40 protein-coding genes are annotated in these 57,671 nt (G+C 48.6%); 19 read left to right on the top strand and 21 right to left on the bottom strand.

Features of this window, described 5'->3' with window-relative positions:
• The first annotated feature begins 62 nt into the window (after window positions 1-62).
• Entirely contained in the window at window positions 63-1,901 is a 1,839-nt protein-coding gene (locus FN124_RS20115; protein WP_142686541.1) for a hypothetical protein, read from the top strand.
• A 66-nt stretch (window positions 1,902-1,967) separates the two neighbouring features.
• Here the strand turns inward: FN124_RS20115 and FN124_RS20110 are convergent, their stop codons facing one another.
• Window positions 1,968-2,549, bottom strand: a complete 582-nt coding sequence (locus FN124_RS20110; RefSeq protein ID WP_142686540.1) for an RNA polymerase sigma factor — start codon at window positions 2,547-2,549, stop codon at window positions 1,968-1,970.
• A 372-nt stretch (window positions 2,550-2,921) separates the two neighbouring features.
• On the opposite strand from FN124_RS20110, the gene FN124_RS20105 reads away from it, so the two are divergent.
• The 6 genes from FN124_RS20105 (at window position 2,922) to FN124_RS20080 (ending at window position 13,506) form a co-directional block, all read left to right on the top strand.
• Entirely contained in the window at window positions 2,922-6,284 is a 3,363-nt protein-coding gene (locus FN124_RS20105; protein WP_260607530.1) for a SusC/RagA family TonB-linked outer membrane protein, read from the top strand.
• A gap of 17 nt (window positions 6,285-6,301) precedes the next feature.
• Window positions 6,302-7,729: a RagB/SusD family nutrient uptake outer membrane protein gene (locus tag FN124_RS20100; protein ID WP_142686538.1), complete on the top strand. Its 1,428-nt coding sequence runs from the start codon at window positions 6,302-6,304 to the stop codon at window positions 7,727-7,729.
• Between the two features lie 20 nt (window positions 7,730-7,749).
• Window positions 7,750-8,637 (top strand): substrate import-associated zinc metallohydrolase lipoprotein, encoded by an 888-nt coding sequence (locus tag FN124_RS20095; RefSeq protein ID WP_185937282.1) that lies wholly within the window; start codon window positions 7,750-7,752, stop codon window positions 8,635-8,637.
• 26 nt (window positions 8,638-8,663) lie between these two features.
• Window positions 8,664-10,049: a DUF4302 domain-containing protein gene (locus FN124_RS20090; protein WP_185937281.1), complete on the top strand. Its 1,386-nt coding sequence runs from the start codon at window positions 8,664-8,666 to the stop codon at window positions 10,047-10,049.
• A 21-nt stretch (window positions 10,050-10,070) separates the two neighbouring features.
• Window positions 10,071-10,472 carry a hypothetical protein gene (locus FN124_RS20085; protein ID WP_142686535.1) on the top strand — a complete coding sequence of 134 codons (402 nt, stop codon included), beginning with the start codon at window positions 10,071-10,073 and terminating at the stop codon, window positions 10,470-10,472.
• Between the two features lie 421 nt (window positions 10,473-10,893).
• On the top strand, window positions 10,894-13,506 hold the full coding sequence (locus tag FN124_RS20080) for a putative LPS assembly protein LptD (RefSeq protein WP_142686534.1): 2,613 nt from the start codon (window positions 10,894-10,896) through the stop codon (window positions 13,504-13,506).
• A gap of 175 nt (window positions 13,507-13,681) precedes the next feature.
• Here FN124_RS20080 and pdxR read toward each other — a convergent pair whose 3' ends face one another.
• Window positions 13,682-15,145, bottom strand: coding sequence for a MocR-like pyridoxine biosynthesis transcription factor PdxR (gene pdxR, locus FN124_RS20075; RefSeq protein WP_142686533.1), 1,464 nt, complete (start codon window positions 15,143-15,145; stop codon window positions 13,682-13,684).
• Window positions 15,146-15,232: 87 nt separating this feature from the next.
• Between pdxR and FN124_RS20070 the strand changes: the two genes are divergently transcribed.
• Window positions 15,233-15,673 carry a carboxymuconolactone decarboxylase family protein gene (locus tag FN124_RS20070; RefSeq protein ID WP_142686532.1) on the top strand — a complete coding sequence of 147 codons (441 nt, stop codon included), beginning with the start codon at window positions 15,233-15,235 and terminating at the stop codon, window positions 15,671-15,673.
• A 20-nt stretch (window positions 15,674-15,693) separates the two neighbouring features.
• Window positions 15,694-16,125 (top strand): GNAT family N-acetyltransferase, encoded by a 432-nt coding sequence (locus FN124_RS20065; protein ID WP_185937280.1) that lies wholly within the window; start codon window positions 15,694-15,696, stop codon window positions 16,123-16,125.
• A gap of 98 nt (window positions 16,126-16,223) precedes the next feature.
• Here the strand turns inward: FN124_RS20065 and FN124_RS20060 are convergent, their stop codons facing one another.
• Genes FN124_RS20060 through FN124_RS20050 form a run of 3 tightly spaced genes read right to left on the bottom strand, consistent with a single transcriptional unit; the run spans window position 16,224 to window position 18,239 of the window.
• Window positions 16,224-16,790 carry a YceI family protein gene (locus tag FN124_RS20060; protein ID WP_142686530.1) on the bottom strand — a complete coding sequence of 189 codons (567 nt, stop codon included), beginning with the start codon at window positions 16,788-16,790 and terminating at the stop codon, window positions 16,224-16,226.
• A gap of 60 nt (window positions 16,791-16,850) precedes the next feature.
• Complete coding sequence (locus tag FN124_RS20055) at window positions 16,851-17,276, bottom strand: SRPBCC family protein (RefSeq protein ID WP_142686529.1); 426 nt, start codon at window positions 17,274-17,276, stop codon at window positions 16,851-16,853.
• A gap of 57 nt (window positions 17,277-17,333) precedes the next feature.
• Complete coding sequence (locus FN124_RS20050; RefSeq protein ID WP_142686528.1) at window positions 17,334-18,239, bottom strand: helix-turn-helix domain-containing protein; 906 nt, start codon at window positions 18,237-18,239, stop codon at window positions 17,334-17,336.
• A 152-nt stretch (window positions 18,240-18,391) separates the two neighbouring features.
• On the opposite strand from FN124_RS20050, the gene FN124_RS20045 reads away from it, so the two are divergent.
• Window positions 18,392-19,378 carry an aldo/keto reductase gene (locus tag FN124_RS20045; RefSeq protein WP_142686527.1) on the top strand — a complete coding sequence of 329 codons (987 nt, stop codon included), beginning with the start codon at window positions 18,392-18,394 and terminating at the stop codon, window positions 19,376-19,378.
• 21 nt (window positions 19,379-19,399) lie between these two features.
• Here the strand turns inward: FN124_RS20045 and FN124_RS20040 are convergent, their stop codons facing one another.
• The 5 genes from FN124_RS20040 to ligD all read right to left on the bottom strand — a co-directional run bounded on the left by FN124_RS20040 (window position 19,400) and on the right by ligD (window position 24,593).
• Window positions 19,400-20,764 carry a Gfo/Idh/MocA family protein gene (locus tag FN124_RS20040; protein WP_142686526.1) on the bottom strand — a complete coding sequence of 455 codons (1,365 nt, stop codon included), beginning with the start codon at window positions 20,762-20,764 and terminating at the stop codon, window positions 19,400-19,402.
• A gap of 26 nt (window positions 20,765-20,790) precedes the next feature.
• On the bottom strand, window positions 20,791-21,648 hold the full coding sequence (locus FN124_RS20035; protein ID WP_185937279.1) for a sugar phosphate isomerase/epimerase family protein: 858 nt from the start codon (window positions 21,646-21,648) through the stop codon (window positions 20,791-20,793).
• A gap of 216 nt (window positions 21,649-21,864) precedes the next feature.
• Window positions 21,865-22,209, bottom strand: a complete 345-nt coding sequence (locus FN124_RS20030; RefSeq protein WP_142686524.1) for a hypothetical protein — start codon at window positions 22,207-22,209, stop codon at window positions 21,865-21,867.
• A 94-nt stretch (window positions 22,210-22,303) separates the two neighbouring features.
• A complete protein-coding gene (locus tag FN124_RS20025; protein WP_142686523.1) occupies window positions 22,304-22,483 on the bottom strand; it encodes a DUF1801 domain-containing protein in 180 nt (59 codons plus the stop codon).
• A 40-nt stretch (window positions 22,484-22,523) separates the two neighbouring features.
• The gene (ligD, locus tag FN124_RS20020; protein WP_260607529.1) at window positions 22,524-24,593 is read right to left on the bottom strand and encodes a DNA ligase D; all 2,070 of its coding nucleotides are present in this window, start codon (window positions 24,591-24,593) and stop codon (window positions 22,524-22,526) included.
• A gap of 281 nt (window positions 24,594-24,874) precedes the next feature.
• Here ligD and FN124_RS20015 point away from each other — a divergent pair, with 281 nt between their 5' ends.
• Genes FN124_RS20015 through treY form a run of 4 tightly spaced genes read left to right on the top strand, consistent with a single transcriptional unit; the run spans window position 24,875 to window position 31,378 of the window.
• A complete protein-coding gene (locus FN124_RS20015) occupies window positions 24,875-25,384 on the top strand; it encodes a hypothetical protein (RefSeq protein ID WP_142686522.1) in 510 nt (169 codons plus the stop codon).
• Window positions 25,385-25,409: 25 nt separating this feature from the next.
• Window positions 25,410-26,918, top strand: coding sequence for a 4-alpha-glucanotransferase (gene malQ, locus FN124_RS20010; protein WP_142686521.1), 1,509 nt, complete (start codon window positions 25,410-25,412; stop codon window positions 26,916-26,918).
• 4 nt (window positions 26,919-26,922) lie between these two features.
• Window positions 26,923-28,737 (top strand): malto-oligosyltrehalose trehalohydrolase, encoded by a 1,815-nt coding sequence (gene treZ / locus FN124_RS20005; protein WP_142686520.1) that lies wholly within the window; start codon window positions 26,923-26,925, stop codon window positions 28,735-28,737.
• The gene (gene treY / locus FN124_RS20000) at window positions 28,727-31,378 is read left to right on the top strand and encodes a malto-oligosyltrehalose synthase (RefSeq protein ID WP_185937278.1); all 2,652 of its coding nucleotides are present in this window, start codon (window positions 28,727-28,729) and stop codon (window positions 31,376-31,378) included. The genes treZ and treY overlap by 11 nt, the downstream gene beginning before the upstream one ends.
• On the opposite strand, the gene glgX is transcribed toward treY, so the two are convergent.
• On the bottom strand, window positions 31,370-33,493 hold the full coding sequence (gene glgX, locus FN124_RS19995) for a glycogen debranching protein GlgX (protein WP_142686518.1): 2,124 nt from the start codon (window positions 33,491-33,493) through the stop codon (window positions 31,370-31,372). The two genes, treY and glgX, sit on opposite strands and share 9 nt — an antisense overlap.
• Window positions 33,494-33,629: 136 nt before the next feature.
• On the opposite strand from glgX, the gene FN124_RS19990 reads away from it, so the two are divergent.
• Both FN124_RS19990 and FN124_RS19985 read left to right on the top strand, forming a co-directional pair.
• On the top strand, window positions 33,630-33,953 hold the full coding sequence (locus FN124_RS19990; RefSeq protein WP_142686517.1) for a hypothetical protein: 324 nt from the start codon (window positions 33,630-33,632) through the stop codon (window positions 33,951-33,953).
• A 4-nt stretch (window positions 33,954-33,957) separates the two neighbouring features.
• Window positions 33,958-36,456 (top strand): Hsp70 family protein, encoded by a 2,499-nt coding sequence (locus tag FN124_RS19985; RefSeq protein WP_142686516.1) that lies wholly within the window; start codon window positions 33,958-33,960, stop codon window positions 36,454-36,456.
• Here FN124_RS19985 and FN124_RS19980 read toward each other — a convergent pair.
• The 5 genes from FN124_RS19980 to FN124_RS19960 form a co-directional block, all read right to left on the bottom strand.
• Window positions 36,453-38,081 carry a hypothetical protein gene (locus FN124_RS19980; RefSeq protein ID WP_142686515.1) on the bottom strand — a complete coding sequence of 543 codons (1,629 nt, stop codon included), beginning with the start codon at window positions 38,079-38,081 and terminating at the stop codon, window positions 36,453-36,455. The genes FN124_RS19985 and FN124_RS19980 overlap by 4 nt on opposite strands.
• Before the next feature lie 105 nt (window positions 38,082-38,186).
• Window positions 38,187-39,851, bottom strand: coding sequence for a hypothetical protein (locus tag FN124_RS19975; RefSeq protein WP_142686514.1), 1,665 nt, complete (start codon window positions 39,849-39,851; stop codon window positions 38,187-38,189).
• Between the two features lie 36 nt (window positions 39,852-39,887).
• The gene (locus FN124_RS19970) at window positions 39,888-41,141 is read right to left on the bottom strand and encodes a YeiH family protein (RefSeq protein WP_142686513.1); all 1,254 of its coding nucleotides are present in this window, start codon (window positions 41,139-41,141) and stop codon (window positions 39,888-39,890) included.
• Window positions 41,142-41,166: 25 nt separating this feature from the next.
• Entirely contained in the window at window positions 41,167-42,612 is a 1,446-nt protein-coding gene (locus FN124_RS19965; RefSeq protein ID WP_260607526.1) for a phytoene desaturase family protein, read from the bottom strand.
• Between the two features lie 80 nt (window positions 42,613-42,692).
• Window positions 42,693-45,029, bottom strand: coding sequence for a GAF domain-containing protein (locus tag FN124_RS19960; RefSeq protein WP_142686512.1), 2,337 nt, complete (start codon window positions 45,027-45,029; stop codon window positions 42,693-42,695).
• A 153-nt stretch (window positions 45,030-45,182) separates the two neighbouring features.
• On the opposite strand from FN124_RS19960, the gene FN124_RS19955 reads away from it, so the two are divergent.
• Window positions 45,183-45,755 (top strand): DUF1579 domain-containing protein, encoded by a 573-nt coding sequence (locus tag FN124_RS19955; RefSeq protein ID WP_142686511.1) that lies wholly within the window; start codon window positions 45,183-45,185, stop codon window positions 45,753-45,755.
• A gap of 27 nt (window positions 45,756-45,782) precedes the next feature.
• Here the strand turns inward: FN124_RS19955 and FN124_RS19950 are convergent, their stop codons facing one another.
• On the bottom strand, window positions 45,783-46,667 hold the full coding sequence (locus FN124_RS19950) for a carbohydrate kinase family protein (protein WP_142686510.1): 885 nt from the start codon (window positions 46,665-46,667) through the stop codon (window positions 45,783-45,785).
• 111 nt (window positions 46,668-46,778) lie between these two features.
• Between FN124_RS19950 and FN124_RS19945 the strand changes: the two genes are divergently transcribed.
• Complete coding sequence (locus FN124_RS19945; protein WP_142686509.1) at window positions 46,779-50,480, top strand: AsmA family protein; 3,702 nt, start codon at window positions 46,779-46,781, stop codon at window positions 50,478-50,480.
• Window position 50,481: 1 nt separating this feature from the next.
• Here FN124_RS19945 and FN124_RS19940 read toward each other — a convergent pair whose 3' ends face one another.
• Window positions 50,482-52,674, bottom strand: coding sequence for a S41 family peptidase (locus FN124_RS19940; RefSeq protein WP_142686508.1), 2,193 nt, complete (start codon window positions 52,672-52,674; stop codon window positions 50,482-50,484).
• Between the two features lie 393 nt (window positions 52,675-53,067).
• On the opposite strand from FN124_RS19940, the gene FN124_RS19935 reads away from it, so the two are divergent.
• A complete protein-coding gene (locus FN124_RS19935; RefSeq protein ID WP_142686507.1) occupies window positions 53,068-55,185 on the top strand; it encodes a type IA DNA topoisomerase in 2,118 nt (705 codons plus the stop codon).
• A gap of 70 nt (window positions 55,186-55,255) precedes the next feature.
• On the opposite strand, the gene FN124_RS19930 is transcribed toward FN124_RS19935, so the two are convergent.
• From FN124_RS19930 to FN124_RS19920, 3 genes are all read right to left on the bottom strand, one after another.
• The gene (locus tag FN124_RS19930; protein ID WP_142686506.1) at window positions 55,256-56,092 is read right to left on the bottom strand and encodes an oxidoreductase; all 837 of its coding nucleotides are present in this window, start codon (window positions 56,090-56,092) and stop codon (window positions 55,256-55,258) included.
• An 82-nt stretch (window positions 56,093-56,174) separates the two neighbouring features.
• Window positions 56,175-57,077, bottom strand: a complete 903-nt coding sequence (locus FN124_RS19925) for a helix-turn-helix domain-containing protein (protein WP_142686505.1) — start codon at window positions 57,075-57,077, stop codon at window positions 56,175-56,177.
• A gap of 79 nt (window positions 57,078-57,156) precedes the next feature.
• Window positions 57,157-57,597, bottom strand: coding sequence for a nuclear transport factor 2 family protein (locus FN124_RS19920; RefSeq protein ID WP_142686504.1), 441 nt, complete (start codon window positions 57,595-57,597; stop codon window positions 57,157-57,159).
• Window positions 57,598-57,671: the final 74 nt, after the last annotated feature.

Raw genomic sequence — 57,671 nt, 5'->3', positions numbered from 1 at the left:
ATGATAACTAACACCCCAAAAAGCACCTGCTCCTGTTTCCGATAACCCCAAAATAAAATGTCATGAGCTACCAGTTCAAAGGCAATTTAAAAGGACTTCTGTGCGACAAATACTGCATAGAAGCCATTGCCAACGTTAAGATCAGGCTTTACCGGGCTGCAGTTTCACGGGAAGTGATCCTGCAGGCCACCGCCGCGGAAAAGGAAACCTTCCATGAAGTATCTGCGGAAGAAGCCAAAAAGAAAGCCGGCAACCTGCTGGCGGAAACCCTCACCGATGCAGAAGGCAACTTCTCCTTTACACTGGGGCGGGACAGCAAATATGAAGGCGAAGCATTCGACATCGACTTCGAATGCGGCAATGTGCCGCGCCCCAAACCCTATCCGGGCCCGCTGCCCACTTTACAGTTCCACATCACCACGCTGCAACCCCGTTGGCGTGCGCAGGAAAATGATTTCCTCGCCTCCTGGGAATATTTGATCCCCAGCCGGTGGTGGTGCCTTATCAGGGCTAAATATGATGCGTGGGTAATTTGCGGCCGCGTGGTCAACTGTAAAACCCAGAAGCCCCTGCAAGGCCTGCGCGTAGCCGCCTTTGATGTAGACTGGCTCCAGGATGATCCGCTCGGCAGCCAGCTCACTGATGCCAGCGGTCATTTCCGGATTGATTATACCATGGCCGATTTCAGCCAGACGCTCCTTTCGCCCTGGCTTAACGTGGAATGGCCCGCCGGACCGGATCTTTACTTCAGCATCACAGAACCGGTGTCCGGTGCTGTATTGCTGAAGGAAGACCGTAGTACCGGTCACCGTGCAGACCGCACCAATCGCGGCCCCTGCTTTTGTATTGAGCTCTGCGTACCGGACAACATCACTCCCAACAATGAAGTACCCGCCCTCTTCGAAAGAGTAGGCGCCTACGACATTGGTCCCACCGCGGCCCAGTTCGATGCGCAGGGATACACTACCGATGTGCCCCGTCTCTCTTTCTATGGCACGCTGGATCTCAACGGCACCCTGCCCAGCGGTACCAACTCCAATGAAATGGAATACCGCTTCCGCATCATCAATGCCGATACCAGCTATGAGCTCAGCGCTGCACAGGTGCTCAGCGCACTGCTGCCATTCAAGATCGGCGAACTGCTGAAGCAAACCGGTCCCACCACCTGGACGCACGATTCCGTAATTGTTACCCCTGCCCTCAACAGCGCCGGCGAAGTATGGATCCCTGTGCCCCGTGGCAACAACCTGACCACCGGTATCTTTACGCCTACCAACGGTGTACTGGCCATCCTCAATACTTCGCAACTGGCGCTCAATGCCGCCGGCACCGCCTTCGCAAGGGATAATTTTGATCTTACCGCTCCTTCCGTGCTCGTAGCCGGCAATGCGGTACCTCCTGCGCAAAGAGCCAATGTTCATACTTTCAAGATTATTTTCGAAGCAAGGAAAGTTGGCACTACTACGCTCACCGCCGTCAATACACTGGAGAAGATAGTAGTATCCAATGTAAATTATAAACAAAGAAGGCACCCGGGCTGGGGCTATACCGGCGACGAAAATATTGCTGCTGCAGCGATGCTCGAAATCGGTGAAACTACCGGCAGTGGCCACGGCTGCGGCGGTATTACCACCACCGTTACCGCACAGTATACCATTGCACATCCGCACATCGAAGCATTTACTATCCGCTTTGAAGGAAACCCGGTACTGCCGTCTGCTTTCAATGGCGAACCACCACCGGCCGCAGCAGAATACCATAACAACAGCCTGGTGTTTTCTACCACCGGCATGGAGCCATGCGCGTATATCCTCTGGCTTGACCTGCAACTGGGTCTTACCAACGGCTACCAGAAAATACCGCTGATACATGATCACATAGCTTTCTGTAAAACAGCATAGCAAAAAAAAGCAGCGAAGATGTTCTTCGCTGCTTTTTTCTTTTTTAATTATTTACAGGAGATCTTTTCAGGACCGCTTCAAAAGATACAGGAGCTGAAGCAGGGTAAAATCGCGGAACTGTTCGCGCAAACGCTCATGGGCCCGGTAGATCAGTATGTTGGCCACCCCAGTGCTCATGTGCATGATCTCTGCAATCTCTTCGTAGGAAAGCTCCTCATAATATTTCAGAAATACTGCTTCCCGCTGCCGGTTAGTTAAAGCGCTGTGCAATGCATTGGCTTTCACCATAAGTTCCTCCATGCGCTCTTTCTTCACTACCGGGTGCTCACAGGTAAGATCAAACCGAAAAGGAATATGTTCCCCGCTCAGTTCCTCTTCATGCCGGGATGGATTATACTCCAGCCTGCGGAGCAGGATGCGCCGGAAGGAAAGATACAGGTATTGCTTCACTGCCGGCGGACGTGTAATACGCTCCCTGTTCTGCCATAGCTTCAGGAAAAGATCCTGCATGCTTTCTTCTATGCATACATTATCGGGCGTAAATTTAAATCCGTAATTCGTGAGCGGGGAATAATACTGTTCATATAATCCTTCCAGGGCTTTTACATCTCCTTCCTTATAGGAGTACCATAATTCATTATCATGCATGATGTTGGAATGATGGGATTAGTTCCATAGAAAGGAAGCAAAATACAGCAAAAAACGTTTACGGCAAAATGCGTGACCGCTGTCATAACAAATTGACCGTTCCTCTTTTTTGCTTCAGATGGTATTATAATTTTAGTTAAATTAGCTTCATACACTATGATAAATGTACCGATGTAGATAAGATCCCGGTAAGTTTGTTTTTTTTGTTCGGAGCCATTTTAAATACTGCCGGGAAGCGATAGTGATATCAACCAGAATAAGACTAATCCTTATTACCTCTTTATGCATTCAACCAAAAGATGTAGAAAGCTGGGGGCATTTCCCTACTCCCCTACATTGCCCGGATTATATTCAAATAAATCGCTGTTAACTATGAAGCTACTCTCCCTTTTTCTGCTCGCGCTTTCATTGCAGGCAAGCGCCAGGGATTCCCTGGAAAAACTTCCGCCTGATGCATTGCGGCAAACCTCAAAACCAGCGGGCCCTGTACATGGCATCGTCCGTAATGCCAAAGGCGAACCCTTGCCCGGCGCCTCGGTAAAAATAAAAGGCTCCACCAGGGGCGCGATCACCAATGCGGCAGGTGCATTTGACCTCGATGTACCGGATGGCGCCACACTGGTAATATCTGCCGTGGGCTATAAATCCAGGGAAGTAAGGGCTACCGCCAACCTGGTGATTGCCCTTGAGGAAGATGTAACAGAACTCGGCAGTGTGGTAGTAACCGGCTTCCAGAACATTGACCGTAAAAAATTTGCCGGCGCAGCCGTTACCCTTAAAGCAGATAACGTAAAAATAGACGGTGTGCAGGATGTGAGCCGTATGCTGGAAGGCCGTGCTTCCGGTGTAAGCGTACAAAACGTTTCCGGTACATTCGGCTCTGCACCTAAAGTGCGTATCCGCGGCGCTACTTCTATCTCCGGTGAAAACAAACCACTGTGGGTGGTAGACGGCGTGGTGCTGGAAGATATCGTGAATGTATCCAACGAACAGCTTTCCAGCGGCAATATCAATACACTGCTGGGCTCCGCAGTAGCAGGGCTGAACTCCAACGATATTGAAACCTTCGACATCCTGAAAGATGCCGCAGCCACTGCCCTTTACGGCGCCCGCGCCATGAACGGCGTTATTGTTATCACTACCAAAAAAGGTAAAGCAGGCAGGGCGCTTATTTCCTACACCGGCAACTTCGGCGTACAACTGAAACCCTCCTACGAAAATTATGATATCATGAACTCGGCCGACCAGATGTCGGTGTACGCTGAACTGGAACGTAAAACACTGCTGGAATATGCAGAACAGATCAACGAACCGACCTCGGGTATTTACGGTAAACTGGGCCGCCTTCTCCAATATCCCGACGGCAGTGATAAGTTTGCAGTGCTCAATACCCCTGAAGGCCGGCAAAAATGGCTGATGCAATATGCCAACGCCAACACCGACTGGTTCGATATCCTGTTCCGTAATTCCCTTCAGCAGGAACATTCCCTCAGCCTGTCTACCGGCAGCGAAAAATCACAGCTTTATCTCTCCACCAGCTTCTTCAACGATGCAGGATGGACCATTGCTGATAATGTGAAACGGTATACCGTGAACATGCGGGCCAACTATACCCCTAACAATAAACTGAGTTACGGGTTGCAGATCAATGGTAACGTACGCCAGCAACGCGCGCCAGGCACGGAAGACCGCGTATCAGACGTGGTACAGGGCACCTATTCCAGGGACTTCGACATCAACCCCTTCTCCTATGCACTGAGCACCAGCAGGGCGTTAAGGGCATACGATGAAAACGGCCAGCTGGAGTACTTTACACGGAATTTCGCACCGTTTAACATCATCGATGAAACCAGGAATAATTTCACAGACCTTAACGTGATCGATTTCAGGTTGCAGGGTAACCTGAACTATAAATTCAATAATCACTTCAGTTACGATTTCACCGGCGCTATCCGTTATGCCAGGACCAGCGCGGAACATAAATCAAACGAAAACTCCAATGAAGCCAATGCCTACCGTGCCAACGGCAATAGCATCATTAACCAGCGGAATAAGTTCCTTTATAAAAACCCAGACTTCCCTAACGACCCGGCAGTAGTAGTATTACCCTACGGAGGGTTTTACCGGAGAAATGATGTGGAACTGAAAAACTATACGTTCCGTAACCAGTTCACCTATAACCAGTCGTTCAACGACGATATGCACCAGCTGAACATACTGGCCGGACAGGAAGTAAAATATGCCGACCGCCAAACTTCCAACAACGTGGGTGTAGGCTACCAGTACAACAGCGGCGGAACACCTTTCGTGGATTATCTCTTCATCAAAAAAATGACGGAAGGCAATAAAACCTATTATGGTGTAAGCAATGAATACGATCGCTTCATCGCATTTTATGCCAATGCCGCCTATACGTATAAAAATAAATATACGCTCCAGGCTACGGTGCGCGAAGATGGTTCCAACAGGCTGGGCAGCTCTCCCAATGCCCGCTGGCTGCCCACATGGACGGTGGCAGGTAACTGGAACGTTGACCAGGAAGATTTCCTGAAAAATTCCCGCGCCATCAGTCACCTGATGCTGAAAGCCAGCTACGGGCTGAACGCCAGCACCGGCGCTGCTACCAATACCACCGCCATACTCCGGTCGTTTGTAACCGCCAGGCCCTATCTCACCGATCAGCAAACAGCCATCCTGATACAGGCACTGGAAAATTCTGATCTTACCTGGGAGAAAAAATATGAACTGGATCTTGGCGCCGATGTTGGTTTCCTGGATGAAAGACTCGGGTTCACCTTCGATTACTACCGCAGGAAAAGTTTTGACCTTATCGGCCTGATCAAAACTTCCGGCGTGGGCGGACAGGTTAACCAGTTTGCCAACTATGCCGATATGAAATCGCATGGTATTGATGTAGCGCTTACCGGCAAAATCATCGCGCAGAAAAATGTGGGTCTCACCAGTACCTTCATCTTCAGTTATAACAACACCCTTATCACCAATGCCAAAAACAACCCGGTGATCTTCAACCTCGTGGGTGAAGGCGGCGGTGCACTGGAAGGCTATCCTGTACGCGGACTGTTCTCCCTGCAGAACGCAGGACTGGACCCTAATACAGGCGTGGCGCGTTTCATTAATGATACCGGCACCGTATCGCCGGGCGTATACCTGCAAAGTCATAATGTAAAGTACCTGAAATATGAAGGCCCTGCGGATCCTACCGTCACAGGCGGATGGAGCAATACTTTCCGTTATAAGGACTTCTCCCTCAGCGCACTGATCACTTACCAGGCAGGAAACAAGATCAGGCTTACACCGGTATATACCACCAATTATACCGATTTCAATTCCCTGCCAAATGAATTTAAGGGAAGATGGAGTTTACCGGGAGATGATAAGAAAACAAATATTCCTTCCGTGGCCGACATCTACACACAAACGGACCTTTTGTCGAATACCGCCTATCCTTACAACAACTATAACTTTTCCAGTGACCGCGTAGCAGATGGTGGTTTTGTAAGATTGAAATCAGTGACCCTCAGCTACCAGATCCCCGCGCCATTGCTGGGTCGTATCGGGTTAAAAGGCGGATCGCTTACGGCTACGGGAAATAACTTGTGGCTCATCTACGCAGACGAGCGCCTGCACGGGCAGGACCCGGAGTTTTATAACACCGGCGGGGTAGCATTGCCTGTCAATAAACAGATAACCGTTTCCCTGAGGGTAAGCCTTTAATCCAAAAAGTATTGATTATGAAAAAACTACTCACTTATATAGGCTTGTTTACCGCCATCCTGGCGGCACCGGGCTGTAAGAAATACCTGGAAACACTGCCGGATAACAGGACGGTGATCACCACGCCTGCACAGGTAACCCAGCTGCTCACCACTGCGTACCCGCATGCCAGTTATATGCTGTTCTGCGAAGCGATGAGCGATAACGTGGAAGATAAAGGCAACACTGGTGTAGGTATTGATCCGCAAACATTCCTGATCAACACCCAAACTTTCAAGTACCAGGATGCCGATGATATTTCCGCTGATGGTCCCATTGCTTACTGGGATTCCTGTTACGCCGCTATTGCAGTGGCTAACCAGGCATTGTCTTATTGCAGTGGCCCCGACTCAGCCAACTACTCCGCGCAAAAAGGCGAAGCCCTCGTATGCAGGGCATATGCACATTTTATGCTGGTTACCCTGTTTGCAAAAGCATATAACCCCACTACCGCTGCCAGCGATCCGGGCGTACCTTATATGACCACTATCAGTACTTCTGTATTTAACAAATACGACAGGGGAACCGTAGCTGCCGTATACCAGAAAATTGAAAGTGACCTTACTACGGGCCTGCCCCTGCTGAAAGACGAACTGTATGCCAGCGCCCCCAAATACCATTTCACCCGGCAGGCTGCACATGCTTTTGCTGCAAGGTTCTACTTATTCAAACGGGATTATGCAAAAGTAGTGGAACATAGCACCGCTGTTTTCGGCAGCGCCAGTCCGGCTAACCTGATCCGCGACCAGGATGCGTTCTATGGTATGTCTTACGACAATATGGTGCTCTACTATAACCACGCTTCCAATCCCGCCAATATCCTGCTGCAGGAGGCGCCGGGCACCAAATACCCAGATAACTATTATAGCTACCGTTATGGTATAGGCACGCAGATCAACCAGGAATACTTCCTTTCGAATAACGTAACGGGCGGCAACCTGGCCATGTCTATCTATGGCTCAGGGCCTCAGTATTTTAACTTCCCTAAATTCAAAGGCGATGTCACTGTAATGTCGCTTCTGAGCATGGATGAAGTGCTCCTGAACAGGGTGGAAGCCAATATCCGCTTAAAGAATTACAGCGCAGCCATTACCGACATGAATACCTGGGTAAGTAAAAACATTTCCAATTACAACCCTTCCAGGCACAACGTTACCATTTCAAAAATGATGAACTTTTACGGCCTGCCGCAGGATGAATCCATGATTGAAACGGCGCTTTATATGAAAAGGGTTACTTACATGCAGGAAGGTCTCCGCTGGTTTGATATTCTCCGTTTGGATATCCCGGTAGTACACACCGGATCTCCCGGCTTCAGCACTACCCTGGCCCCGGGCGATAAAAGAAGACTATTACAGCTGCCTGCAGAAGCAGTGAACGACGGAATGGCACTGAACCCGAGATAAACCCTTTAAAAATGACATTCATGAAGCTACATATCATCTCCGGCATCTTCCTGTTACTGTTCATGGGAAGCGCCTGCAAAAAAGAAAAGGTAAACCTTACCACGCCACCGGTTGGCCTGGGCGGCGATTCAACCGCCACCACACCGGAGGATATTTTTATACACGATAGTCTTACGGTGCCTTACAACATCGCCGTATATTACAAATGGCTGCCTGGGCAACTGGATTTTCCTTATGAAATTGTTCCGCCCAAGGCGGAAAAGATCATCCCGGCGTTGAAAGCATTGCTGGCCGTTACTTTCCGGCCTTATAACGAGCAAACCGGCAGTACAGTTTTTTTAAGAAGATACCTGCCGAAAACTTTTAAGGTAGCAGGGTCTGCACAATTTGAAAGTAATGGTACCATCATCCTGGGGCAGGCGGAAGGAGGTACTTCCATGGTACTCTTTGAACTGAATAATTTCACCACCCAGGCAAAGGACTCCAATATCCTGAAGCGGATGGGACATACCATGCACCATGAGTTTGGCCACATCCTGAACCAGAATATAATGGTACCTCCTTCGTTCAAACAGATCACACCAAGGTATACTGGTAATTGGTACAATATCTCCGACCAGGAAGCGCGCATGGATGGGTTCATTACCGCTTACGCGGAATCGGATCCGAATGAAGATTTCGTGGAAATGGTGGCCTCCCTGCTGATAGGAGCTGATAACGGCAACGATGGATATGATGATTACGAAAAGATCCTGGCCGACCAGACCGATGGACCGGGTACACCGGGATATGAAGCTATCAAAGCTAAAGAAGCAGCGGTAGTGGATTATTTCGCAAGGTCGTGGTCTATTGATTTCTACGCGCTGCAACGTAAATGCCGCAGAGCGCTGGCCGCCTATTATCAATAATTGTTGATCACCCTGAATTATTATTTATGAAAAAGATATGGATATACTATTTCCTCAGCATAGCAATAATCCTCTCCGGATGCGACAGGAAATCAGACCTTAATATTGACGGGATACCAACGGATGTGAGAATAGCACAGGCCCTGGCAACCTATCAGCAAAAACTTACGGACGCTCCCTTTGGCTGGATCGTTACGGAATATACCAATGGCACCTCTACCAATGGAGGTGTTACCCGTAACGGACCAAAATCGGTGTTTTCCTATTATATGAAATTCGATAAAAACAGCCAGGTGTCTATGCTGTCGGATTTCAACATTGGCGCCGCCACTGTTTTTAATAACACCAGTTACCGCATCAAAGCCACGCAGCGCCCTACCCTGATCTTTGATACCTACAGTTATGTTCATCTTCCCTGCGACCCGGATCCTGGTGTGTCCAACGGCCCGTTCGGATCAGGCTTTGGCTGGGGAACCGATTTTGAGTTCGCCTTTGCGGATAATGTGCCGGCGGCAGAATTGGGAGATACCATCCGCCTGAAAGGAAACCTGAACCATGCGGAAGCCATTATGGTGAAGGCTACCCAGGCAGAACAAACGATGTTTAACACTAACGGGTTTGGCTCTTACAGTACTTTTAACAAGATACTGCAGTACTTCAAACGGGTAAATGCCGGCGGTACTGTGTTTGAAATCACTCCCGGTGTAGGCGGCAGATCTTTCGATATTAAAACAGCCGGCAGCCAGGTAATCACCAATGTTGGCTGCCAGTACACGGCTACCAGTATCATTTTTGATAAACCCGTAACCATCGGTTCCCTGGCCGTTAAAAGCCTCGATAACCTGGTGTGGAATGCCGGCGCCGGTACTATCAGCACCAATATTAACGGCACTACGGCCAGCACCATTGTGCCAGCTATTGCGCCATTGTCGCCGGAACCGGATGTTGCCCTTAACTTCTACATAGAAGGTTTGGATAACCCCTGGCTTACAGCTCCAGGCTTCCATGTAAGAGGAATAGATGATGCCTATAATTTACGGAAGCTTACTTTTCCAGGAGGTACCTATTTCGCTCTTGTGTACTTTCCGGGGGCAATAAATGGGGGCGACTACGATGCTTTGTCCCCTTTCTTTACCGGTATCAATGACTATCCTTATTTGTTAGCCGGCGGGGTAGCTGCTGCTTCCCTGGATGACGACCGACTTGTACTCCAGATGTTGTACGGCGGCGACCCGACGCCCAACCCTCCTGATCTCATCGCCACCAACAGGATATTTAACACAGGCAAAACCGGTCCACCTTACATCAACCCATCGCCCGGTTTTTATATTGTGAGAAAATCAACTGACGGCGTATACGACATGGTTACCGCGGGAGATGCTTTAGGCTGGATCACATGGGCGCATCAATAATTTAATGCTAAACATACCAATATGAAAAAAATAATCTTCATAGCAAGTATCCTGGTCATATGGAGCTATTCCGGATACGCACAACAAAGCAGTCCTTCCAGGGCTGAAATAGTAAAGGCAGGCACAACAAAGAAATTGGCAGCAACAGATTACAGCCGTATTTTTCTCCCGGGTATTGAAGTATCTGAAACACAAAAAGCCCAGGTAAATAAACTGATACTGGAGTTTCTGAATGCAAAAAGAGCATTGAATGCTGAAAACCGGAAAACGCCGGGAATATATGAACAGCAGCAACCCACTTTGTTCAACAACTTTAAAGCGAAGCTCGCGGGCGTACTCAGTGCAGAACAAATGAACGCATTCCTCGCCTCTAAACCGGCAACAGGGGAGAAAACAAATATGCTGCGTTCAATATTTTACTAATACAAAAGAGGCTGTATCAAAAGTAATTTTTACTCGATTTTATTCGGGTACCTGATGGAGAGAATTTTCGTTTACGCAATTCTCAGGACCTTCAGATTACTTTTGACACAGCCTCTTTTATTCTATACTTTTCTTCCCAAGTATTTCCACACGGTGCTGTTCCCCCCACTCCTTCATGGCACTGATCACCGGCTCAACTCCCGGAAACGACGCCTCCCTCCTTTATAAAATGTTAAAAGTAGGGGGAGCTTCCATTTTCCGCTGATGGTTTCCAAAGTATCTTTCACAGCCATCCCGGCGGATTTACATTCTTTTTCACTTAAATGTTCCATGTCAGTATCCTTTTTGTAACTGGTTACACGAAGCAAACATAACCATTCCGGTACTATTTTCGCTCAACGGATGCCATCCAATTGCTTACATGAAAATACTTTGCCAGCTACTTTCAGTATTACTGATTGCCCTCATTTTTATTGCCGCAGGCATACCGCATACGGCATCAGTTACTGCAATGGAGACATTGGATAGCCTCCCCGCCGATACATTGCCCGTTGCTTCGCCCGACAGCATCGATGCTCCCATCCATTACAAGGCCAAAGATTCCATTGTTATGCAGATCCCCAAAAAACGTATACTCCTGTACGGTAGCGGCGATACCAAATACAAAGAAACAAATATCACCGCAGAGCGTATCAGCTTCGACCAGGAAAATGGCATGGTGCAAGCCACCAAAGTAACCGATACTGCCGGCAAAACCATTGGCCGCCCGGTAATGACCGACAATGGCCAAAGCTTTGAATCAGACACCATGCTGTTTAATATCACCTCCCGAAAAGCAAAAATCTATAATACCCGGTCGGTTTACGGAGAAGGATATATCACCAGCCAGCAATCCAAACGACTGGCCGATAACACCATCTTCGGGTTTAAAAATACTTTTACTACCTGCGACCTCGATACGCCGCACTTCCAGTTCCGCGCCCGCAGGATAAAAGTGATCCCCGATAAACTGGTGATCTCCGGACCGGCTAACCTGGAAATTGAAGGCATTCCCACACCGCTGTTCATTCCCTTTGCTATTTTTCCTATCACCCAGGGACAACGCTCGGGGATACTTCCACCACAATATGTGGTGAACCAGCAGAAAGGTATTGGCCTGGAAAACGGCGGTTACTATATCGGTTTAGGCGATCATTTTGATCTCACCATGCGGGGGGATGTGTATTCCTACGGAAGCTGGAGCCTTACTGCCAGTCCTACCTACCGGAAACGCTATAAATACAACGGAGGGCTTAACCTGAGCTTTGCCAATACCCGCTTTGGCGACCCTGCGGTTAAATCGGAGTTCAGCACCTCCAAGGACTTCCGCGTTACCTGGAACCATAGCATGGACAGTAAAGCCCGCCCCGGTGTGAACTTTGGTGCGGCAGTGAATTTCGGAACATCTTCCTATAACAAATACAATGTGTATGACTACAATACCCGTGTAAATAATAACATCGGATCATCCATTACCTTTTCCAAAACCTGGCAGGGCAAACCCTATAATCTTACCATGGGTTTGAACCACTCCCAGAACCTCAGTACCCGCGATGTGTCTATCTCCTTCCCCGATGCTACTTTCACGGTGAACACCATTTACCCTTTCCAGCCAAAGGAAATGGTAGGCACGCCGAAGTGGTATGAAAAAATAGGGATCTCCTATAACACCATCCTGCGCAACCAGGCCAGCTTCAAGGATTCCCTGTTTGGCAAACAGGCTATGTTCGATGCCATGCAAACAGGCATGCAGCATAATATTCCTATTTCATTTTCTATCCCGGTGTTTAAAACCTTTACCTTATCACCTGGTATTAACTATACAGAGTATTGGTACACCAAGAAATTTGTGCGTAAATGGGATCCCAATAAGTGGAACCAGGGGCTTGACACATCAGGCGCCATTGACACTACTTATGTTCCCGGTTTCTACAGCGCACGTGATATCAGTGCCAGCATGTCGTTATCGACCGCTATATACGGTATGTACACATTCAAAAAGACCTCCAGGATAAAGGCGATCCGGCATGTGATGCGACCCACGCTGAGCGCCAGTTACCGTCCGGACCTGTCCGGCAAATATTACCATGAGCTGCAGTATAACGCTGCGGGCGACAAACAAATGGTATCTGATTTTGATGGTGCCATCATCGGGGTGCCATCTCCAGGCGCTTTTGGGGGTATTAATTTTGGATTGGATAATAACCTGGAGATGAAAGTATTTTCCAGGAAAGATACCACGGGACATCACGAAAAGAAAATAAAACTGCTGGATGGTTTCGGGATCAATGGCAGTTACAACCTGGTGGCAGATTCCTTTAAGTTATCAACTTTCAGCCTATACGCCCGTACCAACCTGTTCGACAAACTGAATATCTCCGCCAGCGGGAACATTGATCCATACCAGGTGGATGCCCGCGGCCGCCGCCTTGATAAATACGTGTGGCAGCAGGGCAAGATCAGCCTGGGCCGCCTCACCAACGCCAGCATTTCCATGAGCACCTCCTTCCAGTCGAAAGACAAAAAGAGCGTTGCCAAAGAACAGAAAATAGATTCCTTACAAAACATGCAAACCGGCGACGCCGCCTTTGCTGCACAACAACGGCAACTGGCACAGGTACGCAACAACCCCGGCGAATATGTGGACTTTGACATCCCGTGGCGCTTAGATCTTTCCTATAGCCTATCGTATACCAATACCATCATCCCCGATTCCGGCGGTGTAGTAAAGCGCATTACCCAATATGTAAGTTTTAATGGCGATTTCAGTCTTACACCCAAATGGAAGATAGGTTTGAACAGCGGTTTCGATTTCACCAATATGCAGATCGCTTACACCAACATGTACATCTCGCGGGACCTGCACGATTTCAACCTGTCCATCAACCTCATCCCGTTTGGCACCTACCGGCAGTTCAGTTTCACCATCAGCGCCAAAGCGGGGCTGCTGCGGGATCTGCGGCTTAACCGCACCAGGCAGTTCTTTGATCAGTAGTCGCCTTCGGCGATGCGGATTTTGTCTTGGAACACTGATTACGCTGATTTTAATGATTAGCCTGATTTTATTTTTTAGATTTTATTTTTCCCACTTATCTTCCCCGGTTATCAAATTCAAAAAAACATCAAAGCAATCACTTAAATCAGCGTAATCAGTGTTCCAAGACAAAATCCTATTTCAGCACCTTCTCCAGGATTGATACCGCAGCAGTGATTTCTTTGTTGTTGAGAGAAGCAAAGCCAAAGCGCAGCGCGTTCTGCGGGGCAGTACCATAGCTGTATTGATCGCCGCTACTCATTTGTAATCCCAACGCAGCGGCTTTGGCTGCAATTTTTTTCAGCGGGTATTTTTTTGAGAAGCGCAACCAGATAGCCATTCCGCCGGAAGGCGCCGTAAATTGCACGGCGTTGCCAAGCCTGGTGCTTAGTAAATGACAAAGCAGGTCGCGTCTTTCTTTATAAATTTTATTTGATTTCTTGAGATGTCTTTCTATAGTCCCATCCAGGAGCAGGTTGGCCAAAGCCTGTTCAGAGAGGTTATCGCCGCGCAGGTCCATCAACCGGCGCAGGTTGGCGGCTGCCTGGATAAAGCTGGCCGGGGCTATCATAAAACCAATACGGATAGATAATCCCAACGATTTTGTAAATGACCCGATATAAATAACATTGCCTCCATGATCTGCACTGGCTAACGGCAAAATAGGGGCCGAACTGTAGTGAAAATCATAATCGTAATCATCTTCTATTACCGGCAGTTTATATTTCCGGATCACTGCCAGCAGCTTCATCCTGCGTGCAGCGCTCAAGGTAACCGTAGTTGGATGGTGATGATGTGTAACCAGGTACAGCATCTTTATTTTCCGTTTGATGCATAGCTGTTCAATCATCTCCACATCAATTCCTTCCTCATCTACCGGTACGCGCAACAGCTTTGCGCCAAGCTGTTCAAAGCAAAGGTCTGCAAAAATATAATTCGGATTCCCAACAATTACCAGATCATCCTTTTTAATCAGCAATGCCGCCGCCAGGTAAATAGCCATTTGTGCGCCACGGGTGATCATAATGTGCGGGAGACTGATATTCAGTCCGCGTGTACCTGAAAGATACTCCAGCATTTGCTTACGCAAGGCATCCAGGCCCGCGCTGCCGCCATACATCAACAGCTTATGATAACGCGGGCTTTCTATCACCGACCGGCATTCCTTTACCCAATCTGCAAGGGGAGCCAGCCTGGCATCAGGAAAACCGTCATTAATGATGATCGCAGTGCCGGCAGGTTTAGTTACAGGCACCTGCATGTTGAGTGCATGATAAAATGGGAAGCCCACCGTTTCCCCGTAAGGAGATATACCACCCTGGTAAGTCCTGGGACGGATCACCGGTAAATTATCCGCTACCATTACCCCCTTGCGGGGAACCGACACCAGCCAGTCCTGGCTTACCAGTTCATCATAAGCCGCAATCACCGTTTTGCGGTGCAGCTCCAGCTGTGTGGCCAGTACCCGGCTGCCAGGGAGGAATGAGCCCGGCTTCAGCAGGCCTTCCTGGATCAGGCCTATAAGGCGGTTGGCGATTTGCTGGTACACCGGGAGCTTCAGCGTTTTATCTGTTTGTATCAGTGTTTTAAAGGGCAGCATCTGGACTACTTAATAATTACAAAGTGGACTACTAAGATACTCCAGTTGCTGATAATTTTGTGAGGTCATTTTTAATAAACAACGGCTATGAAGACGAGATTTTTAATGAACGAAACGGAACCAGGCGCCTATGCTGCTATGCTGGCTATGGAAAAATATCTTAGTACCACCGGCATTGCACCACTCCACCAGGAAATGATAAGGGTACGCGCCTCCCAGATCAACGGCTGCGCCTTTTGTGTTGATAAGCATAGTAAAGACGCCCTTAAACAGGGAGAAACCACACAGCGACTGCTCCTGCTCAGCGTATGGCGCGAGTCTCCGCAGTTCACTGAGGAAGAAAGGATCATCCTGGCTATGACCGAAGAAATTACGCTGATCAGCCAGCAGGGCCTCACCGACGAAACATATGAAAAAGCTGTAGCAGCGTTTGGGCTAAACGGTACCGCACAGCTGATCATGGCTGTTAATATTATTAACGCATGGAACCGGATTGGCGTATCCACCCGCCGTATCCCGGGTCAATAATCCAATTAAAACTCCGCTATATGGTAACTGTAAAAACCGCCGGCAGCGATGCAGAACTGCTGGCCTGCAGTGAAGTGATCCTGTTTCTTCGCCCTTTCCTGGAACGGGAGCAGCTGTTATCGCAACTCAAGGATATGCAGTCTGAAAAATATGAGATCGTGTATATCACGGCAGAAGAAGATCCGTCCATAGTGGCTGCATTCGCGGGCTTCCGTCATATGAACAAGCTGCACTCAGGGAAAACAATCTATATCGATGACCTGGCCTGTTTACCTGCTTATCAGAAACGCGGCTATGCCGCCATGTTGCTGGATCATATAAAGGCGCTGGCACAAAAGGAAGGGTTACGTTTTGTACAACTGGACTCAGGGCACGGGCTGCATCCTGCACACCGGCTGTACCACCGGCAGGGGTATTATATCTCTGCGCACCATTTCTCTCAGCCTTTGTAAAGGCGGTAACGATGATCGCGCCGGCATACGCGTTGATGCCTGTCGCTTAAATGGGCGGTAACGATGATACCCGTGCACGGGCACACGGCGTATCACCGTTACTGTTTTTTAGCCTGTACATTCAGGGTTACCGTGAGCTTATCGTCAATGGCATTATCCGGCCCTACCTGGAAATCCCTCCTGTTAATGGTGAACTTACCGGCAAGCTGCAATGCCCCGGAAGATACCACTGCTGTGAACGGGAAGGCAATGGTACGTGTAATTCCCTTAATGGTGAGTGCCGCAGTGAGCTGGTAGGTAGATGGCTTATCTGTAGCTGTAACGCTGGTGGCAACAATGCGCATCACGGGAAATTTTGCCGCATTGAAATATTTCTCCTCCAACAGGTCGCGATCGCGTTTACCAATACCTGTACTGATCGTATTTACGTCTACAGTGGCGTCTATCGCTGTTGATTTCAGGTTGGCCGGATCGAAACGGATGCTTCCCCTCAGCCCTTTGAAATAACCATTGACAGTAGATGTAAATATCAGGTGATTGATGATGGTGAACTGTACTTTTGAACCCTGGTCGACAGGCGTATATTGCTGTGCCTGTGCAGTGATACTGCAAATTGCCAGGAGGCATAACAGCCATATACGGCTTACGTTTGCGGATGTTTTCATAGTTACGAAGTTGATCAATTCCCCGCTTATTGCCAAATCCGCATCGCCGAAGGCGATCTCCTATTTTTCCGCCACCTGTTTCAGGCCGGCCAGCACCTGGCGCCAGTTACTGCGGGAATGATCACAGGCCTGCTGATCAGCAAAATTCTCCTGGCTCACAGTGAAGCCGGTAGTACCGTTACCATTGCTGCTGAGGGTATAAACGATGATGGAATAATTCTCCGGCTTATCTTCTTTGCCGGAGCTCAGGTAGGAAAAAGATAACTGCTTATCTTTTTCCACTGCCAGCACCTCTCCTTTTTCTTCGTAGCGTTGTCCTTCCCATTCACCGGACCAGGTAACAGGACTGCCTGCTTTCCAGTCGCTGATAACATCTGTTCCAAAAAAATATTCTTTGATCAGTGACTTATCAGTGATGGCGGCCCATACTTTTGAAACAGGGGCATTGATGCTGATGGATTCCGAAAGTTTTAACTGCTTGTCCATAATACATTGTTTTTGATGTTACAATATTAAGGAACCACTGTTTCGGCGAATTGCACTTTACGGATTAATTCTAACGGAATTGGGAGTAACGCCAAACTTCTTCTTAAACGCATTATTAAAATGCTGTGGCGTGGAATAACCCAGCTCATAGGCGATTTCAGCAGATGTTTTCTGTGTTTCCTGCAGGTACTGGTTAGCCAGCTGCAAACGTTGCCCGGTAAGATAATCAAACACCGTAGAGTTAAAGGTTTCTTTAAACCCGCGTTTGAGCTTATATTCATTCAGTCCTACCAGCTGTGCTATTTCACTAAGACCAGGAGGGTTACTGAGCCGGGTATTGATCAGGTCTCTTACCGCAATGATCTTTTCCTTGTCTGTTTTATTTTTTATGAAGATGTCTTTCTTCTCAGCATAGTTATATGCTTCTGCTGAAAGCACCAGTAATTCGATACTTTTCGAGAGCAGGAATAATTTCTTCAGCTGGCCGGTAAAACGGCAGTTTAAGATCTGTCCTATCACCTGCTGGATACCGGCATCAATAGGTCCCCATTTTTCAGACAGCAACACACTTTTCCCGCTCAGTACTGCCTCACAGAACCGTTGCAGGTGCTCATTGCCATTTTGGGTAAATTCCAGGAATTGTGTTTTGGAGAACTGGATACCGAAGGTTTCAATCTCTTTGGCTTTAGGCATTATTTCAATCTCAAAGCCGTTCGAGTACATGATATTGTGATGCCCGCCGACCAGGTCAAAAGAGCGGCCCAGCTGCTTATATGAAAAAGCGTAATCGCCTTTCATACCAAAATGCAGGCGTACCACATCCGTATCGTTACTGGCGTGTACGCGGTCTTGCGTGGTGTACCGGGAAACCGTATGTGTTAAGCGGATATCATCGCAAAACCAGTCGGTGATATCGGTAATACCGGACGGAGTAATTAACTGGTATTGTTTATCGTGGTTCATAATGGGACCTCAAAAATACGAATATTCGGTACCTTTCCTGCACAGGGCATCTTTGATTTGCACAATTAATACTGTAATAATTACAAGTATGCAAGTATTACGCCGCCTATCTTTGCCCCGTTATTATTACCACCAACCCGAAAATAAATCATATGAAGTACAGAACATTAGGAACAACAGACGTGAAATTGTCAGCCATTGGACTGGGCTGCATGGGGATGAGCCATGCGTATGGCACTCCGGATGATGTGGAATCTATTGCCACGCTTGAAAAAGCGCTGGAAATAGGGATCAATTTCTGGGATACAGCAGATGTGTATGCTGCGGGTAAAAACGAGGAGCTGATCGCTAAAGTATTAAAACCTAACCGCAGTAAGATCTTTCTTGCTACCAAATTTGGATTCACTTCTTCCCCTGCTTCCGGCATTACACATTTTGATGGTTCGCCGGCCTATATGAGGAAGGCTGTGGAAGCGAGTTTAAAGAGATTACAAACGGATGTGATCGATCTATATTACGCGCACCGTATTGATCCGAATGTGCCGGTAGAAGAAATGGTAGGCGCAATGGCAGAGCTGGTGAAGGAAGGTAAGGTCCGCTACCTGGGCCTCTCTGAAGCATCTGTAAACAGCCTGCGTAAAGCGCATGCGGTGCATCCTATCAGCGCATTGCAAAGCGAATACTCTTTACTTACGAGAGATGTGGAAAAAGAGATCCTGCCGGCATGTAAAGAACTGGGCATCAGTTTCGTGCCATTCAGTCCGCTTGCACGCGGCCTGGTTACCAACGATCTTGACATCACCAACCTGGCGGACAACGACTTCCGCAAGTCGCTGCCACGTTACCAGGGTGAGCATGCAGAGAACAACCGCCTGCTGGCCGCCGGCTTTGCAGCACTGGCAGCGGGTAAAAACTGTACGTCTGCACAACTGGCCCTGGCGTGGGTACTGGCACAGGGGGAAAACGTGATCCCTATTCCAGGCACCAAAAGAAGGAAGTACCTGCTGGACAATGCCGGCGCAGTGGATATCAATTTAACGGCAACGGATCTGCAAAACCTGGAAGAGCTGTTGCAGAAATACCCCAACACCGGCGACAGGTACAATGAGGCCATGGATAAACTGGTGGACCGGAGTTAGTGTTTGTCGCCTTCGGCGACACTACATCTTAAACACTTTGCCTCCCACCATTACTTCCTGGGTAGCTTCGTCAAAGGTAGCCTTCATGCCGGTGCGGTAAGCTGCGTTACCCATAATCAGCGCAATGGAATGTGAGTAAGCTGCTTCAATGGGTGCATTGGGCTGCTTACGTTCACGCACACACGTCATCCAGTTGCGTACATGCGCATTGGTGAGCGGATCGCCGCCGGTGTTTGCGCTGGTTGCTGCAGCCTCTTCATTGCTGAGCGTTTGGCTTGGCAGCAGGTTGGCATGCATTCCCATTTCCTGGGCTTCCCTTTCTGTAAGGCCGCCGGTAGGGCTTATTTTATTGGTAGACATATCGATGGTACCGCCATTCGAGTAATAGATCTCCTTGGTACCGCCGGCAGAGTTATGGAAACGGCTGCTGTACATTACCTGGAAACCGCTGGACGGATCATTTTCCGGACCATAGTCGAATACCGCGGTGAGGGTATCAGGGTTCTTACGGCCATCTTTCCACATATAAATACCCCCGTTGGCCACGGCGCTGCGCGGGTGTTTCAGACCGCTGAACCAATGTACCGTGTCTATCTGGTGAGTCATCCACTGCCCGAAGATACCGGAAGAATAAGGCCAGAAGAGGCGGTATTCAAGATATTTGCGCGGGTCCCAGCTGTCTTGCGGGCGACCTGCCAGGAAGCGTTTCCAGTCGGTATCAGATTCCTTAATGGATTTCACCAGGTCAGGACGGCGCCAGCGGCCGGGCTGATTTACGTTCCAGGTCATTTCCACCATGGTAATCGGACCAAATTTTCCCTGCTGGATGAAGTTGGCCGCCGCATGATAACTGGGACCGCTGCGGCGTTGTGTACCCACCTGCATAATGCGGCCGGAATCCTTTACCGCCTTGAGGGCGCTGCGGGCGTCTTCCATTGTTTCAGCGAAAGGCTTTTCACTGTATACATCGCACTTGTTCTTTACGGCTTCAATAGTATGGTAAGCATGCTGAAAATCGGCAGAGGCAATGAACACTGCATCCAGTCCTTTGATATTATACAGCTCATCATTATTCATACAGGCCTGAACGTTATGCCCGGTTTTCTGCTGCAGGAAAGCTTTTCCTTCGTCCCTGCGGCGGTTCCATATGTCAGACACCGCAATCAGGTCGAAGTTCAGTTCCTTGTTGTTGTTAAAGAAAGATGGCAGCAGGGCCTGGCGCGCACGATCGGAAAATCCTACCAGTCCAACGTTTACACGGTCGTTGGATCCCATAATACGAGCATAGCTGCTGGCGGGTATTCCCATCGCGCTGATGGTGATACCGGCTCCTGCCAGTAACGACTGTTGCAGGAATTCCCGTCTTGTTTTTTTTGATTCAGACATATAAAAGCGTTTTTATAGTGTGTTGTTTATTTGGCGTAAGCTTCTTTCAGTTGTCCTTCCAGGTAATCGAAGGCCGGTTTATATTGCGTAGCGGGATCTTCCCAGCGGCATTCCATCATAATGCGGCCGGTATACCCGATCTTATGCAGTGCCGCGAAATAAGGACGGAAATCGTCTCCCGCAACGCCGGGGGCGGTGCGCTTATCTCTTTCGGCAATATGGCAATGCACCAGTACCGCTTTTGCATTTTCAATGCTGGCAGGGGATTCCTGTTCTTTCAGCATATGATAAATATCTGCTGTAAGCCTGAAGTTGGGATGGCCGATCTTTGTAACGATCTCATTCCCTTCAGCCAGTGTGTTCACGAAATTGGTTTCAGTGGAATTAAGATTTTCCATGGCGATGACGATATTGTATCTACCGGCTACCGCTGCCATCTTGCGGCATAAACCAATGAACTGCTGTTTGCATTTTTCGCGGTCCGCCCCTTCCGGTATCTTTCTCGCTTCACCACTACCCAGCACGATGAGCTTTATCCCTGCAATTTTTGCGCGCTGCATTACAGAGTCCACATAGCCCAGCACCCTTGCTTCATTTACCTCGCTGCCTACTATCTTCATTGTTCCGGGGATAAATACATTACAGGTCTGGATCTTACATTTGCTGCCACGGATGGCATGCAGCTGTTCCCTGAACTGGGCTTCGCTCAGTGCGGGCGACAATATCTTGCGCACCGTTTCTTCCAGGCAGGTAAATCCTGTGGCAGCAGCGAGACTGTCGTTCGAAAAAGAAGTACAGATCCCTATAGCAGGAAGTGATTGTGCATTCGATTGCAAAAATGGGCAAAAGACAAAGGAAAAAAGCAGTAGCAACCATGTTTTCATAACGTCTGGTAAGTTTATGTGGAAAAACGGAACAGCATTAAGATAATATCTAATTCCGGAAAAACAAAACAAAAAGAAGGCGGGCGGGAAAAAACGTAAAATAATACAGGCTATCATTATACCTTCCTGATAATTGCACAGCAAAGCAAAGTGATAGCCCATTGAAATAAAAAATGATTGAATTTTTATGGGGAAGAAAGGAGAAAGAAATTCAGACTATTGATATTCCTGCTCTAAAAATGTGCCCAGTTCCTGTTCAAGCTTTTTACGTTCTGAATAAAAAGGGAAAAGCCTGTCCAATACGTTGCCGCTGCCCGTAACGATAAGATCCAGTAAAAAACAGATGACCAGTATAACCGATGGTTTCGGAGTTCTTTCTATAATCATCCTGTTTTCTTCTCTTGTTACCTGTATGGCTACAAACCATGATTCCTCTACAAAGAGACTTTGCTTATTACCAAAATCAAACAGGTTGTACGCATATCTGCCGGAGAATCTTTGCTGCAGCGTGTTTGCGATGTCGTTAATAGATGGGAGTATTTTTGAGGAGTTGATGACCATCTTTTTTTCTTATCAATTTAACTATAAATTCTGAGAAATGGTCAATAAAAAAATGTAGTTACTATTTAACCGGATCAGCCTATCTCTTCACAATTCAGGATCTGTATGATACCCCGGGCGGGTACAGTGAATGCGGTACTACGAAGCCCGGCATACCATAGGTCATTTCTTCACGGAACCCGGGCGGTAAATGTTCGCGCACCGTTTGCTGCAGGCGGGTGAGTATTTCCTTACGGTCAGGGGATAGTGCGTTAATGTATTCATCGGGAGTCATACCTGGGGAAGTATATCTTAAAGATAAATATTCCCTTGGTTTATACTCTTACTGAAAACTTTTTCAGCAGACGCTCCAGGTTCACTCCCCTTCCCAATACGGGCTTAAAAAGATCTCCTTCTGACCTGATCCGCTCCAATGCATTCTTAATGGTAAAATCGGTCATCTTTAAACCTTTGCGCACTTCATCCCAGTGCAGGGGCATAGATACTGTGGCGCCGGGTTTGGGGCGAAGGGAATAAGGAGCGGCAAGCGTTGCTTTAGGACGGTTTTGCAGGTAATCTATATAGATCCTTCCTTTCCTGTTACGGGTCATCCGCTCAATGCTGGTAAATGCGGGCAGCTGTTCATGCGCCGTTGCAGCGATCAGTTTTCCGAAAAGCTGGCACTGGTCGTAAGTATACTTTGCGCCTAAAGGAATATAAATGTGTATACCGGTGGACCCGGATGTTTTGGGATAGCTTTTCACACCCAGGTTTTCCAGCACCTGCCGAACTACCTGGGCAGTTTGGATAACCTGCTGAAAAGTATTTCCTTCATCAGGGTCAAGATCAATCAGGCACCAGTCGGGGTTATCAGGCTGTTGTATGGTGCTGTTCCATGGGTTCATTTCAATGGCGCCCAGGTTAGCCATCCATAGCAGGCTGGCTTCATCTTCCACTACCAGGTAATTTTTATCTTCCCCTTCACTGGTGCGGTAGGGGAATTGTTTTACCCATTCAGGCGCTACAGTGGTAACATCTTTCTGGTAAAAACTTTTCCCGTTTATGCCATTCGGAAAACGGTTCAGTGATTGGGGTCGGTTCAGCAGGTAAGGAAGAATATACGGCGCCACCTGGTAATAATAGTTCAGCATATCCCGTTTGGTATATCCTTCTGCGGGCCAGAATTTTTTCCCGAGGTTACTGAACTTTAACTGGTGATGATTTACCTGTTTTACCTGGGTGGCCTCTGAAGGATTCAGCAATGATTTCCTGCTGTGCTTACCAACCGGTTTTGTTAACCGCACCATTTTCTCCTGCTTTTTTCCGGGCAGTATATCCGCAGTTTCAACAGGTTGTTCGGCAGTAACGGTTTTAGCCGGCTTGTCGGTGCGCATGCCTTCAAAACTGGGATGCCGCATCACTCCATCACTGGTGATCTCTGCATAGCTTACCTCGCAAACCAATTCAGGCTTCAGCCATGTAGCAGTGGCCAGCGGCGGGTTTGGGCGGAACCGCGAAGGTTGGTTTACATCCGGTGTTTCTGTAAAAGGACATTTCTTTATGATCAGTTTCCGGAAGGATTCCATCATTTCTTTCTGTTGCCTCGCATTAAAGCCGGTACCTATTTTACCGGTATACCGGAGCGCCCCATTCTCATACACACCTACCAGCAGGGAACTGAATGGCTTGGGAGAGCCTTCATTATTGGTAAAGCCGCCAATCACCACTTCATGCCTTTTGTTTGTTTTTATTTTCAGCCAATCCCTGCTCCGGTCCTGTATATAAGGGCTGTTTGCTCTCTTAGCCATAATTCCTTCCATTCCCATTTTCTTTGTAGCTGCCAGGAGTTTGGCAGGGGACGCGTCAAACGATTCGCTGTAACGGATAATACCTGTTGGCGGGATAAGCGCCTCCAGTAATGCCCTTCTCCCGGTAAGCGGTAAACCGGTAAGATCCCTGCCTTCATACCAGAGCAGGTCAAAGATATAATATGCCAGCTCTCCGTCTGCTTCGCTTCTCCAGTTTTGAAGTGCGCCGAAATGAGCAATGCCATTTTCATTCAGCACACAAATCTCCCCATCTATCACTGCGTTCTTATCCAGCTGAACCAATGCTTCATAAACGGGGTAAAATTTATCGTTGAAAGATTTATTATTCCGGGAGATAAGGTTTACCTGGTCATGATTGCATAAGGCAACGGCACGGTAGCCATCCCACTTCACTTCATATAACCATCCCTGCTGCGCAGGCGGACTATCGACCAGTGTTGCCAGCATCGGCTTTACTGTTTTGGGGAAACGTGTTTCCGGCGCCCCGGTGAAACCATTCTTTTGCAGAATGCCCTGCTGTTTCCTGGATAAGCCCCCAGGGAATGCTTTGGGATTTTTTTTGTTAGTGGATCGCATATCCTTTCAACAGTAATTCTTATGCCAGAAAACTAATTCCTATGCATGTGAAGCCTACACAAGCAGGGCCTTCACATGAGCCTGCCAGCTTGTCCTGGCAAGCCCTTCAGCCTGGTTGGTACTGCGGCATTATTACACAGATGAGTGATAATATCCCCACTCTCAAAAAATGCCTCCCCACTTCAACCCGCTACCACAGCCATTATGCCATTACATCATCATCCGGCACCTGATTTGTTTTTCCCGGAAGTAAAAATAACCAGATCCCAATATTGTGTCGTATGAGAAACAAAATTACCAGCCTTCTTATTGAAGAAAAAGCAGATCAGCGTATTCAATTTTACTTGTCCCTTGACCTGCTGAAAGTGAACCACGCCTGTGTTTGCCAGGACAACACTACTGATGCACTTGCCTGGCTTAAAAGAAATACCGGCTTTGTTCCCGACTATATATTCATCAGTTCTGCGATCCCCGTAGCACATGCTGCCTTATTTATCAGGCAACTCCGCCAGCTAAAGGGAATAGCCACTGTACCTGTGCTGCACTTTGCGGCACCGAAGGAACAACTGTCCACGTTTGAGCTTAACGCAACCGGTTTTACTGACTGCCTGGTAAAACAGCCTGATATTTATTATTTAAGGGATGCGCTTAAAGTGATTTTTGAAAAAGATTATCATCTGGCAAAAACGACAGAGGAAGTACCCATACTGAACAACGTGGCTTCACGGATAAGGGAAATGATGGAAAACAGCGTAACCGCCATCGAAGCGCCACGTCGCTTATCTGCGTGATCTGTTACCGCTTAAACAGCAACATATGGCATTAACACCTTCCGGCAAAACGGCAAGGAGGGCAGGAATATTACTGCACATTACCTCCCTGCCCGGCCCTTTTGGAATGGGAGACCTCGGGCCTGCCGCGCGGAAGTTCGCCGATCAGCTGTACGACAGCGGTCAGCGGATATGGCAGGTGTTACCGGTAAACCCTATTGATATCTCCAATGCTTCGCCTTACAGCGCCTTATCGGCCATGGCGGGAAACATCCTCCTGATCAGCCCCGAACTGCTGGTGGAAGAAGGCTTACTGGATAGATCGACATTGATAAAATATCATCTGCCGCAGACAGATACTGTTGATTTCAAAGCAGCAGCAAGATATAAACTGGCCATGCTGGAATCGGCATGGCTGAATTTTAACAACGGCGGATATCCTGAACTGGCGACAGAATTCAAAGAGTTTTGCAACAGGGAAGCAGCATGGCTGAAAAGCTATACCACCTATAAGGCCTTGTCTGCCAAATACGGCGGCAAGCCCTGGCAGGAGTGGGATGCAGCCGACCGTAAAAAAGAGGCGGTGCTCAACAGTGAATATGCTGCTATCAGTTTAAAGGAACAATGGTGGCAGTTTATTTTTGACCGGCAATGGCAGCAGCTGAAAATGTACTGCGATCAGCGCAATATCAGTTTATTCGGAGACCTTCCTTTCTATATCAGTCACACTGCGGCGGATGTATGGAGCCACCGTGAGCTTTTCCTGCTGGACAATAAAGGTAATATGACCAGTGTAGCCGGGGTACCGCCGGATTATTTCAACGAGAACGGGCAACGGTGGAATATGCCCATCTACAGCTGGCAGGAGCTTAAAAAAACGAAGTACGAATGGTGGCTGCAAAGAATTAAACGAAACATGCATTGGTTCCACCTGCTGCGGCTGGATCACTTCAGGGCCTTTGCCGCCTTTTGGGAAGTACCTGCTTCATCACCTGATGCTAAAACTGGCACATGGCAGCCGGGCCCTGGCGGCGACCTGCTGAAGGCCATGATCAGCGCCTTCCCCGGCAACCCTTTCGTGGCGGAAGACCTGGGCGATATTGATAAAACGGTAACCGATCTGAGAGACCGGTTCAGCTTACCCGGGATGAAAGTATTACAGTTTGCGTTTGGAGATGACATGCCCGCAAGTACTCATATACCTCACCAGTATCCGCAACACTGCTATGCTTACACCGGCACGCATGACAACAATACCTCGACCGGATGGTTGCAGGAAGATGCCTCCGCTGTAGAACAAAATCACCTTAAACAATACAGCGGCATCGTACCAGGTAAAAAAAAGATACACCTCCTGCTGGGGCGCATGATATATGCTTCCGTAGCCTCCAATGCCATACTGCCTATGCAGGATGTACTGGGACTGGGATCCGCTGCCAGGATGAACAAACCTGCAGCAGACGGGCAGCATTGGGCCTGGAGAATGCTCCCGGGGCAATTCAGCAAAAAAACAATTACCAGGTTAAAAAAATGGACACAGCTATATAACCGTTGATCTTATGGATAAATACGATCTTACAGGAACATTCATCAACAACGAAGGCGCTGCCACCTTCCGGCTATGGGCTCCTCTCCGTAAGGAAGTGGCGCTGCAGCTGGCAGACAGGCAACTGCCAATGACGCCGGCAGGCAACGGCTACTGGGAACTAACGGTAACGGATATATACCCCGGTGCCCGGTATACTTACCTGCTGGATAATACCCTGCAGCGGCCCGATCCCGCTTCGCGCTGGCAGCCCGAAGGCGTACATGGCCCCTCCGCTGTTCCTGAAGCATCGTTCAAATTTACCGATGACCACTGGACCGGCATTGAACCGGAAAAAATGATCATCTATGAAATCCATACCGGTACTTTTTCTTCAGAGGGTACCTTCCGCGGCATTATACAACAACTGCACTACCTGAAAGAGCTGGGTATTACTGCTATTGAGCTAATGCCTGTAGCACAGTTTCCTGGCGAACGTAACTGGGGATACGACGGCGTATACCCGTTTGCGGTACACAACAGCTACGGTACGCCGGATGACCTGAAAACACTTGTAAACGCCGCCCACGCCATGGGGATAGCGGTAATCCTTGACGTAGTGTACAACCACCAGGGACCGGAAGGGAATTACTTCTCCGACTTTGCTCCCTGGTTCAACGATCATTACAAAACGCCCTGGGGTGCTGCTATCAACTTCGATGGCCCTTACAGCGATGGTGTGCGCAGCTTTTATATTCAGAATGCGCTGATGTGGCTGGAAGAGTTCCATATGGATGGTTTACGCCTCGATGCAGTACACGCCTTTGTTGATACCAGTGCAGTGCATTTCACGGAAAAGTTGTCCGCCGCCGTGAAAGCGCTGCAGGAACGCACTGGCAAAAGAAAGGTGCTGATCGGTGAAATAGACCTCAACAACCCGCGCTTTATAAACCCTGTAACCATTGGAGGATATGGACTGGATGCACAATGGGCCGATGAATTCCATCATGCGCTGCATAGCAGGTTAACCGGTGAAAGGCAGGGCTATTATGAAGACTTTGGAGAGGTATCGCACCTGGCCGCATCATTTGAAAATGCCTATGTTTATACCGGCCAGTATTCCGTGCACCGGAAAAGAAATTTCGGCAGACCTCCTTCCGGCAATCCTTTTCACCAGTTTGTGGTGTTTGCGCAAAATCATGACCAGGTGGGCAACCGCATGCGGGGAGAACGCCTTTCGTTGTTACTGTGTTTTGAAGCGCTGAAACTGGCTGCTGCTGCCGTTATACTATCTCCCTTTATTCCTTTGTTATTTATGGGAGAAGAATACGGGGAAAAAAATCCCTTCCTGTTCTTCACATCCCATACAGATCCCGGCCTCATAAAAGCGGTACAGGAAGGACGCAGGAAAGAATTTGCACATGCCGGTGAAGCGCCGGACCCGCAGGCGCCTGCCACTTTTCAGCAAAGTAAATTAAGCTGGAACACTACCGGTAACAGTAATACAGCACTGATGGCCTGTTACAAAGCACTGTTGTTACTGCGCAGCCAATACCCGGCCATTTCCGGCGGCAACCGCGAAAGCGCCCGCGTACATCATGCAGAAAATGAAAACGTCCTGGTGCTGGAACGCCGTATGGATGGCGAAACACTGCTGATCGTATTTAACTTCGATAAGCATACACAAACAATACCTTTTATCACGCATGGCAACCTGCGGAAAATATTTGATTCCGCAGGCACGGAATTTAACGGACCGGGTACGCTCCCCGAAGCTGAAGGTAATAACCTGCTGGTGATACAACCCTTATCTGCTGTTGTTTATGAAATTACCGCTTATGAAAACTGATACCAATTACCCGCTCTCCACCTATCGCATTCAGTTTAATGATGCATTCACATTTGCCCACCTGGAAGAGATACTTGATTACCTGCAACAGCTGGGCATCACCACTATTTATGCATCTCCTATATTCGATGCTGTACCGGGCAGCCAGCACGGCTACGATGGTATTGCCCCTTACCGGATCAATCCGGCTATTGGCACACTGGACGACCTGCGCAGGATCAGCGCTTCCCTCCGGCAACGCGGCATGACCTGGGTACAGGACATTGTTCCCAATCATATGGCGCTGCATCCCGGCAATGAATGGCTGATGGATGTACTGGAAAGGGGGCCGGTTTCTCCCTGGTATCATTTCTTTGATATCGACTGGGAATACCACGATCCGCAACTGCACGGGCGCCTCATGGTCCCCTTCCTGGACAGGCCTTTGCCGCAGGCCATCTCCGAAAAACAAATCACATTTACTGCCGGGGAAAACGGCTTTCAGTTCAATACCGGCAGCCTGGCTTTTCCACTGTCTGTTACCGCTTATGATGTGCTGCTGGATACTTTTGAAGATGCAGCCCCGGAGATACGCGGGTGCCTGTTATCATTACAGCAGAATGGCCGGCTGGCACTTCCCCCTGAAGAATGGCGGAGGCAAAAACAAACCTTGTTTAACGGCTTGCTCCAAATGCCGGCACTTACTGCCTTCCTGGAAAAAGTAAACAACCACGAGGCACTGCTTAACTTATTACTGGAACAACAGTATTACCTGTTCACACACTGGCAGGAAACGGCACAGCGCATCAATTACCGCCGCTTCTTCACTATCAACGGGCTTATTACGCTACGTATGGAAGATAAACAGGTGTTTGATACCTGGCATTCCTTCGTACATGAGCTATACCGGGAAAACCTGATCCAGGGATTACGTATAGATCATATAGATGGGCTGATGGAACCAGCCACCTATGTACGCAGGTTACGTGAGCTTTTTGGCGATGCATGTTATATTATAGCAGAAAAGATCCTGGGCGAAGAAGAATCACTTCCTGCCGGATGGGGGCTTGATGGTACCACCGGTTATGAATTCCTGTCGGATGTAAACCACCTGCTCACCAATAAATGGGGCGATGAAAAGATCAGCCGCTTTTACCGGGCGCAGTTCCCGGAGCTCGCCAGGTATCCACAGCTGGTGCAGAATAAAAAAACAATGATACTCCAAACGCAACTCAGCGCCGAATGGGATAACCTGGTATACCTGTTGTATCATTACCGGCTGGTGCATAAAAACACCGACCGCCAGAAGCTGAAAGTGGCATTGGGATTATGGATGGTATGTATGCCTGTATACCGGATCTACCCGGATTCATGGCCGCTGCCAGATAATGATATCATCATCCTGGAAGAAGCCATCACCGCTGCCGTCAAACGCGCGCCGGCATTAATAGATGAATTTGCCCTGTTCCGCTCATGGTGGAAAGAAGAGGCCGGAAAGCCTGCGGTTATTCTGAAGTTTTTAAAAAGACTGATGCAGTTCACCGGCCCCCTCACCGCCAAAGGCGTGGAAGACACGGTGTTTTATGTGTACAATGCATTACTGTCGCACAACGAGGTGGGTGACTCGCCGGCCGGCCATAAATGTACGCCGGCCACTTTTCATGAACGCAGCATTAAACGGCAACAGCAGTTCCCCGGCTCACTGAATGCCACTGCCACCCACGACACCAAACGCGGAGAAGACGCCCGTATACGGCTAAACGTGCTTACCCTGCTGCCAGACCTGTGGATACAACAGGTACAGCAATGGTATGCCATGAACAGTGCTTTCCGGGAAGAACATGCACCCACTAAAAATGACGAGTACTTTATTTACCAGTCCATCATTGCGGGATACCCTGAACGCAATGATCCTGAAAATAATTTTATCCCCCGCTTGTCGGCCTACCTGATTAAAGCACTGCGTGAATCAAAAGAGCACAGTGATTGGTCGCAACCTGATGAAGGGTATGAAAACAGCTGCATCAACTTTATCCACCGGCTGTTTTCTCCCGGGCATGGCTTTATGGAAAGCCTCCACCCGTTTATGGAAAAGATCAACCAGCACGCACAGGTGTATTCACTAAGCCAGTTGCTGGTTAAGATCACTTCCCCGGGCATACCGGATATATACCAGGGTTGCGAATTATGGGACTTTAGTTTTGTAGATCCTGATAACCGCCAACCGGTAAATTACCCCGACCGCATGAATATGTTATCACTCATGCTGCAGCTTGAAAAAGATGATCCCGCGGCGTTAATGAAACTGCTGTACGACAACCGCCGTTTTGCGTGGGAGAAATTATTTACCTGTACCAGGGCCTTGCAATTCAGAAAAGCACATGCCGCACTCTTTCAGCAAGGCGCTTATCTGCCGCTCAGCGGGGAGCAGGACCCGGTAATCGCTTATGCAAGGCAATATGAATACGATGCCTGCCTGGTAATAGCGCCTTTGCTGAGCCCGGGGAATTTTGAACAGCGCTGGTTACCGCTTGATAATAATTTACCGCAGCAATGGCGGGATATATTTACGGGAGAAACGGTGACAACAGAAAACGGGAAGCTTCCATTGGCGCTGCTGGATCGCTTCCCGGTTGCTTTGCTGGAAAAAATATCAGGTTGATTTATCTTCTTCCTTCATTAATAAAATAAGGGATCTTCCCGCTGCCATCAACTGATCGCCACTTTTATACGCCGCTCCTTCCTCATTGGTAGCAGTGTTGACCACTACTTTCCAGTGATCTCCATATTCCGCCGGTGGCAGTTGAAAGGCCAGTTCATCATGATGTGCGTTAAAGATGATGTAAAAACTATCATCCAGGACCTTATTTCCTTTTTCATCACGGGTACGCAAACTCAGTCCGTTAAGATACACACCAAGCGAACGGGCGAAGTAGGTATCCCAATGCTCATCTGACATGGGCGTTCCTTCGGGCAGGAACCAGGCGATATCCTCCACCCCTACACTTTCCACCGGCTCGCCCCGGAACCAGCGCTTACGGCGGAATACCGGGTGTTGCTGACGGAGGGCTATCATTTTCCGGGTAAATGCAATCAGCTCCTGGTCCATCTCCTGCCAGTTGAGCCAGCTCACCTCGTTATCCTGGCAGTAAGCATTATTGTTGCCCTGCTGTGTTCTTCCGGCTTCATCGCCCGCCAGCAGCATAGGAATACCCTGTGATAACAACAGCGTGGCCATAAAATTCCTTTTCTGCCGGGCTCTTAAGGTATTTACCAGCGGGTCTTGCGAAGGCCCTTCATTACCGCAGTTCCAGGAACGGTTGTGGCTTTCGCCATCGTTATTGTTTTCACCGTTTGCTTCATTATGTTTTTCATTGTAGGATACCAGGTCGTGCAATGTAAAACCATCATGCGCGGTAATAAAATTAACGCTGGCAGTAGGGCGGCGGTAATCTTCCTTGTAAAGATCGGCGCTGCCTGTAATGCGTGATGCAAATTCCGCGAGGGTGCTATCGGCGCCGCGCCAGTAATCGCGGATGCTGTCGCGGTATTTACCATTCCATTCCGCCCATCCCGGCGGGAACTTTCCCACCTGGTATCCGCCTTCACCGATATCCCAGGGCTCTGCAATCAGTTTTACCTGTGAAATCACAGGATCCTGGTGAATGATATCGAAGAATGCGCTTAGCCGGTCTACCTCGTGCAGCTCACGCGCGAGGGTAGCAGCCAGGTCAAAACGGAAGCCGTCCACATGCATTTCCGTGATCCAGTAACGGAGGCTGTCCATGATCAGCCGGAGCACATTTGGCAACCGGGCATTCAGGGTATTACCGGTGCCGGTATAATCCATGTAATATCTTTTATCGTCTGTAAGCCGGTAATACACTGCATTATCCACTCCTTTAAATGAGAGCGTGGGCCCGAGGTGATTCCCTTCCGCAGTGTGGTTGTATACCACATCCAGGATCACTTCTATACCGGCAGCATGCAGGGCTTTTACCATTTCCTTGAATTCCCTTACCTGTTCCCCACGGGTGCCGGAAGCAGCGTATCTCGCATCCGGTGCAAAAAAGCCTATGGTGTTATATCCCCAGTAATTAGTAAGTCCCTGATCTACCAGGTGGCGGTCGGCCACAAAATGATGCACCGGCATCAGCTCTACCGCGGTAATACCCAGCTGCTTTATATAATCAATAGCCGCCGGATGCGCCAGCCCCCTGTAGGTGCCGCGTAGTTCTTCAGGAATACCGGGATGCAGTTTGGTAAAACCTTTCACATGTGTTTCATAAATAATAGTTTGCTGGTAAGGGATCCTGGGCGGTTTATCATCTCCCCAATCAAACTGTTGATCTATCACCACACTTCCGGGAATAAAAGGAGCGCTGTCTGTTTCGCTATAGCTCAGGTCTTCGTTTACATGCCCCGGCTCATAACCAAACAGGGAATTATGCCAGTTGATAGTACCGTTTATTGCTTTTGCGTAAGGATCTATCAGCAGCTTGTTGGGGTTAAAGCGGTGCCCCTCCGATGGTTCGTAGGGGCCGTGCACACGATAACCGTACAGGAGCCCTGGCTTTGCGCCGGGGAGAAATGCATGCCACACGTTAGCGCTGCGTTCCTGGAGCCGGACAGTGTTGTAAGCTTCCCCTTCAGGATCGTTGAACAGGCACAGCTCCACCCTGGTGGCGTTTTCAGCGTACAATGCAAAATTCACTCCTTCGCCGTTCCAGGTAGCGCCTAAAGGGAACGGGCTTCCTGGGTATGTTGTTGTTTCCATAAGATGAACACGTTTTTTGAATATAGTGATACAGAAGGACTTCCATCTTATCAAAGCCGGTGCCATATGCGGATGATGCCCGGTACCCTGAACAGATGAAAATATCATTATATTTGCTTAGACCAGCAATTGAATAATGGACCCGTTATCGACCCTTCACATCCGGATCATCAACCAGGTTTTTGAACTGGATAAAAAAACAACTGCCAAACCGGAGTTGTTGTCCCTCCAACGTAATATAGACCGTATCAAACAACATTTTGAGGAAGCCGGCTATACCATCGTGAACCCGCTGGGAGAGCCTTACCGGGAAACGCGGGTGGATTATGAGGCGAGTATCACCGGTGAAATGTCGGCCGATATGGAAATCGTAAACGTGATCAAACCAGTGGTGTACTATACAGCGGGAGGACAAAAATCCATTTTACAAAAAGGTGTAGTCATCGCTGCCGCAAAATAAACCTATGAGCAACCAGATTAATTTCGGTATTGACCTCGGCACTACCAATTCCCTGATCGCACGGTTCCAGAACGGCGCCGTGGAAATTTTCAAAAACCCGTTCGGCCAGAAAGAAACGCTGCCTTCGGTAGTAGCTTTCCGGAAAGACCGGATCATTGTGGGCGACAAAGCCCGTGAGCTGATAGAGAAAGACCCTGAAAATGTGTTCTCTTCCTTCAAAAGAAAAATGGGCACCTCGGAATCTTTCTTTGTGCCCAATACCAGCGATTTTAAAACACCGGTAGAGCTGTCGGCCCTGGTGCTCCGCGAGCTGAAGAACTTTATTTATACCGGCGAAAAACCGGAAGCAGTGGTTATTACCATCCCTGCCTCTTTTGATACTATACAGTCCAATGCCACCAAAAAAGCCGGCAACGATGCAGGATTCCGCGAAGTATTACTGCTGCAGGAACCCATTGCCGCCAGCCTGGCTTTTGCCAACAAACAGGCCAATGCCACTTCCCTGCAGGGGCAGTGGCTGGTATACGATCTTGGCGGAGGTACCTTCGATGTGGCGCTGGTAAAAATTGTAGATGGCGAAATGCGTGTTACCGATCATGAAGGAGATAATTATCTTGGCGGGGTCGACTTTGATATTGCTATCATTGAACAGCTGGTGATACCCGCTTTGCTGCAGCAGCACGCTATCCCCGACCTGCTCACGGAAATGCGCAGCGCACGTGGAAAATACAATACCCTGTATCATATCCTGCTGAAAAAAGCAGAAGAGGCCAAAGTGCAACTCACTAACGGTCCTTCTGCTGAAATAGAATTTGAGCTGACGGATGCCAGCGGCGATACGCAGGATATCTATCTCACCATTACCCGTGAACAATTTGACACGGTGATCTACAACCGCATACAATACTCCGTTGATCTTGTAAAAAAGATCATCGACCGCAATCACCTTACTGCCGCCGATATCAAAGAAATAGTGATGATTGGCGGAAGCACCTATATACCGCTGGTGAAAAACCTGGTGGCCTCACAGCTGGACATAGCGGTGAACTGCAGCGTAGATCCTACCACTGCTGTAGCCATAGGCGCCGCCTGGTATGCAGGCACCAAAACCATTAGTGAGCCGCAGCAAACAGGGAATAAACCATTGGTCCCCGGCGTGCCAAACATCCGGTTTAAAACAGCCTACCAGAAAAATACCGCCGACAGGGAAGAATATTTCACCGCTATTGTAACCGGCCCCGTTACAGGGCTCAGCTACCGCATTGTACGCGCCGACGGCGGCTACGACAGCGGCATCAAGCCCCTGCAGGAACGCATTTCCGAAATGCTGCTGCTGGCGGAAAATGCCAGTAACACTTTCAACATACTCGTATTCGATGCCGCCCACAACGAGCTGGATGTACAAGCCCCGGTGATCGCCATTTCACAGGGTAAATTTAATATTCATGGCCAGCCACTGCCCAACGATATCTGCATAGAAATAGACGACCTGGAAAACAATGCCACCAAACTGGAGCTCATCTTTGAAAAGAATGCCATCCTGCCATTACGGAAAACCATCATCAAGGAAGTGATGAAAACCATCCTGCGCAGTGGCCGCGACAGCCTCCTGATCAACGTACTGGAAGGCAGCAGGTATGCAATTCCCGGCAGCTGCGTTCCGCTGGGCATGATAGAAATAAAAAGCACCGACCTCATTACCGATCTTGTAAAAGGCTCCGATGTGGAAATCACCCTGCAGATCAGCGAAAGCAGGGACCTTTCCGTGAAAGCGGTGCTGCTCATGAATGAACAGGAATTTTCCGAAGTGTTTAACCCCATGGTAAGGAAAATCAATACCGGCAAACTGCTGGATGATATCCGGCAGCTCCGTTTGAACGCATCTGAAAAAATAAAATCATTCCGCAAAAACCAGCAATACGAACTGGCTGCCACTGTGCAGGAGATCATGACGGATCTTGATCATATCAGCAGCCGCCTGGAACTGCTCAGCGATGATGATATCACCGATGAAAAATACCAGCTGGAAGAAAAGAAACGTAAACTGGCACAACAGCTTGACAGTACCGGGAAAGACCAGCTGATCGTGGAAATTACCGAGCTGTATTTTCAGCGGAAAGAATATTGCCTGTATAATATCCGGGAAGAAGAAGACAGCAGCCGCATGCCCCGTTTTGAAAAGATCATCGCAGATGAAAGCGCCTATTTATCTTCACAAAGTTACTACGCCATTAAAGCAAAAATTGATGAGCTGAATGACCTGAGCTGGGAAATAAGACGCAACAAACCCGAAACCTGGATCAACGCCTATTACTATTACGCTAATGTAAATACAGAAGAATATACAGATCCTCAAACAGCTGCGCGCTTTAAGGAAATCGGCGAGCGCGCACTGGAACGGAAAAATTATGATGAACTGAAAGTGGCGGTCAACCAACTGTACAACCTGATGCCGGATACGAAAAAGGAAAGAGACCAGCTAAAAGGAACAGGTATCGGCTAATCGCCTATTTCCAGCTCCACTCCTGCTGCATTATTTTCCAGCAGGTTGAAGTGCAGGTAAGTATCATCAGATAACCCGATCTCGACAGGAATATTCCGGTCGGAGGTTGCCCAGTACATGGGGTCCAGCTTGAATATGAGGCTGTTCTCTTTCAGGAATTGTTTGGAGTTTTTATAAGACATAAGGAAAAAACCTTTCACCCTGTATCCACGCACATCATCCATTGCATATTGCGCTTCTTTTGTACCATCCCAATGTTCGCCAACATACACATACAACCGGTTCACCGCAAGCTGCAACGGCACAAAAGCGCTATCGCCCGGCGAAATGTAACAGGAATAAAAAGTATCCGGTGTCTGGATCATAGCTATAGCAGGCACTATTAAACGATTGTAGAGATGCAGGCTTTGCCGGTGGGCCGGATTTCCTTTAGGTGATGCGTGGCTGGCATTCAGACCTTCCTTCGCCATCTTCAGTATGGCCGTATCGTTGGTTTTACGCAAAGGTTTTTCTAATGCCGCCATAAGATCAGGGCCGTACACATCATCTCCGGTTACCAGCGGTTTGCTGGTGTCCTTCTTATTCAAAGGATATATTGAATCAGTTTGCAGGTGATATAAAAGATATTTTACCGGCTCATAAGTGCGGATATTCGTAAAATAATCGAAGCTGGTAACTATTTCCGGGCGTGGTGATTTCGTTTCTATTAATGAAAAGAAAAGGCGGGACAAGAGAACAGCCGATACTATGAGCACCAGTGAACCGGTTCCCTCTTCACTAAGCATCTTTGGTTTCAGCGGGCCTAGCCAATACCCTATCCTCTGCGCCAGTTTCATTTTCTTCTTATACTCGTTCATCTTCGCTTTCCATCGTTCTTTCTCCTCCTGCACATATGTGGTGGCATCCAGCTTACTCACCAATTCCAGCGTAGCCATCCCGTTTCTGAAATCTTTCCGGTATACGGCCAGTCCCAGGTTGATCAGGGAAATGCCATAGTCGCTTCTCCACTCATGGAATCCGCGAGGCAATGCATTCAATTGCTGCACCATGGTGATATTGGCAAAGTCCTGTAGTTCCTTCCAGGAAATCACAGCTCCATTTCTCAGTTTTCCAATAACAATTTTCACCTGTTCCTCCACTATATGCATATAACGGAATATCCGCCTGTAGCTGATGGTGGTATGCTCCCCATCCAGCAGCCAGGGATTGGCAAAAAGATCGGTAGTGGCTTGCAGCTTCCTGTGTTTCAGGCTATCTATCACCGCGTTGGTAAATAACGGCTCATAGTAAGGAGAAATAAAATTCATGAAGGCCTGGTCTTCATACAAGGGGTTATCCGAAAACCTGCCGGTGATTTCTCCCTTGTCCAGGAAGTGCAGCAGCACCGGGTCTGCCGCCACCTGCGCGTGAAAGAACAGTTCCTTGCCGGCGGCCAGCCGATCAAAAAACTGTAGCAGCTGGTGTTTATCGAATGCCCATTCACCTGTTTTGAATTGTTTGTCGTCCGACAGTTCCAGTTCTGCCAGCATTTTTTTCCGGAGAAGGGATAACGCAGCAGTGTTTCCCGTATCTACGGGCCCACCCTGTACTGCCTCAAGGAAAATAATGGGATTCACATATTTCATAAGAAAGCAAAATAAATAAAATAAACACCTGTATCTCCCTTTTAATACTATAAAATCAAAAAAATAAAATCATCATAATCATGAGTCAGACAAAATCCGCGGCGGCTACTCCATGGGAATCAGGTCTACCCCGTTGAAATTATTTGTGAGTTGCCGGAGCTGCAGTTGTTGCTGCAGCATATCTTTTTGCGACAGGAACACTTCCACGGGTATATAGCGGTTGGAGCGCTGCCAGTAGCTGCTGTCGAGGTTCAGTTGCAGGCAGGATGTTTTCAGGAAATGGAGGGCATCATAAACCGGCATCAGGAAAAATCCTTTAGCACGATAAGATGGTACATAATCCATGGCATATTCCGCTTTCCATTCAGGGTCCCATCCTGTACCGGCGTAAAAATACACCCGGCTGATGGACAAAGGGAGGGGCATAAAGGCGCTGTCGAACGGAGCGATGTAACAGGAGTAAAATGAATCAGGCGTTTGCACCATGGTGATCAGTGCGCCATCCTGCCGGTTAAAAACACGCAGGCTTTGCCGGTGCGTGGGATCGGTCCAGGAGCTGTCTTCCGGCGTCCAGTTCCTTTCCCTGCCGAAAGGCGGGCGTACAAAGCCGGCCCCATAATCGCCCTGCATGCGTACCGCCTTCATAAAATCGGCGCCGTAAAGGTCTGTGCCCGTGGCAGGCGCCGGCAGCTTAGGGCCGTTTAACAGCTTCTCCGCCCGTTTCTCTGTATCCATCAGTAACTGCGACAACAGGTACTGCATGGCAAGCGAGGTACGGGCTCCCATAAAGATGCTGTTCTCACTTTCCCTCACGTTAATACGGGGCGTATAGGCTTGTTCAAAATGAGCACCGATAATGATAGCCGCAATAATGGCGATGGCAATTCCTCCTTTGAGAAGCGCATCCCTGACCAGTTTCCTGCGATCTTTCTTTTGCCGGTACCCGGCGCCGAAAAACCTGGCCAGCAGGGATTTACGGCTGATGGCTTTTTCTTCCAGGCGCTGAAAATACCTTTCTGTTTGTTCCCGTACATAAGCCCCGCATTTCAATACTTTTACTGCGCGAAGTATTTCCAGTGCTTTTTTATTTTCACGGGTACCATCCAGCGCCAGTGCAAAGTTGATCATCAGGATGCCATAATCGTTCCTGAATTCCTGGAAAATATCCGGCAGGGCGTTCAATACCCGTACCTGCTGTAAACCTGCATAGGGCAAGGCTTCCCTCCACCGGGAGTTTGGGTTGGCCCTCCTGCGGGCTTCCGCATCTTCCAGTATTTTATAGGATTGCTGCAGGGTGCGGAATATTTTATCATAGCTCCGGTTTTGATGTTCGCCATCCATCAGCAGCGGGTTGGCATACAACTGCTGTAACAGCGGCGCCAGTTGTTGTTTAAGGCTGTTCACTACTGCAGCGGTAAATAACGGTTCATAAAACGGCGCTATAAAAGCGAGGAATGGCGGGGTGTTGTAAAGAGGGTTATCATTAAAAAGTCCTGACAGTTTACCCGTTTCCAGGAAACCTGACAGGACCGTATCGTTATTGATCTGTTGATAAAAATGTAACCTGGCGGGCGCTTGCAGTTCATCAAAGAAATGCAGCAGGTCGTTTTTACTGAGCCATTGTGTTCCTGCACGTAATACCTTTTCTTCTGATAATTCCAGCTCTGCCATCATTTTTTTCCGGAGAAGGGATACTGCAGCGGCATCCTCCGCTGCTACAGGCCTGCCATTCATCTTCTCCAGGAAAGCAAAGGGATTCAGGTATTTCATATACCGGCAAAATACTAAAAAAAGTAATCAGCCGGGTCAGGAAAACAGCAGGTAAGCCAGTATCAGCGTAACAATTACATTGAATGTTTGTGCTACCAGGAACGCATATACGGGCTTCCTGCTTTCAGTGCCTACCAGGTCTTTAAAGTTCGTTTCCAGTCCTATGCTGGTGAATGCCAGCGCAAACCACACCCCCTGCAAACTTTTCAGCGATCCTTTTACAGGTGCAATGGCTGCCGGCGATAATAAAAAGGAAAATACCAGCGACGCGATAATAAAGCCGATCACGAACTTGGGGAATCTTTCCCAGATCACTTTCAGCGTAGGTTTCTGCTCTTTATCCGTTGCATTCGGATGTTTGGTATAAGTCCAGTATACAGAAATGGCAAAAGCGGCGATACCCAATAACACGTTCTGTGAAAATTTCACTATGGTGCTGATCTTCAGCGCGGTTTCACCCACCAGCGATCCCGATGCCACTACTGCACCGGTAGTGTCTATACTACCACCCAGCCAGGCGCCGGTTACAGCTTCGGGGAACTGGAAATGATGCGCGATCATCGGCATAAAGATCATCATAGGGATAGCGGTGATCAGTACCAGTGAAATTACCAGCGACAACTTCTTTGAATCTCCCTTGATAGCGCCGGAGGTAGCAATAGCTGCCGACACGCCGCAGATAGATACAGCGCTGGATAACATCATGGTCAGTTCGTTATCTATCTTCAGCCGCTTACATAACCAATACGAAAAATACCACACGGAAAGCACTACTACCAATGCCTGTATCAGCCCCAGGGAACCGGCTTTCAGCACATCCGAAAATATAACGGTAGTGCCCAGCAATACCAGACCTATCTTCACAAAAAATTCCGAGGTAAGTGATTCCCGGAACCAGGTGGGCAGTTTAAAAAGGTTACCGATCAGCAAACCAATGATGAGACTGAAAATAACGGCTTCCAGCCCCAGTTCATTCATAGCGGCATTTCCTGCCACGATGAGCGCCAGCGTGGTTAATACAAACACCGCGGGAAATACCACGAGGGTATTTTTCAGCGGCCTGCCGGTGAGAAAGGATCCCAGCAGGGCTACCAGCAACACGTAAATGAACTGTGCGCCGATCTTTAAAAAGTTGGCGCCGGTGAGCACCTTCGTGGTAAGGTCGCCGGCGGTGCTCCATTTGTAATCCGGTAAAGCAACGTGTACTCCTGCCAGTGAAAGCAGGATGATCAGGAAACCCAGCACAACTATGGCCCAATCTTCCTGTAAATAAGACTTAACTCCAGGCATATTTATTCATTAAGATAGTGACGGTTTAAAAAATATCTTTCAGTACTGCATTGGCGGCGTGGTAACCGCACATGCCATGAACCCCGCCTCCCGGCGGTGTGGCGGAGGAACAGATATAGATCCCTTTGGCTGATGTACGGTAAGGCGATATACGGCAGGCTGGCCGTGTATACAATTGCCGGATGTCGATGATACCGCCATTGATATCGCCGCCTACATAGTTCGGATTGTACAGTTCCATTTGCTGCGCATTCATGGTATGCTTTGCCAGTATAAGGTCGCGGAAACCGGGCGCAAAACGTTCTATCTGCCGCTCAATGATGGCTGTCATATCTGCATCGGTGCCATTGGGCACGTGGCAATAGGCCCATGCCGTATGCTTTCCGGCGGGAGCTCTTTCATCGAACAGGCTTTGTTGTGATAACAATACGTAAGGTGCCTGTGAAATAGTGCCACTGTATGCCTGTTGCTCCGACAAGGCAATTTCCCCGAAAGTGCCGCCCAGGTGGACCGTAGCGGCCTGTCTGCATTCCGGCGCTGTGAAAGGGATAGGGCCGCTCAGCGCCCAATCCATTTTAAATACGCCGGGGCCATAACGGTAACGGGCCAACTGTTTCCGGTATCCGGGTGAAAACCGGTCGCCCGCAATAGTAAGCAGCTGCTTTGGTGTAAGGTCAAATACTACCGCCCGGTGTGAAGGCAATTGCGACAACGAACTAACGTGAACGCCTGTCTGAATTTCCCCGCCCAGCGATACAAAATACCCGGCCAGTGCCCGGCCGATAGCCTGGGAGCCTCCTTTAGGCACCGGCCATCCATGCCGGTGGCCTACAGCCGACAGTACAATGCCGATGGCCGCAGAAGCCACGTTGGTTAAGGGTTGTATGGAGTGGGCTGTCATGCCCGCCCATAATCCCCTGGCTTTTTGTGTAGAGAACCTGTTGGCAATAGCGGCTGCGGAACGTAGCGCATTCAGGCCAAAACGGGCCATGAGAAGCGGGTGCCGCGGAAAAGAAAAAGGCCCGAGGCTATCTTCCGCGATGGCTTCCCAGTTGTCTGCCACCGGTTTTACCAGGTTGCGGTAAGCTTTTCCATCTGTCCCCAATGCATCTGCTGTTTCATCCAGGGAGCGGGCCAGGAAGGCGGCTGTACCATCGTCGAACGGGTGGGCTGCCTCCAGTGGCGAATAAACGAATTCCAGCCCGAAATCAGCCAGCGGGAGCCTGGAAAAGAAAGGGGAGCCTATGGCCATGGGATGTACTGCAGAGCATACGTCGTGGTAAAACCCCGGCAACGTTAATTCTGCCGTGCGCATACCGCCGCCGATGGTGTCTTTCGCTTCCAGCAACAGTACAGTTAAGCCCTCCTGCTGCAGCCTGATGGCGGCCGACAAGCCATTGGGTCCGGATCCTACCACTATTACATCGTAATCTTTTTTCTCCATGGGCTGCTTTCTGCGGTGGAGAAACATCTCCCCGCGCTGATTTATTAGTCTACAAACTTAGTATACTATTAACGGGAATGCAAATTATTTTTGAGAAAGATAATATTTTATTCTGCCTCTTCCACTACAACGCCCAGGCGCAGCGCTTTCAGGCCGCTGAGCCCCTGCAGGTCTTCCAGTTCCAGTTCTTCCAGCTCCGGCAGCAGCACACCGGTTTCCTGTAAATAGCGGATAAAAGGCAGGTAATCCTCGATATCAGCCCGGTCGGAATAGATCAGGGCAATTTTATCGGGCTGGGTTAACCGTTCTTCTGTATTGCGGATATGTACTTTATCGATCCGCTTCTTTATCATCTGGTAGCGGATATTATAAGCCCCTTCCACATCAAATTTCCGTTCATCTGCCCGGAAGCTGATATCAATAGGATGGTTATGCACAAAGATCAGCTGCGTGGTGAACAGTTCCTTTTCCATCTTCGCTATCAGCGAGTGGGTGAGCTTTGTAATGGCCACCATTGACGACAGCTGCCATAGCCGGAGATTTTTCAGGTGGAAATGATTAAAGGGGCGGTCCGGCGCAATTGACTGGCCTATGTAAATATCGTATTCCACTCCATCTGTCCTGAACTTTTCAAAATAGCAGGGATAGGATTCCTGCAATTTATTTTTCTCGGATTCCAGGTATTCGTTGGCCGTTTGGGTGATGAGCTGCATGGATACTTCCAGCGAGTCCTTGTTCACATTACCGGCCATGCTTTGCAGGCAGGTTTCAATAGTTTCCCGGGTAGCGGGGTACTGTGCGGCAATATGCTGCAGGTAATTTACCGCTTCTTCTTCCAGGAACCTGTTCAGCGCATTTTCATCCGAAGGGCTCAGCTGCTGCTGCACCAGGGCCTGCTGCCAGCGCTGGCAATGATAGATCATTTCCCGTAGCAGGTCGTTCTGCTGGTGCTTACGGAGCATGTCCAGCGTATTGGCAAGGATGCTCAGATGGCTGTCCAGGTCGGCAATGATCGCCTTATTTCTTTCCAAAGTAGAGTTCCGGATATCAATAGCCCCATACAGGGGGTATACTTCTTTAAACAGGATATTGCTGATAGTGGCCGGCTGGTTCTTTTTCAGCCTGTACAGGTAATGCCAGGCCGCTTCGTTGAATTTCCATTGCACCGCAGGTTGTATGGATGTGAATTTCTCCTTGATCACTTTTTCTATCTCCCCGTTAAATTCATCTATATAGATCTGCAATAGCTGGGCCACAGCGTCTAAAGCGGGTTCCAGGAGCGACAATGTTTTCTCGTCGAATGTGTGATCCTTCCAGGTATGCACCGCGAAGGCGCCTACCGGTTCACCCATGTAAAAAAGAGGCATGATGGCCAGCGACTTTACTCCCTGCTGCCGGAAATATTCCAGGAATGCATATTCCTTACGGGTTTCTTTCCAGATATCTTCAGAAAAAAAGAACAGCGGTTTAGACATAAATGCTTTCGCATTCCGGCTGAAATCTTCCGGCGACAAGCGGCTTTCTCCCCAAACTTCAAACAAAATGCCGGTGCCTCCTTTTTCGAAACTATATACCGGGTTATTGTTCACCCGGAGGAAAGGGAACAGGTCGAACTCAATCCGGCTGTCGCGCACCAGCGATTTAAGCGAGAGGATCACCTGTTTATAATTCTCTTCAGTGATCAGCGAGGTACGTGATAACCGCATACCTGTAATATTCTCCACTGCTTTTTGCGCCGTTACCTCCGTTACGTTGATCACGCAAAAACCGCGGAAACAGAACAGGTCCAGCGGCAGCATATCCACCAGTATTTCCTCACCACCACCTTCGCTGAAGTATGTGTATAACTGTACAAAGTCGATTTCCGGCAATTCCCCTTTTGCCGTTACCTTAATAAAGTCGGTATTGATGCTCACCTCGTAATACTGCAACAAACCGGTGGCAGTATTCACCCCTTCATGATATTGTTCCGTTTTTACCGGCGCCTTGAAATTATAGAGCCGTTGCAGGATGAGCGAATAGACCAGCGCTAATCTTTCCCGGTGATAATCTGCCTGTGTATGGGTTATCTCATACGTATGCGAGGCCGATTTATTTCCCAGCAATTCATAGATCAGGTCTGTACCATAAAAAGTAACCGGCAGGAAGGGGTAGCTGAGCCCCCATACCAGCTGCTGCTCCGGGCGTGTAGCCGGGGAAAGGCAGGCATATACGTACTCCAGCAGGGAGGTATATTGCGTAATTTCTTCCAGCGGAATATCCCCGTGACCAACATCCGACGCCTCAAATTCTGCCAGCGCTTCTTTGTATAAACGGGCCTTCACTGTCGGTTCTTCACTGATCCGCTGTTTAAGGTAAGAGATAAACGTTTCAAAGGAAATGGCTGCATCTATAGCCAGTGGCTGCGCCTTATGTCCTGACACATCCAATATGGTTGCTTGCATAAAGGGGAATATTCTTTTCTGTATCAAAGGTAGGAAAAACTGCGGCTATTTAAACGGGGCAACACACATGCGATGGCGGAAAGCAATAAATGGCTTACCTTGTTAACCTGTAATTTCACCGCGATACAAACACTTCTTAAACAGCTGCAAATCATGAAAACAATCTACCTGTTAACAGCTGCGTTATGCCTGTTAATTAACTCCGCTACCTTTGCCCAGCAAGACTCCGCCGCTATGATGAAAGCATGGGCAGAATACATGACACCGGGCCCCGCACACCAGAAAATGGCCGAAGCCGATGGGGAATGGACAGCCGATATGACCATGTGGGAAAGGCCGGATGCCCCTCCCTCTAAATCAACCGGCGCCGCTACCTACAAAATGATCCTGGGCGGCCGCTATTGTGAAGGCCGTTATACCGCCAACATGATGGGGATGGACTTTGAAGGTATCAGCACCATGGCCTACGATAATGCCAAGAAAAAATACATCTCCACCTGGGTAGACAATATGGGCACCGGTATCATGGTAATGGAAGGTAAGCCCACTTCATCCGGCGAAGGACTGGAATTTACAGGTAAAGGACTGGACCCGACCACCGGGAAGGACTACGATATGCGCCAGGTGCTCACCTGGCAGGATAAAGATCATCACACCATGGAAATGTATAGAAAAGTAAATGGAAAAGAATTCAAAGAAATGGAAATCAAATACACCCGCAAATAATATCCAGGGATTAGCTTCCACCCGGAGCTAATCCCTCTTTTTTAAAATATCAATTACCTTATAATCCGGCGCACCACCCGCGTAAGACGCTACCAGCGCTCCCAGCGCATTGGCAAACACCAGGCACTCCCTCGCCGCCTTTCCCCGGATAATACTATGCAGGAACCCCGCCAGGAAAGCATCCCCGCTACCTATGGTATCTGCCACCTTCACCGTAATACCCGGTTCCACATAAAAAACATCTTCCATAAACAACATAGCGCCATCGCCCCCCATTGTCACCACAATGGTGTTAATCCCAAAACGCTCCGACAGTAAACGTACTGCCTGCTCTTTATCTACATAAGGATGATACCACCCGCTGGTCAGCTCCAGTTCATTATTGTTCAACTTAAGGATATCGCATTCCCCCAACAGCCATTCCACATGCGTATGGGTATAATGCGGCTCCCTTAAATTAATATCCAGCACCTTGATAACGTTTTCTTTCAACGCCTGCTGCAGCGTGTGCAGCGACACCTTATCACGGGAACAAAGACTGCCAAATACAAAATAACGTGTAGCCTTGTCCTTTAGCCTCTCAGCCAGCAACGGCTCCCATTCAATAAAATCCCACGCCGCCGGGTATACAATATCATAATGCACCTCATGAGGGTTGGTCATATCTGCATATACCTTTCCCGTTTCATGCTCTTCATCTGTTTGCACCAGGCTGGTATCCAGCCCGAACCGTTGCAGCATATCCATTAATCCCTGCCCACGCGCATCACGCCCCACGCGCGATACCAGCGATACCTGTTCACCCAGCTTTTGCAGGTGATAGGCCACATTCATCACCGCCCCTCCGGGCAATTCCTTCTCCGGCAAAATATCCCAGAGCATCTCCCCAAAACAAATGATCCCGTCTGACATAAGTCTTTTTGCTTTAATTAAAAATAACTCCCCTTACAAAGTACGATAAAGCCCTTATATTTATAACAGGAAACCCTCTACCCCCGGAAAGCTGTTTTCAATTACAGGAATATGAAGGTATCGCCCAAAGCAAAAATATGGCTGAAAGTACTGGCTGTTCTTATCATCCTCAGGATAGTAACAGGCGTGGCGTTGTATTACCTCGTGGAGCATAAGTTTGTAAACATCATTCAATATATTGTTAACAAAGAATCCGGTAACGGCTATACGTTCAATGCAGATGATATCGACTTTTCCCTGTTTAAAAGAAACATCGTGATCAGCGGCGCCCGGCTCACCGGGAAAGATACCGTGAATGTGGCCTCCCATTTCGATGTATCTATTCCAAAGGTGTACCTTTCTATCCAGTCGTGGCGCGCACTGATACTGCATAAGAAACTGCTGGTCGACAGTCTTTCCATTACCGGTCCCTCGCTTACAATACACGAACATATAGCCAGGGGCCCGCGCCAGGAAGGGTTCCAGCTTTCCTCCATAGTGCAGCACCTGGAACAAACGCTTCAGTATGTGAACGCACGCATTGTGCACCTGCAAAACGGCGCGCTTGTATACAGTAAGGTAAACGGTCCTCCGCCGTTGCGCGTTGATCACTTCAATTTCTCTATCGTTAATTTTACCAAAGTAACCAATGCAGATAATCATATACTCGGGTCCGACGACGTGGATTTCTCATTCGACCGGCAGCACTGGGTCCTGCCCGATGGCAGGAATACCATTAGCTTCAGGCGCCTGCACTTCTCCGGAAAAAAACAGGTTTTTGAGCTTGATTCCGCTACTATTTACAGTGCAGCCACACCCTCCAAAGGAGAAATGCAACTGCAGGCTGATAAGTTCTATTTCAGCGCACGGCACCTGCCCGCTATTTATATGCGGGAAGAACTACTGATAGATACCCTCATATGTATACGGCCGGTGCTCAGGCTTCCCGGCAGGAAAGTGAGCGCCAAAGATAAAAAGATAGTGCTGGACAGCTTACCCAATACCCTGTTCAGGAAAATGAACTTCCGTTATATCGAAGTAAAAGACGGTGAACTGCTGCTGCGCGGCAATGTATCTACCGGCGCTACCAAACGCAGCAACCTGAATATCTATAACCTCACCATTGCACATGATACCACGCCCGGTATCACCACCGACAGTATTGCACTTAATCTCAATAAAATAAAATTCTATTCGCTCGACAGCCTCTTCCAGCTAAGCGTAGATGAATTTGTACTACAGCAGAATGATGTGATCTTTAATAACGTAGTATACGGTCCTACCCCGCTCAACCACTCCGGCAAAGGCTTAACCTTCCGTGCGCCTTCCCTGCGGCTGAACAACGTGAGCCTGGAAAACCTGCTGAGAAAGCGCTTGAAAGCCTCCGGCGCCGTGCTGTACCAGCCCGGCATTACCTTTCTTACCAAAGCAAAACAACCGGTAAAAGGTAAAAAGCCGGCAGACAGTACCGCTATTAAAATGCCCGCGTTCTATCAAACGCTGCACGGCCTCAGTGAACTGATCCAGGTGAATACTTTCCGGATCGTTGATGGTAATATCAACTTCACCGCCAACGGCAGATCGAAGGTGATACTACAGGTAAAAGATATTAACACCGATATCCTGCTGCATAATTTCCTGCTCAGCGACTCACTGGTAGATATTAAGCATGCTATGCCCAACCTGCATGTCAGGCAGATAAGTGTAGTATTGCCCAAAGCTGAAATCACCATGAACAATTATACCTTCGACGGCACCCAGCGGCACAATAAAGCTGCCAAAGCAACCGTATCGCTGTTAAACGGCACGCTTATCACCGCAAAGGACCTTTACTGGGAAGTGTTCGACTGGGACGTTTACCAGCAATCAAAAGATATACAGGTAGATGTATTAAGAATAGGCGCCGTGAATATACAGGCACATCACGATGGCGCTAAAAAAGAAGCGCCTGCAAAAGACCTCCCGGTAATCCGTATCGCCCGCCTGAACATCGGCAAGGTGCAGTTCAGCAGTGAAGGGCCGGGTGAGCAGAGCAGTTTCCAGGCAGATAAAATAGCTTTGAAAGATATACGCACGCGACAGCGCTTCTTTACCTGGGCATCGGCCACAGGGCTGCTTCATCACATCAGCCATCACAGCAAAGCAATAGATATAGCCGCAGGCCATGTGCAGTTTAACGGCAACGGGCATACGTATATTACAGCTGCAGGTGCAACACTACATAACAGTAACGGGTATACTAAAATAAATCTCCCTTCTGCCGATATTCAAACCAATATTCACAGCACGGATTTCAGCAAAACCGTTATTCCACAGCTGTCCATAGCTGCAGCTACCATTTCACATACCAGCATCAAAGGGAAAGACAGCAGCAGCCTGGAAACACAGGCGAAGCTAAGCGGTACCGGGATTGTACTGCATACCGGTAAACAGCTCCATTTGCAGTATGATGATATGAACCTGGAGTTATCGTCGCTGGCTTTTAACCATACCACTACACAGTTTACAATGCCGCAGCTACAGCTGCAACTGCATAAGGGTACATTGCATAAAGATAAGTCCGGCCACCTGGCGGTACGCTCCGGCGTAGCCCTACAATGGCAGGATGCGCAGTTATCCATGCACCGCGCAGATACGATGGAACTAACGCTGCAGCGGCTATCCGGTATGTTTAACGATGCCGCCTTCTCCTGGAGCCAGGGGCATCAGCTGAAATGGGCATCGTTTATCAGCAATATCACCATCAGCCAGGGCGGTATGCAATACCGCAACAAACAGCTTCATGCCCATGCAGAGAACTTTACGCTGGACCCTGCCACCCAAACATTCCGTCTGAGTAATTTTGAAGCAGCGCCCAATCTTACCGCAGAAGAAACCTTCCGCATTGCGCGCTGGCAGCGCGATTACATCACTGTAAAGGGAGCATCCCTTCAGATCAGCGGCATCAATATGCGTCACCAGGATGGCGACACCACTATTGCCATCAGGAAGATTACGGTAGATAATACACTGCTTACTACGGCCAGGGATAAACGAACTCCGTTTGAGCATGGCATAGAAAAAAGGATGCCTGCAAAATTGATCCGTACCATTCCATTTGCCCTGCAGGTAGATTCCATCGTGATGCGGCAATCGGCGGTAACGGTGAATGAATCGTCTAAGTCTACCAACAAATGGTCGGTTGTACCTATTACTGATATTAACGCACTGATCACTCATTTCGGTAACACCTACGGCAGCAGCGACAGCTTGCTGGTGCAGGCCAGTGGTAAGTTGCTGGGAAATCCCATCCGGTACTTTTCCTATCATGAATCCTATGGTGATTCTCTTTCCGGGTTTACTGCGGAGAGTCGCCTGGCGCCAATGAACCTGCAGGATTTTAATGCAGTAGCCATCCCCATGGCTGCCGTAAAAGTAAGACGCGGCTATGCAGATACCATCTTTTCACAATGGTCGGGGAATAAATATGCCACACTGGGCGTCATGAACTTTTACTATCGCCAGTTGAATGTGCAGGTACTGAATAAGAAAGACTCCACGCGCCAGGATTTTAAAGCCCGTGTATTTACCTCGCTGGCGAACCTTTTACTGAGGAACAGTCATCAGCGGCCCACGCGGATGTTCTTTGAACGGGACCGGGAAAAATTCATTTTCAACTATTGGGTAAAAGCAGAAACTTCCGGTATTCTAACAGCTGTGGGTGTTAAAAAAGACCGGAAGTACCTGAAGAAATATAATAAACTGGCAAAGAAATATTCCCTGCCCAAAAAATAGCTTATTCCCTGATAATAGCCAGGGCCTTATCCAGCAGCTCATCCCTGTTTTCACGTATACCCTTTACCGTTGGTTCCATAACAATGTCGGGGCCAATGCCGGTGCGTTGTGTTTCCCTCCCATCGGGGTAGTACACGCCAATGCCGGTGATCAGTGTTTGTATGCCACCAGGCAGTGAAAAGAAGGATATATTCCCATCGGCACCGGCGGTAGTGCTGCCAAGTACTACCGCACGTGGCGCCAGCCGCAGCGCCATTGTTACAAATTCTGCATTGCTTTGGGTAGTAGCGTCTACAAGGATCACTACCTTGCCTTTGTAATAATCTTTATTCTTGGAGCCGGCCTCCATTTCACCTGTCATTGCAAACTGGCCTGGCTGCCGTATGCTTCCTACTGTAAATTTCGCAAAGGGTGCAGGTGATGGCAGTACATATTTTATGAGTGATTGCAGCAGGTTATCCGCCGGGTAGGAACGCAGGTCTATCACCATTCCTTTTGTATTTTTAAAAGCCTCTCTTACTGTATCCATTTGTGTATTCTTAAAAGTGCCGGGGTATACATAGCCTACGTCTTCGCCGATCATTTTCCAGGAAGCAACCGGCGGATCATATATCACCATCGCCTCTTTGTAGGTTACTGCGGGCACTGTTACGCTGCCGGTGGCGCCATCCCTTTCATAGTCGAGCAGCAGGGAGCTGTCGCGGGTTTGAAACAGCGTGCGTTCAATCCTGTTCAGCTGCGTGGCGTAATTGGAGGCAGAGGTAAGCGGCAGCAGTCTTTTAACTATGGCAGTAACCGGTTCTTTATTGATGGCAGTAATAACATCTCCTTTGCGTAATCCGTATTTTTCATTGGCTACTTTCATCACTACCGCCTTTTCTTCTGCGAACCGGATACGTACCGGCAATGTTTTAAATCTATCTGCTCCACGGATCAACAGGTTAGGGCCTGATATACCGGCATGGGAATCATGAATGCCTGCAATCAGCCGCAGCAGCGCAGTTTGATAAGCAGCGGTATCTGCCGCATTTACCATGGCAGGAATAAACTCCGCCAGCTTATTGTTCCAGCCTTCGGTGATGAGGTGTTTGTATGGGAAGCAGTATTGTATGATATTCCAGTAGCGGTACAGTGCCAGCAGCCGGAAACCGGCATCGGGGTATGGCATGTTGTTGTATGCCTGTTCATTTGTAAAAGCAGGGTTACCGGCGGGCTCCATTCCCAGGTAGTAATTGAAGTCGGCCCGGTTCAGGGCTTCCACTTTTTTCAGTGATGCGGACAATGCCGGGCCTAATGTTTTTTCATCTGAAAGCCAGTCGAGGTCGGCTTTGAATTTGATCGTTTGCTTGCTGTTATGCGCACGCGGGACTTCTCCCGGGGCGGCAAGCCGGTTCACCCAACGAAGCAGCACTTCATTCCTGGCTGTTTCGCTGTTGCTGTTCAGTACATCCGGCAAGATGCGGAACAGTTCATAATCCCAGTTATATTCCCCGGCCATTACGGCAGGGTGATAATATTTCAGGAAGCCCCACACTTTCCCCAGTACTTCCAGGTGTTTTTCCTGCAGGGCGGTAAGAGAGGGAATATTTATCCCTGATCCGGCGTCGAAGGCATGATCACTGTCTGCCTTAAACACGCGCAGCGGCGACGCATCTTTCAACGGCTTTCCATCTACCAGCACTTCCAGGTTATCTGCCCATACTCTGCCACTGCTGCTGTTAATAGCGCCAACGTATACAGTGCCGCCACCATCAGGCAGGGAAAGGGTAATACTGTATTCTTGCCAGCCGGTGGTTCCCTGCAACCGCTGCTTTTGCATATTATCCATTTTGTACACCGCGCCTGACCGGTTATCCACACGCATAAACAGTCCGCCATAACCACCGGCTACCGAATCCAGCTTCAGATAGCCATTGAGGGTAACCGTTTTCCCTGCGAACGTAACCGGGATACGTTTAACGGCACAACCAAAATCGCGGTTGCCTGTTTTTCCTGCGGGGGCAATACGTAGCGCACTATGTCCTTCATAACTGGTACTGGTATCCACATCAAGTTGGTAATTGCCGCCCCAGTTGATCCAACCGGAAGGTAACCCGGGGCCTTTACTTTCAAAACTTCCATCAAAAGCAGCAGGGGATTGGGCTGCAGCGGGAAGAGATAAGGAGAACAATAATACAAGGGCCGGAAAGCGCATAAGGAAAAAGGATTTTCTGTTTCAAATCTCCCTTAAATTAACAGGTATTTTTGCACCCAAAAAGTTAAAATATGTGCTTGATTATTTTACGGTTTGCAGTTACTTCCAGTATAGGTCTCCGATACTTACCGCATACTTAGGAGTCGTCTATGTGTAGTACTTACTATACAGTCCTTATATACTCTTCATACGGTCAACACGAGCTAATAATGCACTTTCAATGCTTAGTGCATGCATTTCTCTGCAAAAAGCGGCAAAAACGGCGGGATTATTTTCCCGGTATTCCTGCGGTTTGTAATTTTACATTGGATATGGAAAGGAGAAGATTAAATACTTTACCCTTCCCTGGTTACAACTTTTTATCCGACCTTTGTTACCCAATTTTAAGCGATTATGAAAGTTTGCATTGCTGAAAAACCAAGTGTGGCAAGGGATATTGCAGAAGTGATCGGTGCGAACCAACGCAAAGAGGGCTACTATGAGGGCAATGGCTACCAGGTTACCTGGACTTTCGGACATTTCTGTACCCTTAAAGAGCCGCACGATTACTATGAGCAATGGAAGTTCTGGCGACTGGAAGATCTCCCGATGATCCCTCCCAGCTTTGGTATCAAACTGATTGAAAATTCCGGCGTACAGAAACAGTTTAAAATTATAGAAACCCTGGTACAGGCCTGTGAAGAGGTGATCAACTGCGGGGATGCCGGCCAGGAAGGAGAACTGATACAGCGTTGGGTACTGTTGAAAGCAAAATGCACCGCGCCTGTTAAAAGGTTGTGGATATCGTCACTAACGGTGGAGGCTATCCGCGATGGGTTTCAGCACCTGAAAGCGGCGGAACAATATAATAACCTGTATGCAGCAGGCAGCGCACGCGCTATAGGCGACTGGCTCCTGGGGATGAACGCTACCCGCCTGTTCACCAAAAAATTTGCACAGGGTAAGGTAGTGTTATCGATCGGCAGGGTGCAAACACCTACCCTGGCTATGATTGTGCAGCGGCAGAAAGAAATCAATGCCTTCGTATCGGAAGACTACTGGGAGCTGAAAACTATTTACCGGGAAACGGAGTTCACCGCGGCCATCGACCGGCTTAAAACGCCTGATAAAGCCGCCAAAGGACTTGCCTATCTCAAGGAGCACCCGTTTGAAGTGACCTCCTTCGAAAAGAAAGACGGGAAAGAAGGGAACCCACGCCTGTTTGACCTCACCGCCCTGCAGGTGGAAGCCAATAAAAAATTCGGGTTCTCCGCGGATGATACGTTGAAATATATACAGAATCTTTACGAGAAAAAACTGACCACCTACCCCAGAGTAGATACCACTTACCTCTCGGAAGACCTGCATCCGAAAATTGCCGGCATCCTGCAGGATATGACGCCCTATAGCGCGCTCACCGCCCCGCTGCTGGCGAATCCTATTCCAAAGCTGAAAACCGTTTTCGATGACAAGAAGGTAACAGACCACCACGCTATTATCCCTACCGGCCAGCATCCCGGCGGACTTCCCCTGGAAGAAAAACGGATCTACGATCTGGTAGCCCGTCGCTTTATCGCGGCCTTTTACCCGGAATGTAAGATCTCCAATACCACCGTACTCGGTAAGGTAGGGCAGGTACCTTTTAAAGTGACCGGTAAACAGATCATAGAGCCTGGCTGGAAGGAGGTATATGCCAACGATGTAAAAGAGAAAAAAGAAGGGGAAGAAGAAGAGAAAATACTACCTCATTTTGAAGTGGGTGAAAGCGGTCCGCATACCCCACGCATCCACCAGGGTAAAACCTCTCCGCCCAAAGCCTTTACAGAAGCCACTTTGCTGAGAGCAATGGAAACCGCAGGTAAACAGGTGGATGATGAAGAAATGAGGGAACTGCTGAAAGACAATGGCATAGGCCGTCCATCTACCCGCGCCAATATCATTGAAACACTGTTCCGCAGAAAATATATCGAGAAGAAAAAGAAGAATATCTATGCCACCCAAACCGGTATTGACCTGATAGATACCATACAAACAGAGCTGCTTAAAAGTGCTGAATTAACCGGCCAGTGGGAACGGAAGCTACGCCTTATAGAAAAAGGCGAGTACGCCATGGATACCTTTAAAGATGAGCTGATACAGATGGTGGTAGATCTTACCAAAGAAGTGAAAACCGCCAGCTACAAATTTATTACCATTGCGCCTGATCCGCTACCAGTGCCGGAAGAAAAAGAGAAACCCAAAAAAGAGCCAAAGCCTAAAAAGGCAATTGTAATAGAAGAGCTGCAATGTCCGAAGTGCAAAACGCACCCGCTTAAAAAAGGCAATACCGCTTATGGCTGTGCAAATTTCACGGTATGCGGCTTCAAGCTGCCTTTTGAAATACTTGGCAAAAAGCTTACTGATAAACATATTACCGACCTGCTCACCAAAGGTAAAACCAGCAAGATCAAAGGTCTTAAAATTCCGGGCAGCAATGAAGAGCGGGAAGGCAAGCTGGAGCTGGGAGCCGACTTTAATGTAACCCTCTCCTAGCGCAGGGGGGATTGTAGCGGGTTTTGTCTTGGAACAAATTCCGCGTGCCGGAGGCGATACAGCAGCGCCTCTACACGATAGCAGTACCTACTGTTACTTCTTTCCACTGTTCCAGGTCGGATTCTATAGCTGCTATTTTCTGGTAGGCGAGGTTGTACGCGTCTTCTCCGAGGAAGAGGTGAAGCGGTGCGTTTTCCACAGCTGCAATATCGATGATGGCGGCTACCGCTTTTTCGGGATCGCCCGGTTGGTTACCGTTGATCTCTTCCTGGTGCACCTGTTGCGTAGCGCGAACAGACTGGTAGGCATCCAGCTGGTTTGCTGGCACACCGAGAGAGCCTGAAGTAAGGAAATCGGTTCTGAAATAACCGGGAGATACAATGGTCACTGAAATGCCAAATGGTTTTACTTCGGCAGCCAGTGATTCTGATAAACCGTCTACAGCAAATTTGGTAGCGCAATAGATGCCGAAACCGGGGAAGCCACCGGTAAAGCCGGCAATAGAGGAAATGTTTAAAATATGCCCCGCCTGTTGTGCCCTCATATAGGGCAGTATACTGCGGGTTACATTAAGCAGGCCAAATACGTTCACATCAAAGTTACTACGTGATTCAGCATCCGATAACTCTTCGATACTACCTACCTGTCCGTAGCCGGCGTTGTTTACCAGTACATCTATACGTCCGAAACGGCTGATGGTTTCTTTTACCGCCGCGTGTACGCTGCTTTCTGTTTTCAGGTCTACGGCAAGCGGCAGGAAATCATCGCCTGTTGCTACTTTACGGAGATCCTCAATATTGCGGGAAGTGGCGGCTACTTTATATCCTTTGCTTAATAACTGTTTTACGAGGGAGCGGCCTAATCCTTTAGAGGCGCCGGTTACAAACCATACTTTTTTGTTGTCCATGATCTTTGTGTTTTTGTTCTCACAAAAGTAGACCAGGGATTGCTGCCGGTTGTTACATCAATCAAACCAATAATTGCAAAAATCAAACAGCGCGGAAAGCACCGGGAGTGATACTGGTTTGTTTTTTAAAAAAGTTACTGAAATGAGCAGGTTCTTCAAACCCGAGGGCATAGCTGATCTCTGCCACGTTCCAGCTGGTATGCTTTAGTAAAGCCATTGCCTCGGCGGTAATGCGCTCCGCAATGTGAGTGGTGGTGGTTTTACCCGTGGTATCGCGGATTGCGCGGTTCAGGTGGTTCACATGAACGGAAAGCTGTTTGGCAAAGTCGTTGGCGGAGCGCATTACAAAACGCTGCGACGGCGATTCAATGGGGAATTGCCGCTCCAGCAGGTCGGTAAATACCGCTGTGATGCGCGACTTCGCATCTGCATGCTGGTACAGGGTTTCGGAGGGCTGCATCTTTAACGCGTAGTGAATGATCTCTGTAAGATAGCTGCGCAACAGGTCGTATTTATACACATAGTCGGAATTGATTTCCGTCAGCATCTTTTTAAAGAGTTGTGATACTTCTTTGTCCTGGGCCTTCGTTAGCTGGTAAGAAGGAATACCGCCGGGCATCATCATGGGCAGATCGTGCAGGTTGCCGCGGGTGGCTCCTGTAAAAAAGGATTCCCTGAAGATGCAGAAATAACCGCTATTGTCGGCCGACAGTGGCTCCCAGCCATAAGGCACCTGGGGGTTAAAAAAGACGAGCGCACTGCCTTTTACTTCCGTGGTTTTATCAGCATAATGGAAGATATTGCCTCCCCTCAGCAGGCTTACCTTGTAAAAGTCGCGACGACTGTAACTAACCGTAGAGCGGCCATCCACCACACAATCTTCCAGCCGGAATACATTAAAATGCCCTATATCCTGTTGCAATTTATCTGGTACGGCCTGGAACTTATGTTCGTAAAATTCCCGGAGTGATTCTGTTTTATTCATCCCGCAAAGTTACAAAATTCACACCATGAACAAATTATTGTGATTACCGGGGGTAACCACAATAATCTGTTGTTATGTTTTAACAGGCTAATACCAAATCTTCCGGTTCCCGGAATTTCCTTTCGCTGCTTTTAATGGGCACATCGTTAATGGCCGCCAGCCTGCGTTGCATCAGCCCATCGGCGTTAAATTCCCACAGCTCATTACCGTAAGAGCGGAACCAGTTGCCGGCATGATCATGCCATTCATATTCAAAACATACGGCAATATGGTTGTCTGTAAAGCTCCAGAGCTCTTTTTTGAGGCGGTAGTCCAGCTCCTTCTGCCATTTCTTTGTAAGAAATGCCACTACTTCTTCCCGGCCATTGATAAACTGGTCGCGGTTGCGCCATACCGTGTCAGGTGTGTACACCATTGAAACCTTTTGCGGATCGCGGCTATTCCAGGCATCTTCAGCCATTTGTACTTTCTGCAGGGCGGTTTCCTTTGTAAACGGAGGGAGGGGGAATTTTTTTTCCATGATAAAGAGGTTTGAAAATGATAAACATGATTAGATAGATCGATCTGTCTATTATTTGCGTAAATAAAAATCGC

The sequence above is a fragment of the Chitinophaga polysaccharea genome (assembly GCF_902150045.1).
In the GTDB taxonomy this organism is placed as follows: domain Bacteria; phylum Bacteroidota; class Bacteroidia; order Chitinophagales; family Chitinophagaceae; genus Chitinophaga; species Chitinophaga polysaccharea_A.
Note: the sequence above shows the minus strand (reverse complement) of the source record. Positions and strands in the feature narration are given on the sequence as shown.

Bases quoted from the DNA above. Each gene is read 5' to 3' on its own strand.
- FN124_RS20105 (WP_260607530.1), top strand. From the start codon at position 2,922: ATGAAGCTACTCTCCCTTTTTCTGCTCGCGCTTTCATTGCAGGCAAGC.
- FN124_RS20100 (WP_142686538.1), top strand. From the start codon at position 6,302: ATGAAAAAACTACTCACTTATATAGGCTTGTTTACCGCCATCCTGGCG.
- FN124_RS19965 (WP_260607526.1), bottom strand. From the start codon at position 42,612: ATGTTTCTCCACCGCAGAAAGCAGCCCATGGAGAAAAAAGATTACGAT.
- FN124_RS20095 (WP_185937282.1), top strand. From the start codon at position 7,750: ATGAAGCTACATATCATCTCCGGCATCTTCCTGTTACTGTTCATGGGA.
- treY (WP_185937278.1), top strand. From the start codon at position 28,727: ATGAAAACTGATACCAATTACCCGCTCTCCACCTATCGCATTCAGTTT.
- FN124_RS19920 (WP_142686504.1), bottom strand. From the start codon at position 57,597: ATGGAAAAAAAATTCCCCCTCCCTCCGTTTACAAAGGAAACCGCCCTG.
- FN124_RS20045 (WP_142686527.1), top strand. From the start codon at position 18,392: ATGAAGTACAGAACATTAGGAACAACAGACGTGAAATTGTCAGCCATT.
- FN124_RS19985 (WP_142686516.1), top strand. From the start codon at position 33,958: ATGAGCAACCAGATTAATTTCGGTATTGACCTCGGCACTACCAATTCC.
- FN124_RS19945 (WP_142686509.1), top strand. From the start codon at position 46,779: ATGAAGGTATCGCCCAAAGCAAAAATATGGCTGAAAGTACTGGCTGTT.
- FN124_RS19955 (WP_142686511.1), top strand. From the start codon at position 45,183: ATGAAAACAATCTACCTGTTAACAGCTGCGTTATGCCTGTTAATTAAC.
- FN124_RS19970 (WP_142686513.1), bottom strand. From the start codon at position 41,141: ATGCCTGGAGTTAAGTCTTATTTACAGGAAGATTGGGCCATAGTTGTG.
- FN124_RS20085 (WP_142686535.1), top strand. From the start codon at position 10,071: ATGAAAAAAATAATCTTCATAGCAAGTATCCTGGTCATATGGAGCTAT.
- FN124_RS20035 (WP_185937279.1), bottom strand. From the start codon at position 21,648: ATGAAAACATGGTTGCTACTGCTTTTTTCCTTTGTCTTTTGCCCATTT.
- ligD (WP_260607529.1), bottom strand. From the start codon at position 24,593: ATGCGATCCACTAACAAAAAAAATCCCAAAGCATTCCCTGGGGGCTTA.
- malQ (WP_142686521.1), top strand. From the start codon at position 25,410: ATGGCATTAACACCTTCCGGCAAAACGGCAAGGAGGGCAGGAATATTA.
- FN124_RS20050 (WP_142686528.1), bottom strand. From the start codon at position 18,239: ATGAACCACGATAAACAATACCAGTTAATTACTCCGTCCGGTATTACC.
- FN124_RS20055 (WP_142686529.1), bottom strand. From the start codon at position 17,276: ATGGACAAGCAGTTAAAACTTTCGGAATCCATCAGCATCAATGCCCCT.
- FN124_RS20060 (WP_142686530.1), bottom strand. From the start codon at position 16,790: ATGAAAACATCCGCAAACGTAAGCCGTATATGGCTGTTATGCCTCCTG.
- FN124_RS19925 (WP_142686505.1), bottom strand. From the start codon at position 57,077: ATGAATAAAACAGAATCACTCCGGGAATTTTACGAACATAAGTTCCAG.
- FN124_RS20090 (WP_185937281.1), top strand. From the start codon at position 8,664: ATGAAAAAGATATGGATATACTATTTCCTCAGCATAGCAATAATCCTC.
- FN124_RS20015 (WP_142686522.1), top strand. From the start codon at position 24,875: ATGAGAAACAAAATTACCAGCCTTCTTATTGAAGAAAAAGCAGATCAG.
- FN124_RS20080 (WP_142686534.1), top strand. From the start codon at position 10,894: ATGAAAATACTTTGCCAGCTACTTTCAGTATTACTGATTGCCCTCATT.
- FN124_RS20110 (WP_142686540.1), bottom strand. From the start codon at position 2,549: ATGCATGATAATGAATTATGGTACTCCTATAAGGAAGGAGATGTAAAA.
- FN124_RS20025 (WP_142686523.1), bottom strand. From the start codon at position 22,483: ATGACTCCCGATGAATACATTAACGCACTATCCCCTGACCGTAAGGAA.
- FN124_RS19990 (WP_142686517.1), top strand. From the start codon at position 33,630: ATGGACCCGTTATCGACCCTTCACATCCGGATCATCAACCAGGTTTTT.
- FN124_RS19975 (WP_142686514.1), bottom strand. From the start codon at position 39,851: ATGAAATACCTGAATCCCTTTGCTTTCCTGGAGAAGATGAATGGCAGG.
- FN124_RS19935 (WP_142686507.1), top strand. From the start codon at position 53,068: ATGAAAGTTTGCATTGCTGAAAAACCAAGTGTGGCAAGGGATATTGCA.
- FN124_RS19980 (WP_142686515.1), bottom strand. From the start codon at position 38,081: ATGAAATATGTGAATCCCATTATTTTCCTTGAGGCAGTACAGGGTGGG.
- FN124_RS19940 (WP_142686508.1), bottom strand. From the start codon at position 52,674: ATGCGCTTTCCGGCCCTTGTATTATTGTTCTCCTTATCTCTTCCCGCT.
- treZ (WP_142686520.1), top strand. From the start codon at position 26,923: ATGGATAAATACGATCTTACAGGAACATTCATCAACAACGAAGGCGCT.
- glgX (WP_142686518.1), bottom strand. From the start codon at position 33,493: ATGGAAACAACAACATACCCAGGAAGCCCGTTCCCTTTAGGCGCTACC.
- FN124_RS20040 (WP_142686526.1), bottom strand. From the start codon at position 20,764: ATGTCTGAATCAAAAAAAACAAGACGGGAATTCCTGCAACAGTCGTTA.
- FN124_RS20030 (WP_142686524.1), bottom strand. From the start codon at position 22,209: ATGGTCATCAACTCCTCAAAAATACTCCCATCTATTAACGACATCGCA.
- FN124_RS20070 (WP_142686532.1), top strand. From the start codon at position 15,233: ATGAAGACGAGATTTTTAATGAACGAAACGGAACCAGGCGCCTATGCT.
- FN124_RS19950 (WP_142686510.1), bottom strand. From the start codon at position 46,667: ATGTCAGACGGGATCATTTGTTTTGGGGAGATGCTCTGGGATATTTTG.
- FN124_RS19930 (WP_142686506.1), bottom strand. From the start codon at position 56,092: ATGGACAACAAAAAAGTATGGTTTGTAACCGGCGCCTCTAAAGGATTA.
- FN124_RS20115 (WP_142686541.1), top strand. From the start codon at position 63: ATGAGCTACCAGTTCAAAGGCAATTTAAAAGGACTTCTGTGCGACAAA.
- pdxR (WP_142686533.1), bottom strand. From the start codon at position 15,145: ATGCTGCCCTTTAAAACACTGATACAAACAGATAAAACGCTGAAGCTC.
- FN124_RS20065 (WP_185937280.1), top strand. From the start codon at position 15,694: ATGGTAACTGTAAAAACCGCCGGCAGCGATGCAGAACTGCTGGCCTGC.
- FN124_RS19960 (WP_142686512.1), bottom strand. From the start codon at position 45,029: ATGCAAGCAACCATATTGGATGTGTCAGGACATAAGGCGCAGCCACTG.